We start from the raw sequence: 46,769 nt of genomic DNA on the forward strand, positions 1-46,769 counted from the left end.
AGGCCGGCCCTGCCATCAGATGGGATTCGGGCAATCGATGAACAGGTGCTCCACGGCAAACCGTCGTGCCAGGTAATCGCCCAGCGCCTGCACCCCGTAGCGCTCAGTGGCATGGTGCCCGGCAGCAATGAAGCTGACGCCATTCTCGCGCGCACTGTGGTAGGTCTGCTCGGACGCCTCGCCGGTCAGGTACAGGTCGACCCCGGCGGCAATCGCCGTGTCGATATAGCCCTGCCCGCCGCCGGTGCACCAGCCCACCCGGCGGATCATTTGATCGCCTTCGACCAGCAACGGCTCACGCCCCAGCACCTCTTGCACCCGCCGGGCAAAATCGCGCGCGGTCATGGATTCGGCGAGCGAACCGATCAGCCCGACCACCTTGGGGTTTTCCGGGTCAAGTGGCCCTTCGACAGTGATCTCCAGTTGCCGCGCCAGCTGCACGTTATTGCCCACTTCCGGGTGCACGTCCAAGGGCAGGTGGAACGCCAACAGGCTGATATCGTTATTCAGCAAGGTCTTCAGGCGACGCTGGCGAATGCCGGTGATGCACGGGTTCTCGCCCTTCCAGAAATAACCATGATGCACCAGCACCAGATCGGCCTCGGCCTCGACTGCGGCATCCAGCAATGCCTGGCTGGCGGTAACACCACTGACAATGCGGCTGACCTGCGGCCGGCCTTCGACCTGCAGGCCATTTGGGCAATAATCCTGGATCTTCGCGCTGCCCAGGTAACGCTCGGCTTCCTCGACCAGGGTGTTTAGAGCGACGGCCATGAAAATCTCCTCGAAAACTGCGCTTTTCTCGGGCGCAACGCCTGACGAACGCCCGTATAATGCCGGCCATTATGGGCCGTCGCTGTCACTGGGGGAACCGGTGTATGATCGCGCGCGCTCATGCCCCACTGCCAGGCCGCTGGCCCCTGCTCTTTCCAGGATTCGTTCATGTTCAAGGCTTTGCGTTACTTCGGCTGGCCCCTGCTTACCGGCATACTGATCGCCATGCTGATCATCCAGCGTTTTCCGCAATGGGTCGGGCTGCCCAGCCAGGACGTCAACCTGCAACAAGCGCCACAGACCACGCGGATCATGCAAGGCCCGGTGTCGTACGCCGACGCCGTGACCCTGGCCGCCCCGGCGGTGGCCAACCTGTACACCACCAAGGTGGTGAACAAAAGCGCCCACCCGCTGTTCGAAGACCCGCAGTTCCGCCGCTTCTTCGGCGATAACCTGCCCAAACAGCGCCGCTGGGAATCAAGCCTGGGTTCGGCGGTAATCATGAGCCCAGAGGGCTACCTGCTGACCAACAACCATGTTACCAGCGGCGCCGACCAGATCGTCGTAGCCCTGAAGGATGGCCGCGAAACCCTGGCCCGCGTGATCGGCAGCGACCCGGAAACCGACCTGGCGGTGCTGAAGATCGACTTGAAGAACCTGCCGGCGATCACCATCGGCCGTTCCGACACCATTCACATCGGCGACGTGTCGCTGGCCATCGGTAACCCGTTCGGCGTCGGCCAGACTGTGACCATGGGCATCATCAGCGCCACTGGCCGCAACCAGCTGGGGCTGAACAACTACGAGGACTTCATCCAGACCGACGCGGCGATCAACCCGGGCAACTCCGGTGGTGCGCTGGTGGATGCCAATGGCAACCTGATCGGCATCAATACCGCGATCTTCTCCAAGTCCGGTGGCTCGCAGGGCATCGGCTTCGCCATCCCGGTAAAACTGGCACTGGAGGTGATGAAGTCGATCGTCGAACACGGCCAGGTGATCCGTGGCTGGCTGGGTATCGAAGTGCAGCCACTGAGCCAGGAGCTGGCAGAATCGTTCGGCATGAAGGACCGTCCAGGCATCGTGGTGGCGGGTATCTTCCGCGAAGGGCCAGCGGCCAAGGCCGGGTTGCACCTGGGTGACGTGATCCTGAGCATCAATGGCGAGCCGGCCGGCGACGGGCGCAAGTCGATGAACCAGGTAGCGCGGATCAAACCCAACGAGAAGATCACCATCGAGGTGATGCGCAACGGGCAACAGTTGAAGCTGATCGCCGAGGTGGGGCTGCGGCCGCCACCGGCGCCGGCTGCCAGCCAGGAAGAGAAATAAACCCAGGGCCGCGAAGGGCTGCCGCGCAGCCCAAACAGCATCAATGCAGGATCTGGCTGAGGAACAACTTGGTCCGGTCACTGCGCGGCCGGTCGAAGAAGTCATCCGGCGCGGCCTGCTCCACAATCTCGCCCTTGTCCATGAAGATAACCCGGTTCGCCACGGTACGGGCAAAGCCCATTTCGTGGGTCACGCAGAGCATGGTCATGCCATCCTCGGCCAGGCCCACCATGGTATCGAGCACTTCCTTGACCATTTCCGGGTCCAGTGCCGAGGTCGGTTCGTCGAACAGCATGATCTTGGGCTTCATGCACAACGCGCGGGCAATGGCCACACGCTGCTGCTGGCCGCCAGACAACTGGCCAGGGTACTTGTGTGCCTGCTCCGGAATCCGCACACGCTCCAGGTAGTGCATGGCAATTTCCTCGGCCTTGCGCCGTGGCATCTTGCGCACCCACATCGGCGCCAGGGTGCAGTTCTCCAGAATGCTCAGGTGCGGGAACAGGTTGAAGTGCTGGAACACCATGCCCACCTCGCGGCGGATGGCCTCGATCTGCTTGAGGTCGTTGGTCAGCTCCACGCCATCGACCACGATGCGCCCTTGCTGGTGCTCTTCCAGGCGGTTAAGGCAGCGGATGGTGGTGGACTTGCCCGAGCCGGACGGGCCGCACAGCACGATGCGTTCGCCCTGGCGCACGTTCAGGTTGATGTCCTTGAGCACATGGAACTGCCCGTACCACTTGTTCACACCCTGCATCTGGATGATGCCTTCGGGGCCAGCAGGCTGCTTGATCGCTTCACTCATTTCGAAACTCCTAACGCTTGTGGCCAGTGTCCAGCTTGCGCTCCAGATGCATGGAGTAGCGGGACATACCGAAACAGAAAATCCAGAACACCAGGGCGGCGAACACGTAGCCCTCGGTGGCCATGCCCAACCAGGCCGGGTCTGCGGCTGCTTGCTTGACGCTGTTGAGCAGGTCGAACAGGCCGATGATGATCACCAGGCTGGTGTCCTTGAACAGGGCAATGAAGGTGTTGACGATGCCGGGGATCACAAGCTTCAGCGCCTGCGGCAAGATCACCAGCCCCATCGAGCGCCAGTAGCCAAGGCCCATGGCCGCGGCGGCTTCGTACTGGCCCTTGGGGATGGCCTGCAGGCCGCCGCGCACCACCTCGGCGATGTACGCCGACTGGAACAGGATCACACCGATCATCGCCCGCAGCAGCTTGTCGAAGCTCATGCCTTCCGGCAGGAACAACGGCAGCATCACCGACGACATGAACAGCACGGTGATCAGCGGTACGCCGCGCCAGAACTCGATGAAGGTCACACACACCACCTTCACGGCCGGCATCCTCGAACGCCGGCCCAGGGCCAGCAGGATGCCCAAAGGCAAGGCGCCGACAATGCCCACGGTGGCGATCACCAGGGTCAGCATCAGCCCGCCCCACTGGCTGGTCGGTACGCTCTCAAGGCCCAGATACCCCCCATGCAGCAGGGTATAGGCCAGTACCGGGTACAGCACCAGGAAGCCCAGGCCGTAGAAGGCTTTGCGCGGGAAACGCTTGATGAACAGCGGCGCGGCGCCGAGCACGGCAAGCCACACGGTCAGGTCCACACGCCAGCGCAGCTCAGTTGGGTAATAGCCGTACATGAACTGGCCAAAGCGCTGCTGCACGAACACCCAGCAGGCGCCTTCCTTGGTGCAATCGGCGCGCGTGGTGCCAACCCAGTTGGCATCGATCAACGCCCACTGCAGTAACGGCGGCACGATCAGCCACACCAGGTAAATGGCGAACAGGGTCAACAGCGTGTTGAGCCAGCTGGAGAACAGATTGGCACGCATCCATGCGAGCACGCCGACGGTTTTCACCGGTGGCGGCATATCGGGTTTGAAAACATGGGCATTCACGGGCGTATCCTCACCGCTCGATCAGCGCAATGCGCTTGTTGTACCAGTTCATCAGCAGCGAAATGCTGATGCTGATGGCGAGATAGACACTCATGGTGATGGCGATCACCTCGATGGCCTGGCCGGTCTGATTGAGCACGGTGCCGGCGAACAGCGAGACCATCTCCGGGTAGCCGATACCGGCCGCCAGCGAAGAGTTCTTCGCCAGGTTCAGGTATTGGCTGGTCAGCGGCGGAATGATCACCCGCAGCGCCTGAGGGATGATCACCTTGCGCAGGGTCGGGCCCTCGCGCAGGCCCAGCGAGCGCGCGGCTTCGGTCTGGCCATGGCTGACCGAACGGATGCCGGAACGCACGATTTCGGCGATGAAGGCTGCCGTATAGATAGTCAGCGCCAGGGTCAGCGCCAGCAGCTCGGGGATCAGCACCCAGCCCCCGACGAAGTTGAAGCCCTTGAGCTGCGGCATGTCCCAAGTTACCGGGCTGCCGAACAAGAGCACGCTCAGGCTCGGAATAGCGATGAACAGCAGCAGCCCCGCCCAGAACTTGTGGAACGGCACGCCCGTCTCGTTGAAACGCTTGTTGGCGTAGCGCACCATCAGGGCAATAGCGACAATGGCCAGCGCCAAAGCCACCACAAATGGCCAGAAGCCATCAGCCATGGACGCGCCAGGCATGTTCAAGCCACGGTTGCTGATGAAGAACATGTCATCGATATTGATGCTGCCCCGCGGTCCCGGCAGGGTCAGGAACACGGCGAAGTACCAGAACAGGATCTGCAACAACGGCGGAATGTTACGGAAGGTTTCCACATACACGGTTGCCAGTTTGCTGATCATCCAGTTCGGTGACAGGCGCGCTATACCAATGATGAAGCCCAGAATCGTCGCCAGGATGACGCCGATGAACGTGACCAGCAGGGTATTGAGCAGGCCGATGACGAACACCCGCGCATAACTGTCGGACTCCACATAGGGGATCAGATGCTGGGCGATGCCGAAGCCGGCACTGCGATCGAGGAAGTCGAAGCCCGAGGTGATGCCCCGGTGTTGCAGGTTGGTTTGCGTGTTGTGGAACAGGTACCAGCCCAGGCCGATCACGAAGACGATCGTGAGGATCTGGAACAACCACGCGCGCACACGCGGATCGTTAAGGGACAAGCCCTTGGGTGCGCCGATTTGATTTTGCATGAAGTGCCCCGGACAGTAGGGATTCGAACAGCCTGCGGCGGCGGAATGCCGCCGCAGGGTGCAGCCATCAGCGCACTGGAGGCGCGTACTGGATGCCGCCGTTGTTCCACAGGGCGTTCATGCCACGGTCGATCTTCAAGTCAGTGCTCTGGCCCAGGTTCTTCTCGAACACTTCGCCATAGTTACCCACTTGCTTGACGATCTGCACTACCCAGTCTTTGGGCAGTTTGAGGTCCTTGCCATACTCGCCATCCGCGCCCAGCAGTCGGGCGACATCCGGATTCTTGGTGGCCTTGGCCTCGGCCTCGACGTTCTTGGAAGTGATGCCCGCTTCTTCGGCATTGAGCATGGCGAACAGGGTCCACTTGACGATGCTGAACCACTCCTCGTCGCCTTTACGCACTACCGGGCCCAGCGGCTCCTTGGAGATGGTTTCCGGCAACACCACGTAGTCGGTCGGCGCGGCCAGTTTGGAGCGCTGGGCGAACAGCTGCGATTTGTCCGAAGTCAGCACGTCGCAACGGCCCGACTCCAGCGATTTGGCGCTCTCGTCAGAGGTGTCGAAGGTGATCGGGGTGTACTTCAGGCCATTGGCACGGAAGAAGTCCGACACGTTCAGCTCGGTGGTGGTACCGGCCTGGATGCAGATGGTCGCGCCATCGAGCTCTTTGGCGCTGGAAACGCCAAGCTTCTTGTTGACCAGGAAGCCGACGCCGTCATAGTAGGTGACACCCGCGAACACCAGGCCCATGCCGGCATCGCGCGAGCTGGTCCAGGTGGTGTTACGCGACAGTACGTCGACCTCGCCCGACTGCAGGGCAGTGAAGCGTTCCTTGGCGTTGAGCTGGCTGAACTTGACCTTGGTGGCATCACCGAACACGGCGGCGGCCACGGCGCGGCAGACATCGGCATCGATGCCGACGATCTTGCCCTGCGCATCAGGTACCGAGAAGCCTGGAAGACCGTCGCTCACGCCACACTGGACGAAGCCCTTCTTCTTTACCGCATCGAGGGTGGCGCCGGCCTGGGCAGTGCTCACGGCGCCCAGCGCGGCGGCAGCGGTCAGGACTGCCAGGGTGGTTTTCAACATCTTCATTCACAACCTCCAAATCGCTCTTGTTGTATCGAGCCGGAATTGCACCGCACCCTTTTGAGGCGTATCCGACCCGTATTGGCTTGTTATTGGGTCAATTGGCGCAATGGACTGTTCTGTGACAGCCTTCGCGTGCAGAGGGTGTTACCGTCACGGCCTGCCCTTTGCATCACAGATTGAGTTGCAAACCGCGTACCAAATTTTCTGGCTGTAGCGTTTAAGCGCTCGTCAAGTAGGAAAAGTTGTATCGTTGCGACATTCTTTTTCCGACAATCATTTCCGGTGCTTTCTTTTCACGCACGCCATAACAAGACCCGCACACTTTCGGAGCAGTCATGACCAACCCGCTGATTCTCGAACCACAGAAAACCGCTGACGCCTGTGTGATCTGGTTGCACGGTCTGGGGGCCGACCGTTACGACTTCCTACCTGTGGCCGAATTCATGCAGGAGCGCTTGCTCAGCACACGCTTCATCATGCCCCAGGCACCGACCCGCCCCGTGACCATCAACGGCGGCTATGCCATGCCCAGCTGGTATGACATCAAGGCCATGACCCCGGCCCGTGCCATCGACGAAGCGCAGCTGGAAGAATCTGCCGAGCAGGTGGTTGCGCTGATCAAGGCCGAGCAGGCCAAAGGCATCAACCTGTCGCGGATCTTCCTGGCCGGCTTCTCCCAGGGCGGCGCGGTGGTGCTGCACACTGCCTATATAAAGTGGCAGGAAGCACTGGGCGGGGTGATCGCCCTGTCCACCTATGCCCCCACCTTCAATGACCAGCACCAGTTGAGTGCCTGCCAGCAGCGCACACCGGCCCTGTGCCTGCATGGTGTGCATGACCCGGTGGTAATACCGTCCATGGGCCGTACCGCCTTCGAGTACCTGAACACCTGGGGCGTCGCTGCCCGCTGGTACGAATACCCGATGGAACACGAAGTGGTGGTCGAAGAACTGAACGATATCCACGACTGGCTGAGCAAGCAGCTGCAATAGGCAGCCTCGCTTGTAGTTGTGGGCGTATTCCGCTACGCCGCGCCCGGATCTTGCATTACACTGCCCGGCGTACATTCCTTAATCAGTTGATGAGACGACCGTGCTCAAAGCACTCAGAAAAATATTCGGCAAGGGAGAGGCCACACCACAAGCCGCCGCTCCTGCTGCCAGCGTGACGCCGGAAGCCCAGCCCGCGACCAAACCGGCTGCACCACAGGCCAACCCCGCCCCCAAGGCTGAGCAACCTGCCGCCGCTACGCCACCTGCCGAACAACCGGCCAAGGACAAACCGCGCCGCGAACGCAAGCCCAAGCCGCAGGCCAGCCTGTGGAAGCCCGAAGACTTCGTGGTCGAGCCACAGGAAGGCAAAACCCGCTTCCACGACTTCAAGCTGTCCAACGAGCTGATGCACGCCATCCACGACCTGGGCTTCCCGTACTGCACGCCGATCCAGGCGCAGGTCCTGGGTTACACCCTGCGTGGCCAGGACGCCATCGGCCGGGCCCAGACGGGCACCGGCAAGACGGCCGCCTTCCTGATCTCGATCATTTCCCAGTTACAGCAGACGCCACCGCCTAAAGAGCGCTACATGGGCGAGCCGCGCGCGCTGATCATCGCCCCCACCCGCGAGCTGGTGGTGCAGATCGCCAAGGACGCCGCTGCCCTGACCAAGTACACCGGCCTGAACGTGATGAGCTTCGTCGGTGGCATGGACTTCGACAAGCAGCTCAAAGCCCTGGAAGCGCGCCACTGCGATATTCTGGTGGCCACCCCGGGCCGCCTGCTGGACTTCAACCAGCGTGGCGAAGTGCACCTGGACATGGTCGAGGTGATGGTGCTTGACGAAGCCGACCGCATGCTCGACATGGGCTTCATCCCCCAGGTCCGCCAAATCATTCGTCAGACACCGCCGAAAAGCGAGCGCCAGACCCTGCTGTTCTCCGCCACCTTCACCGACGATGTGATGAACCTGGCCAAGCAGTGGACCACCAACCCGGCCATCGTCGAGATCGAGCCGGAGAACGTGGCCAGCGAAACGGTGGAGCAGCATGTGTATGCGGTGGCCGGCAGCGACAAGTACAAACTGCTGTATAACCTGGTGACCCAAAACAAGTGGGAACGGGTGATGGTGTTCGCCAACCGCAAGGACGAAGTGCGGCGCATCGAGGAAAAGCTGGTACGCGACGGTATCAATGCGGCCCAGCTGTCGGGCGACGTGCCGCAGCACAAGCGCATCCGAACCCTGGAGAGCTTCCGCGAAGGGCGCATCACCGTGCTGGTGGCCACCGACGTGGCCGGGCGCGGGATCCATATCGATGGCATCAGCCACGTGATCAACTTCACCCTGCCGGAAGACCCTGACGACTACGTGCACCGCATTGGCCGTACCGGCCGTGCCGGCACCAGTGGTGTGTCGATCAGCTTTGCCGGTGAAGATGACTCGTATCAGTTGCCGGCGATCGAAGCGCTGCTGGGGCGCAAGATCAAGTGCGAGATGCCGCCGGATGAACTGCTCAAGCCGGTGCCGCGCAAGCACCACTGACCTTCAGCGGGCTCCCTGCGCGCTGGGAGCAACTGTCTTGCTCAATTTCTAAAAGCTGGCGCGGTCCACCCTGTGGGAGCGGCCTTGTGTCGCGATTGGGCCGCGCAGCGGCCCCGGGATTTCGGCTTTGATGCGGAGTTGTCGGGGGCCGCTACGCGGCCCTTTCGCGACACAAGGTCCCCCTGTAGGAGCGGGTTTACCCGCGAATACGGTAGTGGCGGCAACGGTGAACGGCGGGTGGAGATTGGCCAGCAGGGCCGGCCCTTTCGCGGGTAAACCCGCTCCTACAGGCGACCGCTGGCGCCTTGATTACCAGCGCCCCGCCGCATCCTGGTCACTCTGCTTCCCCTCCACCCACCTTGGCCCTTCCTGGGTATTCTCCTTTTTCCAGAACGGCGCCCGGGTCTTCAGGTAGTCCATGATGAAGTTGCAGGCATCGAACGCCGCCTGCCGATGGGCACTGGCCACCCCCACGAACACAATCGGTTCGCCCGGCTCCAGCGCACCGATGCGGTGCAGCACCTCCACCTTCAATAGCGGCCAACGCTGCTCGGCCTCGACCACGATCTTGGCCAGGGCCTTTTCGGTCATGCCCGGATAGTGTTCGAGGAACATCCCCGCCACTTCGCGGCCATCGTTGAAATCCCGCACATAGCCGACAAAACCGACCACCGCGCCCACGCCCACATTGGCTGCATGCATGGCATTGGTCTCAGCCCCCGGGTCGAACGCGCCTTCCTGCACTCGCACAGCCATGTTCAGCCTCCGGTCACCGGCGGGAAGAACGCCACTTCATCGCCCTCTTCCAGCGGTTCATCGAGCTTGCACAGCTCTTCGTTGCGCGCGCACATCAGGTTCTGCTCGGCCAGCACTTCATACTGCCCGCCCTTGGCAACCAAGGCCTGGCGCACATCATCGAGCACCTTGAACGCACCCTCCACCCGCTCGGCATCCACGCCCAACAGTTCGCGGTAACGGGCGAAATACATCACATTGACCTTCATCACGCCTCCACCTTGTAGTGGCCACTCTTGCCGCCGAGTTTTTCCAGCAGGCGCACCTGCTCGATGACCATACCTTTATCCACAGCCTTGCACATGTCATAGATCGTCAGCGCGGCCACGCTGGCGGCGGTCAGCGCCTCCATCTCCACACCGGTCTGCCCGGCCAGCTTGCAGCGGGCGACGATGCGCACGGCATCCTGCCCCTCGGCGCTGAGCTCGACCTTGACGCTGGTGAGCATCAGCGGGTGGCACAGCGGGATCAGGTCGCTGGTTTTTTTCGCCGCCTGTATCCCGGCAATGCGCGCCACGGCGAACACGTCACCCTTGGGGTGTTCACCGTCGACGATCATCTGCAAGGTCTGCGGCAACATGCGCACCCGCGCCTCGGCGGTAGCCTCGCGCTCGGTCACGGCCTTTTCAGTGACGTCGACCATGTTGGCCCGCCCCTGGGAATCAAGATGTGTCAGCACTGCTCTGCTCCTGTGAAGGGATTTCGCAGTGTAAACCTGTGGGTCAGGTTTGAGCAGAGGTATGTGTCGGCAGGTTTGGCCTCTTCGCGGGCACGCCCGCTCCCACAGGAGCTCCATGGCCTCGAATCAAGTGGAGATCCTGTGAACGGGCGTGTCCACGAAGAGGCCGGGCAGTAATCTGCCCGGCTACAGGGTTTACAAATGAGACTCGGCGTACTCGGCCAGCACCGAGCGAGGCACGCCCTGCAGGGTGATGTGCACGCCATGGGGGAAGTCCTTGAAGCGCTCGGTCAGGTAGGTCAGGCCCGAGCTGGTCGCGGACAGGTAGGGGGTGTCGATCTGCGCCAGGTTACCCAGGCAGACCACCTTGGAGCCGGAGCCGGCACGGGTGATGATGGTTTTCATCTGGTGCGGCGTCAGGTTCTGGCACTCGTCAATCAGGATCAGGCTCTGCTGGAAGCTACGGCCACGGATGTAGTTCAGCGACTTGAACTGCAGCGGCACGCGCTCAAGGATGTATTCGACGCTGCCATGGGTGCTTTCGTCATCCATGTGCAAGGCTTCGAGGTTGTCGGTGATGGCGCCCAGCCACGGCTCCATCTTCTCTGCTTCGGTACCCGGCAGGAAGCCAATCTCCTGGTCCAGCCCCTGCACGCTGCGGGTGGCGATGATGCGCCGGTAGCGCTTGCTGACCATGGTTTGCTCGATGGCCGCAGCCAGCGCCAGGATGGTTTTACCGGAGCCGGCGGCGCCGGTCAGGTTCACCAGGTGGATATCCGGGTCCAGCAGGGCGAACAGCGCCAGGCTCTGGTGAATGTCGCGTGGTTTCAGGCCCCAGGCTTCCTGGTGCAGCAACGGTTCCTGGTGCAGGTCGAGCAGCAGCAGTTCGTCGTCACGAATGCCCTTGATCCACCCGACGAAGCCCTGCTCATCGATGATGAACTCGTTGACGTGCACGGCTGGCAGGTTGTCGATCATCTGCACCCGATGCCAGGTGCGGCCGCGCTCCTGGCGGGTATCGACCTTGCTCACGCGGTCCCAGAACGAGCCGGTGACCGAATGGTAGCCCTTGGACAGCAAGGACACGTCATCGACCAGTTGGTCGGTGCTGTAGTCCTCAGCCGCTATACCGCAAGCGCGCGCCTTCAGGCGCATGTTGATGTCTTTGGTGACCAGCACGACGTCCAGGTCGGTGCGCCGGGCCCGGACTTCGAGCAACTGGTTGATGATGATGTTGTCGTTGAGGTTTTCCGGCAGCAGCTTGTTCGGCTCGTTGCGCGGGGTCATCAGGATGGACAGGAACCCCTTGGGGCCGCTCTTGTTGCGCTGGATCGGTACGCCCTGCTCGACATCGCTGGGCGAAGCGTCACCGAGGGTCTGGTCTATCAGGCGGATGGCCTGGCGGCATTCGGCGGCGATACTCTGTTTGCCGGTCTTGAGCTTGTCGAGTTCCTCCAGCACCGTCATCGGGATGGCGACATGGTGCTCCTCGAAGTTCAGTAACGCGTTAGGGTCGTGAATCAGGACGTTGGTATCGAGCACATACAGGATTGGCTTGCTGGAGGAAGGGTTGCGTCCTTGGTCATCCATACTCGGTCACCTTATGTCGAAGCCACACGGCGTGGTCTGTTACGCCGCAGAGTGACTGCCGCTGTCCCCGTATCCGCGTTGTTACGGGCGGGAAGCGAACCTGGCTAGGTGGGCCTGGATGACGCCACCTGTGCTGCAGGAATCGGCTGTCTGGTTTCTTCATACCGCAAAAACCATGACCGAAAAAAGCACTTTTACGTATTTTTGAAGTTTATTTTTCCGATTGACGAAGAGGCCTTGGCGCCAGCGTCAGAGGGGACTACGCTCAAAAGTCATACCCTCTATTCGCGGTATCCATATTCCCGGCAATCCTCCCAGCCGATGCCGCTTTGCGCGGTATTGCGCAGCAGCCAATCCACCGCCGGCTGCGCCTTGGGAAGGCTGTCATGAAACTGGATCACGCCCTTGCGCCACAACAACATCAGGGTCAATACGCGCTGTGCGGATGCCTCTGCGCTCAATGCACCGTCATCCTGGGCATCAATGTCCCACAACGATACCCGCAACTGCTGGCGGGCCATGAACGCCTCGCCGTCAGCCCGGCGCTGGCCATAAGGTGGGCGGAACAGCGGCACATACTGCTCGGGCAGATCAGCCTGCACCCGCGCCTGGCTGCGCCGCAGCGAATCCTGCCAGTCGGTCCACTGCGCATGGGAGCGGTACTCCCACCCCTGGATACCCACGCACTGCCCGTCATAGAGCTGGCGCAAGGCGTTTGCCGCCGCGCCATCACGGCGTTGCTGCAAGCGGTTACCGAGCGTGAAGAACGTGCCTTCGAGCTTTTGCCGGCGCAGGTAATCGGTGAGTAGATCCGTACTGCCCCCCTCGGGCCCGGGCCCGCCGACAAAGGTCAGCAGGAACATGCGGTCGTTCAGTTCGTCACCCTTGCGCTCACGCGAAGACAACCGCTCAATTTCGCTGCTGGTCTGCGGCAGCAACGCCGCCTTGCGCAGTTGCTCGTCCAAGTAGCGGACATGGAACTGATGGCTCGGCTCGATCCAGCGGGTATAGAACGCACCGACATCAGCAGCGAACGTCGCCGCTTGTGTACGCAACTCCGCCATGGACGTAACCGGGTAACAGAATGATGCATCCTGCTCACAACTGCGCTGCGCCTGTTGATACCCCTCCCACAACCGCTGCCACATGCGCGCCCGAACCTGGCGCACCTTCTGCAGGTTGATCTGCCGCAGCCCCAGCCGGGCCGCCAGGCTTGCGTCATCCAGCAACTCGCTTTCGTGCAGCACTTGGGCGAACGAAAGGATCTCTGCCCGAGAGGCCACATCGAACAGCGCCGGGCTGTCCAGCTGTTCGGGCCACAGGCTGCGGTCGAGGCTGACCTGGTGTGAAGGGGCGGCTTGCACGGCCAGGCTCAGCAGGCCGGCCAGCAAGGCAGAAGCAATGCGCACAGTGGAAGGCTCCGCAACGGCAAAACGCGAACTATAGCGCCTGCACCGACCATGGTCTGTGACTATCGTCGCCATAGTTTGGACTTGCACCGCCCACCCCGTAGAATCCTCGGCCAACGATGCCAGGAGCCGACCCGATGCTGACGGTGATTTCCCCCGCCAAGACCCTCGACTACGACACCCCGCCAGTGACCGAGCGTTTCACCCTGCCCCAGTACCTGGATGACTCCCAGGCACTGATCCAGCAGCTTCGCGAACTGTCGCCGGCGCAGATCAGCGAGCTGATGCACCTGTCCGACAAGCTCGCCGGCCTGAATGCTGCGCGCTTTGGCAGCTGGACCCCAGACTTCACCCCGGCCAATGCCAAGCAGGCGCTGCTGGCGTTCAAGGGTGATGTGTACACCGGCCTCGATGCCGAGACCCTGAGTGAGGGCGACTTCAGCTACGCTCAGGACCATCTGCGCATGCTCTCGGGCCTGTATGGCCTGCTGCGCCCGCTCGACCTGATGCAGCCCTACCGCCTGGAGATGGGCACCAAGCTGGCCAACGCCCGCGGCAAGGACCTGTACGCCTTCTGGGGCACGCGCATCAGCGAATGGCTGAACCAGGCCCTGGTCGACCAAGGCGATGACGTGCTGTTGAACCTGGCCAGCAACGAGTATTTCAGTGCAGTGAAACGCAGTGCACTGAAGGCCCGGGTGATCAACGTCGACTTCAAGGACCAGAAAAACGGCCAGTACAAGATCATCAGCTTCTACGCCAAGAAAGCCCGCGGCATGATGAGCCGCTTCGTCATCCAGCAGCGCATCAGCACCCCGGAACAGCTCAAGCAGTTTGATGCTCAGGGGTACTACTACAGTGCCGAGCAGTCCAGGCCGGACCATTTGGTGTTCCTGCGCGATCACCCCTCGGAGTGAACCTGGAACGCCCCCTTCACAGCCAAACCCGCTCTTACAGGTAATGCGCTACCTGTAAGAGCGGGTTCACCCGCGAAGAGGCCAGCAGCCCATACCCCCTCTCTGCCCTGCAACAGGGCACGCTGCAAACCGCCATAACGCCATTAATCCGACGCCAGAAATCCAGCACACCCACCTTTATCGCCAAACGACATAAGACCGTTCATACCTTTTTTGACGAATTCTGAAAAAAAATTTCAGATGCTGGCATAAAAATATCTCGCAACAGTTACGCCCTTGATACACCGGGGCGAAACACCCGCGTGCTATCAAATTGAAACTGTCCGCAACTGAATAAATATTTAGAAATCTTTCATTCGAGCGAAACCGGCTCAGGAACTTCTCCCAAAGCCAATCGCTCATAGTGCCGTAACGATTTTCCTGCCTACGGGCTGTGAGAGATGACTTACAGATGACAACGGTGGGCATCCACTGCCCGCCATAAGAAATTCGACAGGTATCACGGAACCCTCCGAAGACCTTGTCCATGCAGGAGAGACGCGTCCCTTACAAATCGTCCTAGTGGTTGATTTCAAAGGATTTATTCACTTGAAAAAACAAGCACAGCAACGCGCCAAGTAGCGCATTGCAATAAAGACGGCTGCATTTCAGGGCACGTTTTTTAATGAATGGCTATTGAATGCCAACTTTGAGCGCATAACTTTTTGCGTTCCGGATTTATTTTGCCTGCGCTCGGCGAAGTGTGCATTCGCCATGGATCCGTGCGCCCGAAAACTGTTGTTAATCAACCCAGCCCGGCTCTCTGCGGAGGCGTCGGCGTGATAAACACATGAGGTGATAGCGATGCGTATCAGCATCTTTGGTTTGGGTTATGTGGGTGCAGTCTGTGCAGGCTGCCTGACGGCGCGTGGCCATGAAGTGATCGGTGTGGACGTGTCCAGCACCAAGATCGACCTGATCAACCAGGGCAAGTCGCCCATCGTCGAACCTGGCCTGGAAGCACTGCTGCAACAGGGCATCGCCAATGGCCGCCTGCGCGGTACTACCGACTTCGCCGAAGCCATCCGTGCCAGCGATGTATCGATGATCTGCGTGGGCACCCCCAGCAAGAAAAACGGCGACCTGGGCCTGGAGTACATCGAATCCGTGTGCCGCGAAATCGGCTACGTGCTGCGTGACACCACCCGCCGTCACACCATCGTGGTGCGCAGCACCGTACTGCCTGGCACGGTCAAGAACGTGGTCATCCCGATCCTCGAAGACTGCTCGGGCAAGAAGGCCGGCGTCGACTTCGGTGTGGCGGTCAACCCGGAATTCCTGCGTGAAAGCACCGCCATCAAGGACTACGACCAGCCACCGATGACGGTCATCGGCGAACTGGACAGCGCCAGCGGTGACATCCTCCAGGCCCTGTACGAAGAACTCGACGCCCCGGTCATCCGCAAGCCGATCGAAGTGGCTGAGATGATCAAGTACACCTGCAACGTATGGCACGCCACCAAGGTCACCTTCGCCAACGAAATCGGCAACATCGCCAAGGCCGTGGGCGTCGATGGCCGCGAAGTGATGGACGTGGTCTGCCAGGACAAGGTCCTCAACCTGTCCCAGTACTACATGCGCCCTGGCTTCGCCTTCGGCGGCTCTTGCCTGCCCAAGGACGTACGCGCCCTCACCTACCGCGCCGCCAGCCTCGATGTCCGTGCACCGCTGCTCGACTCGCTGATGCGCAGCAACGAATCGCAGGTGCAGAACGCCTTCGAGCTGATCGAAGCCCACGACAAACGCAAGGTCGCCCTGCTGGGCCTGAGTTTCAAGGCCGGCACCGACGACCTGCGCGAAAGCCCGCTGGTGGAACTGGCCGAGCGCCTGATCGGCAAGGGCTACCAGCTGGACATCTACGACGAGAACGTCCAGTACGCCCGTGTTCACGGCGCCAACAAGGACTACATCGAGTCGAAGATCCCGCACGTGTCGTCGCTGCTCAACGCCAACCTGCAGCAGGTGATCGACAACGCCGACATCATCGTCCTCGGCAACCGTGACGAGCAGTTCCGTGCGCTGGCCCTGCAAGCGCCAGCCGGCAAGCAGGTGATCGACCTGGTCGGCTTCATGAACAAACCGACCAGCACCACCGCCCGTACCGAAGGCATCTGCTGGTAAGTGCCCGGCCGGGCAGCGATGAGGCACTCGACAAGAGCCGCCTCCTCGCTGCCCACCCTTTCCCGAATTCTCGACGGATGCTGAACATGCAAAGGCTCCAGACAGTGCTGTTGCAGTGCGCCGGGTGGCTGCTCTACATGAGCCTGCTCATGCTGATCGCCCTGGCCCTGCCAGCTGATATCTTCGACTCGCAGTCGAAGCACTTCATCTTCCTGGTCGGCGCAGTCGGCATCTGGCGCTACTCCATGGGCGCCACCCATTTCATCCGCGGCATGATCTTCCTCTACGGCGTGTACCCGTACCTGCGCCGCAAGGTGCAGAAAATGGGTAATGCCACCGACCCGTCGCATGTCTACCTGATGGTCACCAGCTTCCGTATCGAAGCGCTGACCACCGCCCAGGTGTACAGCTCGGTGATCCGCGAGGCGATCAACTGCGGCTTCCCCACCACCGTGGTCTGCTCGCTGGTGGAAATGTCCGATGAACTGCTGGTGAAGAGCCTGTGGGCCAAGTACAACCCGCCGGCCCACGTGAAGCTGGACATCGTGCGTATCGCCGGTACCGGCAAGCGCGATGGCCTGGCCTACGGCTTCCGCGCCATCTCGCGCATGCTGCCGGACGAGAACGCCGTGGTGGCGGTGATCGACGGTGACACCGTGCTGGCCGACGGCGTGGTGCGCAAGACCGTACCGTGGTTCAAGCTGTTCCCCAATGTGGGCGGCCTGACCACCAATGAATTCTGCGAAGTGCGTGGCGGCTACATCATGAGCGAGTGGCACAAGCTGCGCTTCGCCCAGCGCCACATCAACATGTGCTCGATGGCCCTGTCCAAGCGCGTACTGACCATGACCGGGCGCATGTCGATGTTCCGCGCCAGCGTGGTGACCAACCCCGAGTTCATCGCCGACGTCGAAAGCGACTCGCTGATGCACTGGCGCCTGGGCCGCTTCAAGTTCCTTACCGGGGACGACAAGTCCAGCTGGTTCAGCCTGATGCGCCTGGGCTACGACACCTTTTACGTGCCGGACGCCGCCATCAACACGGTCGAGCATCCGCCGGAAAAAAGCTTCCTCAAGGCCAGCCGCAAGCTGATGTACCGCTGGTACGGCAACAACCTGCGGCAGAACTCACGGGCACTGGGCCTTGGCCTGCGTCGCCTGGGGCTGTTCACCAGCATCGTGTTGTTCGACCAGCGCGTGTCGATGTGGACCAGCCTGCTGGGCCTGACCGTGGCGGTGATCGCCAGCCTCAAGTTCGGCATGGCCTTCTTGCTGGTGTACCTGCTGTGGATCGGCATCACCCGCCTGATCCTCACCATCATGCTGCTGTGCTCCGGCCACAACGTAGGCCCGGCCTACCCGCTGATTCTCTATTACAACCAGATCATCGGCGCGCTGATGAAGATCTACGTGTTCTTCCGCCTCGACAAGCAGTCGTGGACGCGTCAGCCCACTGCCCTCAAGCGTGACCTCGCCAGCTTTCAACAATGGTTCAACACCTGGTCCTCGCGGACCATGACCTTCTCGGCTGCCAGCATCTTCGTTGCTGTGCTGTTCATGGTCGTGTGAGCCAAACCCGGATCGGATCTAACAGGAACAAACCACCATGAATACCGCCGTGAACGTCAATGTCGTGCATGAGTCCGAAGCCCAGCGCCAACACGCCCGGGTACGCATTCCCGCCAAACTGCGGTTCCTGGACGCCCAGCGCCAGGTCCACGAAGTCAAGGTCGAAGACCTTTCTGCCGGCGGCCTGAGCTTCTACACCAAGCAACCGCAGTCGGTGGGCGATGTGCTGCGCGGACGCCTGCAGTTCGTGGTCGACAACCTGGGCCTGTCGATGGACATCGAGTTCCAGGTGCGCTCGTACAACCCGGACAATGGCCGTATCGGTGCGCAGTTCCAGAACCTTGAACCTCGCGACATCGCCACGTTGCGGCACATCATCACCAGCCACCTGTCGGGTGAGCTGATCAGCATCGGCGACGTACTCAGCACCCTGCAACGCGACAACTTCACCAAGGCGCGCAAGCAGAAGGACGGAGGGTCGGGCCTGAGCGCCTTCGGCCGCTTCAAGGCAGTCACCGTCACACTGGGCGTGTTCGTGGTCGGCGTTGCGGCCTTCGGCTTCGTCGCCAAATCGTTGTATGGCATGTATTTCGTCAGCCACGCCGAAGCCGGTGTGGTCGCAGTGCCGACCACCAACGTCACCATGCCGCGCGACGGTACCGTAAGCAGCCTGGTCGAAAGCGGTGGGCAGATCGCCAAGGGCGCGCCATTGGCCAGCTTCACCACCAGCATGCTGGACATGCTCAAGGGCAACCTTGAAGACGCACAGCTGGAGCCGGCGAAGATCGAGGAGCTGTTCGGCAAGCAGCTGTCCGGCACCCTCACCAGCCCCTGCGATTGCGTGGTCGCGCGCCAGTTGGTGGACGACGGCCAGTACGCCGCCAAGGGCCAGCCGATCTTCCAGCTGATCCCACGCACCACCACCCCGATGGTCGAAGCGCGCTTCAGCTACCGCCAATTCGACGAGGTCAAGCCGGGTACCCGGGTCAACTTCCAGGTGGCCGGCGAAGACGAAGTGCGCACCGGTCAGATCGTCAGCAGCACCAGCCTCAACAGCGAAGACCTGTCCTCCGACATCCGCGTGCAGATCAAGCCAGACAGCGGCCTGCCGGCAGAACTGGCCGGCCGCCCGGCCTCGGTCAACAGCGACCGTGGCCCATCGCTGAACTGGCTGATCGACAAAGCCGTGGCCCGTGGCCTGTGAGGGACGGACAATGATCTCTGATACCAACACCCGCTCCCACAGGGTCCGCGTGAACCTGGGATTGTGTGCACTGGCCGCCGCCATCACCCTGGCCGGCTGTGCCGGCCTGCCCGACCAGCGCCTGGCCAACGAGGCCATGAAGCGCGGTGACACGGCATTGGCCGAGCGCAACTACAAGGCGCTGGCCGACCTGGGCTACAGCGAAGCGCAAGTCGGCCTTGCGGACATCAAGGTGGCCACCCGCGACCCCTCGCAAATCAAGGAAGCCGAAGCCACCTATCGCGCTGCAGCCGCTACGTCGCCACGCGCCCAGGCGCGCCTTGGCCGCCTGCTGGTGGCCAAGCCGGACAGCACCCAGGCCGAGCGCGAAGAAGCAGAGACCCTGCTCAAGCAAGCGGCCAGTCAAGGCGAAAGCAACACCTTGATCCCACTGGCGATGCTCTACCTCAGCTACCCGCAGAGCTTCCCCAAGGTCAACGCGCAGCAGCAGATCGACCAGTGGCGCGCCGCCGGCAACCCGGAAGCGGGCCTGGCCCAGGTGCTGCTGTACCGCACCCAGGGCACCTATGACCAGCACCTAGGCGAAGTGGAAAAGATCTGCAAGGCGGCGCTCAACAGCACCGACATCTGCTACGTCGAACTGGCCACCGTGTACCAGAAACGCGGCCAGGCCGACCAGCAAGCCGCCCTGCTCGGCCAGCTGAAGGCCGCCTACGCCCGTGGCGCCGTACCGGCCACCCGGGTTGACAGCGTGGCCCGTGTGCTGGCCGACCGTAGCCTTGGCCAGACCGACGAAAAAACCGCCAAGGACCTGCTCGAGCAAGTAGCCCCGGCCAACCCGGCGTCCTGGGTCAGCCTGGCACAGCTGGTATACGACTTCCCCGAACTGGGCGACACCGACCAGTTGATGGCCTACATCGACAAAGGCCGCGAAGCTGAACAGCCACGCGCCGAACTGCTGCTGGGCCGCCTGTACTACGAAGGCAAAACCCTGCCAGCCGACGCTCAAAAAGCCGAGCAGCACCTGCAAGCCGCTGCCGAAGCCGGTGAGATCAGCGCCCATTACTACCTGGGCCAGCTTTACCGCCGCGGCTACCTGGGCAATGTCGAGCCGCAGAAGGCCGTCGACCACCTGCTGGCCGCCGCCCGTGGCGGGCAGAACAGCGCCGACTATGCCTTGGCTCAGCTGTTCAGCGAGGGCCACGGCATCCGCCCGCAACCGGGCAACGCCTGGGTGTTCGCCCAGCTGTCGCAGGCCAACCCGACGCCGCAATCAGCCGAACTGCTGCAGCAGCTCGACCAGCAACTGACACCTGATCAGCGCAACCAGGCCCAGCAACTGCTGGACCAGGAAAAGCGTGCACGCGGCAGCATGGCGCAGGGCGCGAATAGCACCCTGGCCCTTGAAGCCCTGCAAGACGACGAAAAAGAAGTAGACGGTGAGGACTCGCTATGACGCTCAATCCCTTCGTGAAAGCCGGCATCGGCCTGAGCTTCGCCCTGCTGTGGTCCTGCCCGACCCTGGCGGAAATGACCGCTGAAAAGAACTTCGGCCTGGACGTGAAAATCACCGGCCAGTCGGAAGACGACCGTGACCTCGGCACCCGCTCTGGCGGCGACGTCAACGGCCTGGGCCTGGACCTGCGCCCGTGGGTGTATGGCGAGCGCGGTAACTGGAGTGCCTACGCCATGGGCCAGGCGGTCGCTGCGACCGACACCATCGAAACCGACACCTTGCGCCAGAATGACGACGGCACCAGCACCGACACCGGCGACGACAGCCGTCAACCAGACAAAAGCTACCTGGCCATGCGCGAGTTCTGGGTCGGCTACAGCGGCCTTACCGCCTACCCAGGCGAGCAACTGCGCTTCGGTCGCCAGCGCCTGCGCAGCGATGATGGCATGTGGCGCGATACCAACATCGAAGCGCTGAACTGGACCTTCGACACCACGCTGCTCAAGGCCGATCTGGGCGTCGCCCAGCGTTTCAGCGAATACCGCACCGATCTCACCGAACTGGCGCCGGAAGACAAGGACCGCACCCACATCTACGGCAACGTCGCCACGCAGTGGACCCCTGGCCACTGGGTTGGCCTGCGCGCTCACCACACGCATGACAGTGGCAGCCTGAAGAACCCCGGCGAAACGGTCGACGCGCTGGACAAGTCCCGCACTGGCGACCTTACCTGGCTGGGTCTGGAGGCCAACAGCGACGCCTACAACTGGCGCAACGACCACACCGTGAATTACTGGGGCAGCGTCACCTGGCTGACCGGTGACCGCGACAAGCTGAGCACCCAGCAGGTGGGTGACGACCAGGTCGCCACCGGTAAGCAGAGCGGTGACGTCAACGCCTGGGCAACCGACCTCGGTATCCGCCTGCGCCTGGACCCGCAATGGCAGGTCGGCGCTGCCTACGCCCGCGGTAGCGGCGGCGGCGGCGATGACGGTTCGAACAACTTCGAGCAGACCGGCCTGGAGAGCAACCGCTCCAACTTCACCGGCACCCGCTCGCGTGTGCACCGCTTCGGCGAAGCGTTCCGCGGCGAGCTGGGCAACCTGCAGGCCGCCACCCTGTTCGCTTCGTGGCAGCTGCGTGACGACTATGACGCCAGCCTGATCTACCACAAATTCTGGCGGGTCGATGGCAACCAGAACATCGGCTCCAGCGGCATCAACGCCGTGGTCAACGACAACGGCGTGAACCGTCAGCTGGTCGACGGCGAGAAGGACCTTGGCCAGGAAATGGACGTGGTCGTGACCAAGTACTTCAAGCAAGGCCTGCTGCCGGCTTCGATGAGCCAGGCAATCGACGAGCCGTCAGCCCTGGTGCGCCTGCGTGCCGGTGTATTCAAGCCGGGCGACGCCTACGGCAAGGAAGCGGACTCGTACATGCACCGCGCCTTCGTCGACGTCATCTGGCGCTTCTGAGGCCGGTAGGGGACTGACCGTGATGAACCTTCACCCGCACTTACGTCACAGCCTGTTGGCCAGTGCCTTGCTGCTGGCAAGCGGCCTGGCCACTGCCGCAGAGCCCCAGGTGATCGCCAAGGAGCTGCAGCAGGCCAAGACCTATACGGTGGCCAGCGCACCGATAGAGCCGCTGCAGATGGACCCGCCAAAGTTGCCCGACCTCACCGGTTTCACGGCCGAGGCGGTGCAGAAGAAAATCGACCGCCGCCACAAGGGCAAGGTCAGCCTGCGCCGTATGTTCCAGGAGGACACCCTCAAGGAGTTCGTCGGCGGCGACAACAAGGCCGCCGAGTGGGTGCAGCGCCAGCACGGCATCCCGCAGGCGATCTTCGTCGATGACGGCCATGTCGACCTGACCGAGCTGAGCAAGAAGGTGCCCAAACAGTACTTCAGCGAAGTCGAGCCTGGGGTTTACCTGGCACGCCTGCCGATCGTGGTCGGGCAAAAGGGCATCCTCGAGATCGACGGCAAGGTCAAACAGCTGCGCCTGTCCCAGGAGGGCGGCGCATTTCTGGTCAATGACGGCAAGCTGTTCGTAACCGACACCCAGGTGACCGGCTGGCGGGAAAAGGACAACGGCCCGGCGACCTTCCGCTCGCCCAAGGAATTCCGCCCGTTCCTGCTGTCGTGGGGTGGTACCGAGACCTACATCGTCAATACGAAGATGGCCAGCTTCGGCTACGCCAAGTCCAAGTCGTATGGCGTGAGCATCTCGCAGTACACGCCGAACATGGCCAAGCGCATGGGCCGCCCGGAGCCCACCGGCTGGATCATCGGTTCGGAGTTCAGCGACATGTGGTACGGCTTCTACTGCTACGAAACCCAGGACTTCGTGATCAAGGACAGCACCTACCGCGACAACATCGTCTACGGCATCGACCCGCACGACCGTTCGCATCGCCTGATCATCGCCGGCAACACGGTGTACGGCACCAAGAAGAAGCACGGCATCATCGTTTCGCGTGAGGTCAACGACAGCTGGATCATCAACAACAAGAGCTACGACAACAAGCTCTCGGGCGTGGTGATCGACCGTAACAGCGTCAACAACCTGGTGGCCTACAACGAGATCTACCGCAACCACACCGACGGCATCACCCTGTACGAAAGCGGCGACAACCTGATCTGGGGCAACAAGCTGGTCAACAACCGCCGCCACGGCATCCGCGTGCGTAACAGCGTGAACATCCGCCTGTACGAAAACGTCGCCATGGCCAACGGCCTGGTCGGCGTATATGGCCACATCAAGGACCTGTCCGACACCGACCGCGACATCGCCCTCGACCCATTCGACACCAAGGTGTCGCTGATCGTGGTGGGTGGCGAGCTGTCGGCCAACGGCTCCGGCCCGCTGTCGATCGACTCGCCGCTGTCGGTCGAGCTGTACAAGGTGTCCATGCTCGCGCCACGCAAGGCCAGCGGCATCAGCCTCAATGGTGTGCTGGGCGAGCGCCAGGACGAAATCCTCGACCTGCTGGTACGCCAGCAGAAGGCTGTGCTGATCGACCCGGTCGAACGCCAGACCGAAATGATCGATTAAGGAAGCCCAGACCATGACTCCACACCTGATGAAACTGCTGGGCCTGTCCGCCGCCCTTCTGGCAATCAGCCAGGGCGTGCGCGCCGAAGACGTCAAGGCCCCGACCTTCAACGCCGAGCCCTGCTGCCAGTTGTGCCCTGAAGCGCACGATGCCAGCCGCTACACCACCCGCTATCAGCAAAACTTCACCACGCTGGTGCAGGCCCAGGGCGACTGGCTGTTCCGCACCCGCGAAGACCTGCGCACCGAGTTCAACACCACCCCGGCCGGCTACAAACGCCTGCAGCAAGTGCACGACGCGTTCAAGAAACGTGGCGTGGAACTGGTGGTGGTGTACCAGCCGACCCGCGGCCTGGTGAACCGCAACATGCTCAACCCGGCCGAAAAGGCCGCGTTCGACTACCAGAAGGCCCTGGGCAACTACCAGGCCATGCTCAAGCGCTTCGCCAGCATGGGCTACAACGTGCCCGACCTGTCACCGCTGACCAACGAGCAACTGGCCGCCGCTGACCAGGGCAAGGACTTCTACTTCCGTGGCGACCAGCACTGGACGCCGTACGGTGCCAAGCGCGCGGCGAAGATCGTGGCCGACACCGTGCACAAGATGCCGGCCTTCGAAGGCATCCCGCGCAAGGAATTCGAGACCAAGAAGTCAGGGCGCATGGGCAAGACCGGCACCCTGCACAACGTTGCCGGCCAACTGTGCGGCACCAGCTACGCCGTCCAGTACATGGACCAGTTCGCCACCGAGCCGAAAGGCGCGAGCGGTGGCGACGACCTGTTCGGTGACAGCGGCAATGCGCAGATCACCCTGGTCGGTACCAGCCACAGTGGCAAGAACTACAACTTCTCGGGCTTCCTCGAGCAATACATCGGCGCCGACGTGCTCAACGTCGCCTTCCCAGGCGGTGGCCTGGAAGGGTCGATGATCCAGTACCTGGGCAGCGAGGAATTCCAGAAGAACCCGCCGAAGATCCTGATCTGGGAATTCTCCCCGCTGTACCGCCTGGACCAGGAAACCATCTGGCGGCAAATCCTTGGCCTGCTCGACGACGGCTGCGATGACCGCCCAGCCCTGATGAGCGCCAGCACCACCCTCAAGCCTGGCAAGAACGAGCTGATGGTCAACGGCAAGGGCGGCGTGATCAAAGACCTGATCAACCGCAACCTGCAGATGGACGTCAAGTTCGAAGACCCCTCGGTGAAGGTATTGCAGGCCACCCTCTGGTACCTCAACGGTCGCCATGAGGACATCAAGCTGGAAAAACCGGAAACCTCCGACACCGACGGCCGCTTCGTCTTCCAGATGCGCGAAGACGAGGACTGGGCCAGCCAGAGCCTGCTGGCGTTCGAGGTACAAGGGCCGGAAAGCGGCACCCAGAAGGTCGAAGCCAAGCTCTGCAAACGCAACAACTTCGCCGTGCCCGCGCAGACCGCGCAGGCAGGCCAGTGAGGCGACCCATGACCATTTTCAAACGAATTTCCAGCCCCGCCCTGCTCGCGTTGGCCTTGTTTGGCGGTGCTGCGCACGCCGCGCTGGTACCGCCGCAGGGTTACTACCAGGGGATCGAAAAGCTCAAGACCGGTGAGGGTAACTTCCGCTGCGAAGCGGCGCCCAAGCCATACACCGGCCCGCTGCAGTTTCGCAGCAAGTACGAAGGCTCGGACAAGGCACGGGCAACACTCAACGCAGCCTCGGAAAAGGCCTTCCGCAAGTCGACCGAAGACATCACCACGCTGGAGAAAGGCGTGAGCAAGATGGTCGGCCAGTACATGCGCGACGGCCGCCCGGCGCAACTCGACTGCACCCTGACGTGGCTGGGCACCTGGGCACGTGCCGGTGCATTGCTGTCCACCGACTACAACCATACCGGCAAGTCGATGCGCAAATGGGCGCTGGGCAGCATGAGCGGTTCATGGTTGCGGCTGAAATTCTCCAACTCGCAGCCGCTGGCCGCACACCAGGCCGAGGCCGACCTGATCGAAAAATGGCTCAGCCGCCTGGCCGAGCAGACTGTGCGTGACTGGAGCGACCTGCCGCTGGAGAAGATCAACAACCACAGCTACTGGGCGGCCTGGTCAGTCATGGCTACCGCCGTCGCCACCGACCGTCGCGACCTGTTCGACTGGGCCGTGAAGGAATACAAGGTTGGCGCCAACCAGGTGGATGACCAGGGCTTCCTGCCCAACGAAATCAAGCGCAAGCAGCGCGCGCTGGCCTATCACAACTACGCCTTGCCGCCGCTGGCGATGATTGCCAGCTTCGCCCAGGCCAATGGCGTCGACCTGCGCGCCGAGAACAACTTCGCGTTGCAGCGCCTGGGTGAAGGCGTGCTGGCCGGCGCCCGCGATCCCAGCCACTTCAAGGCGCGTGCGGGCAAGAAACAGGACATGACCGACCTCAAGGTCGACAGCAAGTACTCCTGGCTCGAGCCCTGGTGTGCGCTGTACCACTGCGTTGGCGACACGCTTGAGCGCAAGCACGACATGCAGCCGTTCAACAGCTTCCGGCTGGGCGGCGATGTGACCCGGGTCTACGACCCGAGTGCAGAGAGCAAGAAATGAATTGACCCCCATTGCGGGGGCGGAACCTGTGGGAGCGGGCATGCCCGCGAAGAAGCCACCGCGGTGCATGGCAAGGGCTTCGCCCTTGTTCGCGGGCTTGCCCGCTCCCACAGGGACCTAAGTTGCCTTCCAGTCTTGCACTGGGGGGTTTGGGGGGCGCTTTGCCCTGGATGCTGTGAACAAATTAGGAGAACCGGGATGGTCTTCTCGTCCAACGTGTTCCTGTTCCTGTTCTTGCCGATCTTCCTCGGCCTGTACTACTTGAGCGGGCAACGTTATCGCAACCTGCTGCTGCTGGTCGCCAGCTACATCTTCTACGCCTGGTGGCGGGTGGACTTCCTGGCACTGTTCGCCGGCGTCACCCTGTGGAACTACTGGATCGGCCTGAAAGTCGGTGCCGCTGGTGTGCGCACCAAACCGGCGCAGCGCTGGCTGCTGCTCGGCGTGGGTGTCGACCTGGCAATCCTCGGCTACTTCAAGTACGCCAACTTCGGCGTCGACAGCCTGAACGCGATCATGACGTCGTTTGGCCTGGAGCCATTCATTTTGACCCACGTGCTGCTGCCGATCGGTATCTCGTTCTACATCTTCGAGTCGATCAGCTACATCATCGACGTATACCGCGGTGACACCCCGGCTACCCGCAACCTGATCGACTTCGCAGCGTTCGTGGCGATTTTCCCGCACCTGATCGCAGGCCCCGTGCTGCGCTTCAAGGACCTGGTCGACCAGTTCAACAACCGCACCCACACGCTGGACAAGTTCTCCGAAGGCTGCACCCGCTTCATGCAGGGCTTCATCAAGAAAGTGTTCATCGCCGACACCCTGGCCGTGGTCGCCGACCACTGCTTCGCCCTGCAAAACCCCACCACGGGCGATGCCTGGCTCGGCGCCCTGGCCTACACCGCACAGCTGTACTTCGACTTCAGCGGCTACAGCGACATGGCCATCGGCCTGGGCCTGATGATGGGCTTCCGCTTCATGGAAAACTTCAAGCAGCCCTATATCAGCCAGTCGATCACCGAGTTCTGGCGGCGCTGGCATATCAGCCTGTCGACCTGGCTGCGCGACTATCTGTACATCACCTTGGGCGGTAACCGTAAAGGCACCTTCAATACCTACCGCAACCTGTTCCTGACCATGCTGCTGGGCGGCCTGTGGCACGGTGCAAACTTCACCTACATCATCTGGGGCGCCTGGCACGGCATGTGGCTGGCCATCGAGCGCGCGTTGGGCCTCGACACCAACCCGCAGCGCTTCAATCCGGTGAAATGGGCCTTCACCTTCCTGCTGGTGGTAGTCGGCTGGGTGATCTTCCGCGCCGAAAACCTGCAGGTGGCCGCCCGTATGTACGGCGCCATGTTCAGCTTCGGCGACTGGCAGCTGTCGGAGCTCAACCGCGCCCAGCTCACCGGTCTGCAGGTGGCCACCCTGGTCATCGCCTACCTCACCCTGGCGTTCTTCGGCCTGCGCGACTTCTACCGCAATGCCAGGCCGACGCCCAAGGCGACCCCGGTGCAGGTCAACGCTGACGGCTCGATCGGCCTTGACTGGACCCGGGTGATGACCCGCGCACTGATCCTGCTGCTGTTCGTCGCCTCGATCCTCAAGCTTTCGGCGCAAAGCTACTCGCCGTTCCTTTACTTCCAGTTCTGAGGTTGATGACCATGACCCGGACATTACGTATTACCTACTCCCTGTCGTTCCTTGGCCTGCTGGTCGGCATGGGCGTCTGGTCCACCGGTGGCCTGCAGAGCTTCCAGCGCACCGAGCAGATGACCCTGCTCAACGGCAAGCTGGCCAAGGCCGCCGAGACCCACTACGACGCCGAATTCCCGATCAAGCGCCTGGGCACCAACCTGTGGGCGGCAATGGACTTCAAGCTGTTCAACGAAGGCCGCCCCGGTGTGGTACTGGGCCGCGACCAGTGGTTGTTCAGCGACGAAGAGTTCAAGCCCACCGCCGGTGCCGAGCAATTGATGCAGGAAAACCTGGCACTGATCCGTGGCGTACGCGACACCCTGCAGCAACACGGTAGCCAGCTGGTGCTGGCGATCGTGCCGGCCAAGGCGCGGGTATACGCCGAGTACCTGGGCAAAGAGCAGCCTGCCAGCCTGCATGACGACCTGTACAACCAGTTCCATGCCCAGGCACGCCAGGCCAACGTGTTCGCACCGGACCTGATGGCACCGATGGAGCAGGCCAAGGCCCGCGGCCAGGTGTTCCTGCGTACTGACACCCACTGGACGCCTATGGGAGCCGAAGTGGCGGCGCAGGCGCTGGCCGAAGCGGTCAGCCGCCAGAGCCTGCTCAACGGCGACCCACAAGCCTTCATCACCGAAGCCGGCAACACCGCCCCCTACAAGGGCGACCTGACCAATTTCCTGCCACTGGACCCCTTGTTCAGCAACCTGCTGCCGGCCCCGGACAACCTGCAGAAACGCACCACCCGGCCGGTCGATGCCGAGGGTGACGCCGGCGACGCGTTGTTCGCCGACAAGCAGATCCCGGTTGCACTGGTAGGCACCAGCTACAGCGCCAACCCGCACTGGAACTTCCTCGGCGCGCTGCAGCAGGCCCTGCGCAGTGACGTCGCCAACTACGCCGAAGACGGCCATGGCCCGCTGCTGCCGATGCTCAAGTACCTGCAAAGCGATGCCTTTAAAAACGCCGCACCACAAGTGGTGGTGTGGGAATTCCCCGAACGTTATCTGCCAATGAAAAACGACCTCAGCAGCTTCGATCCGCAGTGGATCGCGCAGCTGAAAAACTCCCGTAAATCCGAAGAAAACCTGGCCTTGTCGTCCACCCGGACAGACCACTGACTGATAGAGAGGAAACGCACATGACTACCAAGACTTCCATTGCCAAAGCCCTCACCCTCGCGGCTGGCCTTTCCCTTGCTTCGATGCAGGCCTTCGCCGGTGCCGACGCCGCACTGTATGGCCCAAGTGCGCCGAAAGGCTCGACCTTCGTACGCCTGTACAACGCGACCAGCGCACCGGCCGCCGCGTCGGTCGGCAACACCCAGATCAAACAGGTTGGCGCACAAGCCAGCAGCGACTTCAGCTTCCTGCCAGGCGGCGACTACACCGCTCAGATCGGCGGCAAGAGCGTGCCGGTCAAGCTGGCCTCGGACAAGTACTACACCCTGGTCAACAGCAACAGCGGCAACCCGCAGCTGATCGAAGAACCACCGTTCAAGAACAAGCAGAAAGCCCTGGTGCGCGTGCAGAACCTGAGCGACCAGCAACTGACCCTGAAAACCGCCGACGGCAAGACCGAAGTGGTCAAGCCGGTGGCCGCCAACGGCCGTGGCGAACGCGAAATCAACCCGGTCAAGGTCAACCTGGCGCTGTACCAAGGAGACAAGAAAGTGGGTGACGTAAAACCCGTCGCCCTGGAACGCGGCGAAGCCGCAGTGCTGTACGTAACGGGTTCCGGCAACGCCTTGTCGCCGGTGTGGGTAACTCGCCCCGTGGCTAGCAACTGATTCCCCTGCCTCTCAACGACTATTGGAGAAACATGATGATCCCGGTAATTCTTTCTGGTGGTAGCGGTTCCCGTCTTTGGCCTCTGTCGCGCAAGCAGTTCCCCAAACAGTTCCTGGCCCTGACCGGAGAACACACGCTGTTCCAGCAAACCATCGAGCGCCTGGTATTCGAGGGCATGGACACCCCGATTGTGGTCTGTAACAAGGACCACAAGTTCATCGTCCAGGAGCAACTGGCCGCACTGAAGCTGGAAACCCAGGGCATCCTCATGGAACCGTTCGGCCGCAACACCGCGCCGGCCGTGGCCATGGCTGCCATGAAGCTGGTCAACGAAGGCCGCGACGAGCTGATGCTGGTGCTGCCTGCCGATCATGTGATCGATGACCAGAAAGCCCTGCAACGTGCCTTGGCCTTGGCCACCGTGGCCGCCGAGCGTGGCGAGATGGTGCTGTTCGGCGTGCCGGCGACCAAGCCGGAAACCGGCTATGGCTACATCCGTTCCAGCCAGGATGCGCTGCTGCCCGAAGGCGTGGCGCGGGTTGCGCAGTTCGTCGAGAAGCCCGACGAAAAACGCGCCGCCGAGTTCGTCCAGGCCGGTGGTTACTTCTGGAACAGCGGTATGTTCCTGTTCCGCGCCAGCCGCTTCCTCGAAGAGCTGAAAAAGCACGACGGCGACATCTACGATACCTGCGTACTGGCCCTGGAGCGCAGCCAGGAAGACGGCGATGTCCTGAGCATCGACGAAGCCACCTTCGCCTGCTGCCCGGACAACTCCATTGACTATGCGGTGATGGAGAAAACCCAGCGTGCCTGCGTGGTGCCGATGTCGGCCGGCTGGAGCGATGTAGGCTGCTGGTCGTCGCTGTGGGAAGTGCACGAGAAAGACGACAACGGCAACGTCACCAAGGGCGACGTAGTGGTTCAAGACAGCCGCAACTGCATGATCCACGGCAACGGCAAACTGGTGTCGGTGATCGGCCTTGAGAACATCGTGGTGGTCGAGACCAAGGATGCCATGATGATTGCCCACAAGGACAAGGTCCAGGGCGTCAAGCAGATGGTCAAGACCCTCGACGAACAGGGCCGCACGGAAACCCAGAACCACCTGGAAGTGTATCGCCCGTGGGGCTCGTACGACTCGGTGGACATGGGCGGCCGCTTCCAGGTCAAGCACATCACCGTCAAGCCGGGCGCCAGCCTCTCGCTGCAGATGCACCACCACCGCGCCGAACACTGGATCGTGGTATCCGGTACCGCCGAGGTGACCTGCGACGAAAACGTGTTCCTGCTGACCGAAAACCAGTCGACCTATATCCCCATCGCTTCGGTGCACCGTTTGCGCAACCCGGGCAAGATCCCGCTGGAGATCATCGAAGTGCAGTCCGGCAGCTACCTGGGCGAGGATGATATCGAGCGCTTCGAGGATGTGTATGGGCGCACGTCCACCCCCATCGAGCGCGGCGTTTCGGTGAAGACCATCGCGCAGTAAATGCTGACTCGCCCCTGGATTGACCAGGGGCGAGCCTGCTCATTCAACGCTCGGGGCTATGACGTAGATGTCGAATGGGCCACCCACCACCCTGAAAGGTCGCTGCAAATCATCCTCCCCTTCAAATTCGAAGGATTCAGCCCTGATGCTCGTGGCAGTCATTTCGAGTTTCCGGATACGACCGGATTTCGCATAGCCGCCATAGGTTGTGCCGCGCTTGTGAACAAGCGCCCGGTTAGCCTCACCCCCGATAACGACATCCCGCACGCCCTCCTGTAGTTCCAGATCGAAGTCAATGTAGACGTCCGCATCTTCGGCCTGCCCCTTGTAGGCGTACAACCACGCTGATTTTTCAGCGCTCCCGTAGTCCACGCCCTCGGAAACGAAATCCTCCTTTTGACCCGCAAGGCTGATGACAGCCGTAACGTTGCCCTTGGCAGGCGTTTTTTTCATTTCTTGCGCAAGCTCTCGCTCAATTGCTGTGTGACTCATGGCCATGCTCCTTTTGAATAGGCATGGCGGAATCTAGAATGGATATACCCTTTCCACTACTCGCAGTATTGCCAGGTCTGGCTTCTGGCATGGTTGCTCAGCGGTTACCTGACTGCTGGGTTTTAGGTAGGCTGTAGCCATCCCTGCGCGCGAATGAGGCGATAACGCGATGCTGATCGGTGCCCTGCTGATCCTCACCTGGCTGGTGTTGTTGTTGCGTTACCCAGCCAAGGCTCTTCCCATCTCCCTGGCGGCTGTGTGTGGCCTGGGCCTGGTGGCCTTGTTCGTCGTCTGGCAAGACAGCCGCGAAAGCAGTCGACTGGCGCGCCTGGACCTGCGTCTGACCTACGCCCCAGAACACTGTCCCGCCGACCGTGCCTTGCAGGTACGCATGAAGAACGGCAACGACGTGCCGCTGACCGAACTGCGCTGGCGCGTGGCGGCGTACGCACCGGGCGATACCGTGAACCTGGCCGAGAACACCTACAACGCCCCGCGATACCGCGGTCCAGGTGAATTGCAGCCGGGGGCCGAGTGGCAAGACTGCCTGCCATTGCCACCACTGCGTTCCGGGTATCGGCCGCAGACCCTGGAATTCCGCGCAGAACGCCTGCAAGGTACATTTGCCAATTGATGTGTTGCCTATGCCGGCCTCTTCGCGGGTAGTCCCGCTCCTGCAGGGTGTGTAGGAGCGGGTTTACCCGCGAAGAGGCCGGCATAGGCAACAACCAATCCTCCATGACAACAGGCCCCAACCATGCCCACCGTCCTGATCACCGGTTGTTCCAGCGGCATCGGCCGCGCCCTGGCCGACGCCTTCCGCGATGCGGGCCACCATGTCTGGGCCACCGCCCGCAAGCCTGAGGATGTCGAGCAACTGAGTGCCGCTGGCTACACGGCCCGGCAGCTGGATGTAAACGACGGCGAGGCGCTGGCCCGCCTGGCAGAGGAACTGGAAACCCTCGATATCCTGATCAACAACGCCGGCTACGGCGCCATGGGGCCACTGCTCGATGGTGGCGTCGACGCCCTGCGCCAGCAATTCGAAACCAACGTCTTCGCCGTGGTCGGCGTTACCCGGGCGCTGTTCCCGCTGCTACGCCGCTCACGCGGCCTGGTGGTGAATATCGGCAGTGTATCGGGCGTACTGGTCACGCCATTCGCCGGCGCGTACTGCGCCTCGAAGGCGGCTGTGCATGCCCTGAGCGATGCCTTGCGCTTGGAGTTGGCGCCGTTCGGTGTGCAGGTGATGGAAGTACAGCCGGGCGCAATCGCCTCGCAGTTCGCCAGCAATGCCCAGCGCCAGGCCGAGCAGGTGCTGGCGATGGACTCGCCGTGGTGGCCTTTGCGTGAGCATGTGCAGGCGCGGGCGCGGGCTTCGCAGGACAAGCCAACGTCGGCGGCGGTATTTGCCCAAGGCGTGCTGGCAGCCGTCGGCAAGTCGTCGGCGCCAGCACGGGTGCGGCTGGGGAATGGCAGTACAGCCTTGCCGCTGATGGCACGGTTGCTGCCGCGGCGGTTGCTGGACTGGGCGCTGCGCAAGCGCTTCGGCCTGCTGCGCCCGCTCTGAGTGATCGCCTGCCTGTACCCGCGAAAAGGCCGGCCCTGCTGGCCAATTTCCACCCGCCGTTCACCATTGCCGCCACTACCGTATTCGCGGGTAAACCCGCTCCTACACAGATTGGTGGTGGACACACATCGGTGGTTGGACACAGGCCGCCGTTTACCCGCGAAAGGGCCGGCCCTGCTGGCCAATTTCCACCCGCCGTTCACCGTTGCCGCCGCTACCGTATTCGCGGGTAAACCCGCTCCTACACAGATTGGTGGTGGACACACATCGGTGGTTGGGCGCAGGCCGTCGTGTAGGAGCGGGTTTACCCGCGAAGAGGCCAGTACAGGCTGCAAAGCATCAGGCCATGGACCGCAGTACCCCGCCCTCCAGATGCTGCGCGTCCTCTCTAACTGTGAACATTCTGCGGCTGCTCATCAAACGCCTGCCAGCCTCCACCCAGCGCCTTGTACAGCCCCACCAGCGCCTGCGACACCGCGGCCGAGCTGTCGATCCATTGCTCCTCGCTGGCCAGCAGCGCGCCTTGCACCGTCAGCACATTGAGAAAGTCCACCGCCCCTTCCACATACTGGCGCTGGGCGGTTTCCAGGGCGATACGGTTTTGCCGCACGGCCTCGGCAAGGTGATCACGGCGCAACTGACTGGCGTTGTACAGGCGTAGCACATCGTCAATTTCATGCCAGGCCCCCAGCACCACCTTGCGATAGTTCAGCGCGGCTTCCTGCTGTTGCGCCTCGCGCAGTTCCAGGGTGCCCTTGAGCCGGCCGCCTTCGAAAATCGGCAGCGACATCTGCGGACCGAAGGCGAACCGGCGCGAATCCCAGCCACCGAAATCCGACAGCTGCAGGGCCTGGAAGCCGACACTGCCCGACAGGCGAATGCTCGGGTAGAAATCCGCCTTGGCCACGCCAATGCTGGCAGTGGCGGCATGCAGGCGGGCCTCGGCCTGGCGGATGTCCGGGCGGCGCTCGGCCAGTTCGGACGGCAAGCCGATGGCAAACTTCTGCTGCGGCGCGGGCAGCTCGCCGCTTTGCAGCAATTCGGCCTGGAGGCTGCGCGGCGGCTCGGCAGCGAGCAGGCTGAGGGCATTGATCAAGTCATCACGCCGCGCTTCCAGGCTCGGCAGGCGCGCTTCGATAGACGCGACCTGGGCGCTGGCCTGGGCCACATCCAGGCGCGTGGCAACGCCTTCGGCCTGGCGGTCCTGGGACAACTTCAGGCTGTGCCGGGCGACCCTGAGGTTATCCTGCGTCACATCGAGGGTGTGCTGCACGGCACGCAGCTGTATGTAGTTGCCGGCGGTTTCCGAAAGCAGTGCCAGCAGCACACCGCGTCGGTCATTCTCGGCCACTTCGACCGTGGCATCAGCAGCCTCGACCTGACGCCGTACACGGCCCCACAGGTCCAGTTCCCAACCGGCCACCAGGTCGCCCTGCCAGAGGTTGAAGGCTTCTTTCCCGGCCTTGCCGGACGGATCGCTCAAGCCATCGGCGCTGTTACGAGCGCGGCTGTAACCGGCGTTCATGTCCACCGACGGTACTTCGTCAGCAGCCAAGGTACTGCGCAGGGCACGGCTTTGCAGCAGCCGCGCGCTGGCCTTCTGCAGGTCGAGGTTGCGTTCGGCAACGCGCTGGATCAAAGCGCTCAGGCGGGCATCGTGGAACGTTTCCCACCAGCGCAGCTCAAGCGGTTCGGCCTGGGGCTGGCTGGCCGCTGCCTCGCCTTGCAGCGGCGCCCACTGCTGCGGGGCCTGGCTATCTGGGCGCTGGAAATCCGGGCCCAGGGTGCAACCGGTCAACAGCACAGCCAGCAGCAAGGGGCTCAAGCGTAATCCCGGTTTCATCGCGCGCTTACCTCTTTGCCGTCCAGCTTGTCGCCACGCGTGTCGATGGTGGCTTCGACCGACATGCCCACACGCAGGCGGGTGAGCAGTGGCTGGCCATCATCGAGAACGATCTTGACCGGAATGCGTTGCACCACCTTGGTGAAGTTGCCGGTGGCGTTGTCTGGCTTGACTGCGGCGAAGGTTACGCCGGTAGCCGGGGCAATGCTTTGCACATGGCCTTGCAGGGTTTCGCCGGAGAAGGTGTCGACGCTGATGCGCACCGGCTGGCCCGGCTGTACGTGGGTCAGCTGGGTTTCCTGGAAGTTGCCGACCACATAGGCCTGCTGCAACGGCACCACCGACAGCAGGCGAGCGCCCGGGTTGACGTAGGCCCCCACCCGCAGGGCGCGTTCGCCGACCATACCGTCCACCGGTGCTGTGATGCGGGTGTAGGACAGATCGAGCTGGGCCTTTTCCAGGCCTGCTTCGGCACGCTTGAGCTGGCCATCGGCGCTGGCCACTTGAGCTTTGAGGATGTCCACCTGCTTGCGCGCCGCCACCCGCGCAGCTTGAGCGTTGGCCAGGCGAGCACGGGCTTGGTCGACCGCGCTGCGCGCCTGCTGGGCGTTCTGCACGGTACCCGCGCCCTGCTCGGCAAGGCGGCTGTAGCGGTTGACTTCATGGTCGGCGAACGCCACCTCAGCCTGGGCCGCCTTCACTGCCGCTTCGGCCTGGGCAATCAGCGCGTCCTGGCGTTCAAGCGTGGCGCGGGCATCGGCGCTTTGTGCCTGGGCTACCAGCAACTGCGCCTGCGCAGCATCCAGCGCAGCCTGGTAGTCACGCGCATCGATGGTCGCCAGCAACTGGCCAGCCGTGACCTGCTGATTGTCTTCCACCAGCACTTGCTTGATGAAACCGGCGACTTTGGGCGCGACCACGGTGTAGTCGGCGCTCACATAGGCGTCATTGGTGCTCTGGCGGTGATCACTGCCAAACATCCAGGGGCCGACGATGCCAGCCAGGACGGCCACGGCCAGCACCGAGCCGATGAAAAGGGTTTTGCGGTTGTTGGTCATTTCAATGGTTCTCGAAATCATCCAGGGTTCAAGCCACCGCACGCGGCGCATAGACCCGGGTAGGCACGAAAGGAATCAGGCAGATCAGGGCCACGGCGATACAGGCCAACACCAGGTAGAGGTCAGCCGAGGTCAATACCTGAGCCTGGTCGTGAATGCGCTTGGCCAGGCCAGCGGCGTTGCCGTCGACCAGCGGGGCGTTGCCCAGGCTGTCCACCAGGTGATTGGAATGGAAATGCCGGCGCAGGGTGCCAAGAACATCCAGCAGGCCACCGGCGATGACGGCGGCCAGGCCCTTGACGGTGTTGAACCAGCTGGAGGCGAACGGGCCCTCCTGCGGGGTCATGCCATTGGTAGACAGCATCAGCAGCGGCAGCACTGCCATCGGCTGGCCGAACACCTGCAGCAGGTAGAACGGGTAGAAGTCGCCACGGATCCACTCGCTGGTCAGCAGGCTGCTGCCAACACAGGACACCGCCAGCATCGCCAGGCCAATGCCCAGCACCCAGCGGCAGTCCACTGCGCGGATGTTGCACAGTGCCGCCGTCAGTGGCAGGGCGATCAGTTGCGGCATGGCCACCAGCATCATCAACGGGCTGGTCTGCGCCGGGCGGTAGCCCTGGATCTGCGCAAGGTAGGCCGACGGGATGCTGCCCACACCCGAAAGCACGACCAGCACACCGGCCAGGGTCACCAAGGCGAAACTCAAGTTGCGCCGCTGCAACAAGCGCAACTGGAAAAACGGCAACGGCTCGGACCACTCGTTGTACATGAACAACACCAGCAACAGCAGGCCACCGCCCAGCAGCCAGCAGATCAGCGGCGAGTCGAACCAACCCCAGCGGTCGCCCAGCGACAGGCCCAGCACAATGCAACTGATGGCGGGCAGGCCAAGCAGTACGCCGCGCCAGTCGAACTGTTTGAAACGCTCCAGGCGCAGCGGGTCCTGCGGCAGACCCCAGCCTACGCAGACCATGGCCAGCAGCGAGGGCAGGATGATCTGCCAGAACGCCCATTGCCAGCCGACGTATTCGGTCCACAGCCCCGCCAGCGGCGTGCCGAGGTTGGGGCCAAAGGTGGCGGTCAGGGCGTAGCAGGCCAGGCCATAGACCTTGATACCTGGCGGCAGAAAGCGCAGGGCCACGCTCATCAACATCGGCGGCAAGGCGCCAGCGGCAAAGCCCTGCAGTACGCGCAGTAACATCAAACTGTGCAGGTTGGGGGCGAACGGCTGCAGCAGGCCAAGCACGGCGAACAGACCAATTGCGCACATGGTGAAGCGCCGCAGCGAGAAGGTCGTGGCCAGCCACGGCGCAAAGGCCATGGCCGAGACCGAAGCGGCGCTGTATACCGCCAGTAACCAGGCACCTTCATCGGCACCGATGCCCATGGCGCCGCGGATATCGGCCAGGGAAATCTTGGTCACCGACTCGTTGAGGCCGGCGCACAGCACAGCCAGCAACACACCGAACAACCCGACCACTACCTGCAGGCCGAACGCAGCCTGCGCGGGCGCAGCCGGCGCAGGGGCGGCGGCCATGGCGGCAGACGGGACGGACAGGGAACTCATGGGCAGACATCTCCGGCAACAAAATTTGCGACTGGAGCAAGTCTAAAAAGGTCGAATGCTTACGAAAACTGACTTGTTGGCAGTTTTATATTGCGTCAAACGCAATCGGGCAGCGGATGTGCCACACGCCTCAAGGGTCCATCCTGCCGCACGCCTTCAACGTCTGCCGCAGCCAGCGATGGGCCGGGTCGTTATCGAACCGCGGGTGCCATGCCTGCATGACGTTGACCTTTTCCAGTGGCACGGGGATCTCGAAGGACCGCAATGGCAGTTTCAGCCGGTTCACACTGTTCAGGATATTGGCGGGTATCGGCAAGATCAGGTCCGAGTCCGGCAGCGAAAACATCGCGGAGTGAAAACTCGTCGTGATCAGCGCTACCCGGCGCTCCACCTTGTAATTGGCCAGCGCCACGTCGATAGGCCCATTGGCACGGCCACGGCGTGACACGCTGATGTGCGGGTAGGCGGCGAAGCGCTCAGGGGTGATCTCGTCATCGAAAACCGGGTGCCCTTCACGCGCCAAGCCCACGAAGTAGGTGTTGAACAGGCTCTGAACCTTGATTTCGGGGCCCAGTTCAATGGCTGAACTGATGATCAAGTCGATTTGCCCATTGCGCAGCACCGCATCATCGTCGCCGCTGCCCTCCGGCACGAAACGCAGCACCGTATGCGGTGCCTGGGCAAGCATCATGCGCAACAACTGAGCGCCATACAGGGCGATGAACAGGTCATTGGTGCGGATGTTGAAGGCACGGTCCAGGTTCACCAGGTCGACATCGTCGCGACTGCGAAATACCTGCCCGGCCTGCTCCACCAGGCCATGCACCTGCTCGCGCAGGGCCAGCGCACGCGGCGTCGGCACCAGGCCACGGCCGGCGCGCACCAGAATCGGGTCGCCCAGTGCTTCGCGGATACGCCCCAGGGTCCGGCTCATGGCTGCCGGGCTCAGGTTCATGCGTTGCGCCGCGCCAACCACGCTGCCCTCATCGAGCAAGGCATCGAGGGCGACGAGCAGGTTCATGTCCGGAAGTTGCATGGCCGTTTTCCGCTACAGCTGTGGGGAATGCGATGGTATCAGGTTGATGGATTGCACCGGACGCAATGCGCTTGTGCGTGGTGGGCCATTTATTCAGGGAAAGCATTGGGTCGAGAATGATGCATGGCAGGTTCGGCCCTTTCGCGGGTAAACCCGCTCCGTTGATCTAAGAAAAGGCCGCCCCAGCCCCCAAATACATCAAGGAACCCGCATGCCCAGCCCCGTCCTGATCGCCATCGACGCCTCCCCCGCATCTGCCTCCCTGCTTGCCCTCGCCCGCCGCTATTGCCGCCCGGGCGAGCACGAACTGCACGTGCTGCTGGCCATCGATTCGACCTTCGCGGTGCACGAGCAACCCGCGCCCTACACCGCCGAGGAACTGGAAGAATACCCCGCCGCCTGCGAGGAACAGCAGCATGCCGACCACGCCGTAACCGAGGCCGTGCGCGAACTGCAGCAAGCCGGCTTCGCCAGCCACGGCTGCATGGTGGCCGGGCTGCCGGTTGAAGCGATTGTCGCCAAGGCACAGGAGCTGCGTTGCGAACTGATCATCATGGGCCACCGCCACCTGTCGCGGCTGGGGCGGTTGCTCGACCCGTCGATCAGCGCGAAGGTGATTGATCGGGTCGAAGTGCCGGTGTTGGTGGGGGCGGCGAGTGCATGATTGGAGCGATGTGAGGCCTGTAAGATCGAGCACCACGCGAGCGGCGCTCGACCGGTCTGGCGACCTGCCTCTCAAGGCGAACTCGGCTTCACCACCACCGTACAGGTCGTCCCCGCCGCCAGCAAAAAACCTTCCGGCACTTCATCGATGTGAATGCGCACCGGCACCCGCTGTGCCAGCCGCACCCAGTTGAAGGTCGGGTTCACGTCGGCGATCAGCTCGCGGCTCTGTGGGTTGTCACGGTCGTAGATGCCGCGGGCGATGCTCTCCACATGCCCCTTGAGGCGCTCGCCGCTCATCATCTGCAATTCGGCCTGATCACCCACCTTCACATGCGGCAGCTTGGTCTCCTCGAAGAACCCGTAAACCCAGAACGAGTGCTCGTCGACCACCGCCATCACCGCTTCACCCGTGCGCGCGTAGTCGCCCTTGTGGATATTCAGGTTGGTCACATAGCCGTCAACCGTCGCCACGATATGCGTGCGCTTGAGGTTCAGCTCGGCTGCGGCCAACTCGGCCAGGGCTTGTTGATAATCGGCTTGGGCGGAATTGGCGATGTTGCTGGCGTCGTCGCGGTTTTCCTTGGAGATCACCAGGTTGTCCATGTCGGCACGGCGCTTGGCATTGACCTTGCGCATTTCCCAGGTGGCCTTGCGCGAGGCGACCAGTGCCTTGGCCTGGTCGACTGCCAACTGGTAGTGCTCAGGGTCGATCTGGATCAGCAGGTCGCCCTTCTTCACCCGCTGGTTGTCCTTGACCGGTACATCCACCACGTAGCCGGGCACGTCGGCAGCGACGTTGATGATGTCGGCACGCACACGGCCATCACGGGTCCAGGGCGTGGTCATGTAGTGCAGCCACAACTGGCGACCGATGGCCACGGCAGCGACCAGCACCAGCAGGGTGGCGATCAGGCTGAAGAACTTTTTCATCGAAGGATTCTCACCAGTAGACAGACAGCGCCATGGCGCCGAACAAGCAGACGAACAGGCTCAGGCGCAGCAACGCCGGGTGCCAGAAGAAGCGGTAGCCATCATGGCTGGCAATGAACCGGTCCAGGCCCCAGGCCAGGCCCAGGGCAAACAGGAACATCAAGGTCATGGTGGGCATGTACACGCCATGGAAGGCGATCTCACGGGGCATGGTGCAGTCCTTTCGCCGGTGCCAGTGGCGACTGTGGGTCCAGCAGGGAAGTACGGATGAAGTGCAGGTAGCTTTGCACGCGGCGCAGCACCGAGGTGTCGAAGTGCCGGGCGAATGGCTCGTCGGTGGCCTGCACGCGGGCAATGGCGTGGTCCACTGCCACCAGTGCGCGTTCGTGGTTGCTGGCGCTGGGCTGCAGGAACAGCCGGGTCAGTGCACGGCCCATGACACGGATTGCCTGGCGCCACGGCTGCGACTCGGCATAGGCCGGGTGCACCGGGGCGCGGGCTTGCTCCTTGCGCAGCTCGATGACGGCGTGGCCGATCTCCAGCACGGTGAACATCCACCCCATCAGCTGGCTCTGCACCTGCGGCTTGCCGGCCGCCAGGCCATAGGCCTGGTGCAGCAGGTCGCGGGTGCGGCTTTCGAAGGCCGAGCCCAGCCCGCGCAGGCGGCCGCTGATGGCGAACAGCACCTGCTCGCGCAACGCCTGCTCCAGGCGGCTCCACAGCCAGCGGCTGTTGGGCGGCAGAATGATCGCGCCGGCGGCGGCACAGACGAACATGCCGATCACCATGCCGATGTAGTCGTTGATGAAGGTGTACGGGTCATAAACGGTGAGGTTGTTCGGCACCGAACCAATCGCGAAGAACACCAGCAGGCCGATGCCATAACCGGCATAGGCAGGACGCGACGAAAGAAACGCGCCCAGCACGAACACAGGCGCCAGCACCATGCACAGCAGCGGGAAACCGTCGATCCAGGGGAACACGAAGAAGGTTTCGAAGAAGCCGACAAAAGCGCCGATGGCCGTGCCGCAAGCCATCTGGAACGACATGCGCTTGGGGTTGGGTGACGCCGCCGAAAGGCATACGGTGACCGTGGCGATCAGGGTCATCATGGCGCCACTGGGCCAATCGCTGAGCAGCCAGTAACTGCCCAGCAGCAACAGCACTGCCGAGGCGCGCACACCGGCCGCCAGCGATACCAGCCAGCTGGTCTGCGCCACGTAGGGCTCGTCCCACTGCTCGCGTTCGTGCTTGTGCGCGGCCAGCGAGGCATGGGTTTCGGCGTAGCTCAACATCTCGTCGACGAAGCGGTACAGCAGCTCGAACGCGGTGTGAAAATCGAGCAGGTCGGATTCGCTGGGGTCAGTTGCCAGGTACTCAGCCCGCAGCCCTCGCACCTGGGCCTGCAGGCCTTCCTTGTAGGCGGCCAGCTCCAGGGTCAGGCGCAGCGCATCGGCGTCCGTCAACGCCCGGCCCACATAGGGCTGCAGCAACTCCACCAAGGTGTTCAGGCCCGGTTCGATGGCACTGACGATCTGCAGCGGGCCACGGGCACGCAGGCGCTCCAGCAAACGGTGCAAGGCATTGAAGCGGGTGGTGATGGCCATGAACTCGCTGTTCATGCGCACCAGCCGGCCACTGCGACGGCGCATGTGCGGGTCTTCGAAAGCGGTGACGTTGCGCAGGCTCTCGAGGCCCACGGCCTCTGCCACGAACCGCACGTTGCTGCTCTCGAAGCGGTCCTTTTGACTGTCACCACGCAGGGCCTCCACCACCACCCCGGCAAACACGCCAAAGCGCTGGTAGAGGGCATTGCGCATTGCGGCACTGGCCGACTGCGGCAGGATCGCGGCACTGACGAAGGTCGACACCAGAATACCCAGGGCGATTTCCAGCGCCCGCCATACCGCTGCCATGAACGCCTGGTCGGGGTGTTGCAGCACCGGCAGGCCGATCATCGCTGCGGTGTAGCCGGCCAGCACGAAACCATAGGCGCGGAAGGTGCGGTAGCGCATGGCACCAGCCGAGCACAGGCCCACCCACAGCGCCAGGCTGGGCAGAAACAGCTCGGTGTTCTGCGGAAAGATGGCAATCAGCGCCACCATCATCGCCGAGCCGGCCAGGGTGCCTAGCACCCGGTAGAAGCTTTTCGCGAACACATGCCCGCTTTGCGGCTGCATGACGATGAAAACAGTGATCATCGCTGTACGCGGTTGCGGCAGCTCCAGGCGCATGGCCAACCACAAGGTGATGAACGCAGCGGCCAGCACCTTGAAGATGTACACCCAGGTCACGCCGTCGGTGCGCGCCCAGGCAAAGAAGCCCCGGCGCCATTCCAGGCTTTGCAGCCAGCGCGCGGGCAAACTGGAAGTGCTCATTCGGCGTTATCCGGCTTCTTGTCGAAAATGGCCAGGGTGGCCGGGGTCTTAGGTGCTGCCTGACGTTCCTCTTTCGGCGCATCCTGACCGGCCTGCAGGCCACCACCTAGGGCGGTGACCAGCTCGGCATGGGCGACCAGGCGGGCGGCCTGTACCTGCTGCTGCACCTGCTGCTGGCGGAACAGCAAGGTCTGCGCGTTGAGTACGTTCAGGTAGTCGGTAAGGCCGCGCTGGAACGCGACCATGGCGATGTCGTAGGTTTTCTGCGCGGCAGCAACCGACTCGGCGGCGAAGTGCGACTGTTCTTTCATCGACTCACGGCGGATCAACTGGTCGGAGATGTTTTTCAGCGCACCGACCACAGTCTGGTTGTAGCGCGCCACGGCCACGTCATAGCTGGCGGAGGCCACGCCCAGCTGCGAGCGCAAACGGCCACCGTCGAAGATCGGCAGGCTGATGGCAGGGCCGACGTTGTAGTTGAACTTGCGCCCGGTGAGGAATTCCAGCGGGCCACCGCCGGTGGCCATGAAGCCCAGGCTGCCGACCAGGTCGACGTTGGGGAAGAAGCCGGCATGGGCGACGTCGATACCCCGCGCCTGTGCGGCCACCTGCCAGCGGCTGGCAACTACGTCGGGGCGCTGGCCAACCAATTCGGCCGGCAGGTTCGACGGCAGCTTCAGCGGTGCAGCCAGGGCCAGGGTCGGGCGCTGCAACTGGGCGCCTTCGCCCGGGCCCTTGCCTGCCAGTGCCGCCAGCTGGTTGCGGGTCAGGGCAATCTCTTCGTTCAGGCTGTCGAGCTGGCGGTGGGTTTCCGGCAGCGGCGCTTCGGCCTGGCTGACTTCGAAGTGGGTGCCGATGCCGGCATCCAGCCTGCGCTTGGCCAAGGCCAGGATCTGTTCTTGCTGCTCCAGCTCGGCCTTGACGATATCGCGCTGGGCAAAATGCAGGCTCAACTGGATGTAGGCACGCACCACATTGTTCTGCAGTTCCAGCTGCGCCTGGCGGGCTTCGGCCACGCTCATGTGCGCCTGGTCCACGGCCTGCTCGCTGGCATTGCGCTCGCGCCCCCACAGGTCAAGGGCGTAGCTGAAACCGATGGCGGCGTTGTTGTCCCAGGTGTTGGCACCCGACAACGCGCCGGGGCCATAAAACTGGTCTTCCGGCCAGTTGTGGCGCTTGAGCGTAGACTGGCCGTTGGCCTGGAGCTTTTCCGCCGACTCGACCACACCGGCCATGGCCTTGGCTTCGCGCACCCGCGCCGCAGCCATGGCCAGGCTCGGGCTACCGGCCACGGCCAGGGCAATCCAGCGGTCCAGCTGCGGGTCGCCATAGGCATGCCACCACTGCTGGTCAGGCCAGTGGGCGTCGGTCGCGGCTTCGCGAATGGCCGCGTCGGTAGTCAAGGTATTGGCTTGCAGCGTCTTGCTTTGCGGGGCAATGCCCCAGGTTCCGATACAGCCGCTCAAGGTGAGGGCAAGGGCACAGGCACTGAACGCCTTGAGCGTTCTGATGATGCGACGCGGCACAGCTGCGATTTCCCGAGGAAGAGGTGAAGGGGGCCGGGCAATTCTAGGGGGCGGCAGCACTGGCGATAAGCACAGATTCCTGCGAATCTTTGTTACCAAAACAGCGATAATCCGCCTTTGGTCGAAGGCAACTTTTTCTCTTTTCTAAGTTACTTCGTGACACAATTTTGTCCTCTACCTCGAGAGTGACCCATGGACACCCTGCAAAACATGCGTGCTTTCAGTTGCGTAGCCCAACTCGGCAGCTTCACTGCCGCTGCGGCGCAACTGGATACGACCACCGCGAACGTGTCGCGGGCGGTCTCCAACCTGGAAGCCCATCTGCAAACAAGGCTGCTCAACCGTACCACCCGCCGCATTGCGCTGACCGAAGCCGGCAAGCGCTACCTGATGCGTTGCGAACAGATTCTTACCTACGTCGAAGAAGCCGAGGCCGAAGCCAGCGACGCCCATGCGCGCCCGGCCGGGCAGTTGAAGGTGCATTCGATGACCGGGGTCGGCCAGCACTTCGTGGTCGATGCCATCGCCCGCTACCGCGAAACGCACCCGGACGTGACCTTCGATTTGACCATGGCCAACCGCGTGCCCGACCTGCTCGACGAGGGTTATGACGTCTCCATCGTGCTGGCCACCGAACTGCCCGACTCGGGGTTCGTTTCGCAGCGCCTGGGCATCACCTACAGCATTGTCTGTGCCTCGCCCGCCTACATCGCCCAGCATGGCGTGGCGCACAAGCCTGCCGACCTGCTCAAGCACGCCTGCCTGCGCATGGTCAGCCCGGTGATACCGCTGGAGAAGTGGCTGTTCGATGGCCCGGAAGGCCAAGAGATGGTCAACATCACCAGTTCGCCGTTCATGGTGAACACCGCCGATGCCATGAAGACTGCGATCCGCAGTGGCATGGGCGTAGGCGTGCTGCCGATCTATTCGGCTATCGAGGGCCTGCGGGACGGTAGCCTGGTGCGGGTGCTGCCCGAATATCGCCTGCAGGAGCTGAACCTGTATGCCATCTATCCATCGCGGCAGTATCTGGATGCCAAGATCAAGACCTGGGTGGAGTACCTGCGCAACTCGCTGCCAGAGACTCTTGCCGCGCATGAGGCAGACCTGAAAACCCATCAGGTGCTGATCGCCAACTAAAAAGCTGCTGCATTGCGGGGGCTGACAATGGTAGGTTGCTAACCATTGATTTCGCCTGTTCCGCCCCTTTCGCGGGCAAGCCCGTTCCTGCAAGGCACCGCGCCCCCCGTAGGAGCGGGCTTGCCCGCGAAGGGACCAGCACAGCCCCCCACCCCGCCTAGCAGAGAAGTTGCCCGATGAAAAAGACCGTCCTGGCCTTCAGCCGTATCACCCCGGCCATGGCCGAACGCCTGCAGCAAGACTTCAACGTGATCCTGCCCAACCCCAAGCTTGGCGACATCAGCGCCCAGTTCAACGAAGCCCTGCCCGAAGCCCATGGCCTGATCGGCGTTGGCCGCAAGCTCGGCCGCGCGCAGCTTGAAGGTGCGGCCAGGCTGGAGGTGGTGTCCAGCGTGTCGGTCGGCTATGACAACTACGACCTCGACTACTTCAACGAACGCGGCATCGCCCTGACCAACACCCCCGACGTGCTGACCGAAAGCACCGCCGACCTGGGCTTCTCACTGATCATGGGCTGCGCCCGGCGCACCGCCGAGCTGGATGCCTGGACCAAGGCCGGCAACTGGCAGGCCACCGTGGGCCCGGCCCACTTCGGCAGCGATGTGCATGGCAAGACCCTGGGCATCGTCGGCATGGGCAACATTGGTGCAGCAGTGGCACGCCGTGGCCGCTTCGGCTTCAACATGCCGATCCTGTACAGCGGCAACAGCCGCAAGACCGCACTGGAGCAGGAGCTGGGCGCGCAGTTCCGCAGCCTGGATCAGTTGCTGGCCGAAGCCGACTTCGTGGTCATCGTGGTGCCGTTGTCCGATGCCACCCGCAAGCTGATCAGCAGCCGCGAGCTGAAGCTGATGAAGCCGAGCGCGTTCCTGATCAACATTGCCCGTGGGCCGGTGGTGGATGAGGCGGCGTTGATCGAGGCGCTGCAGGCCGGCACCATTCGGGGCGCAGGCCTGGACGTGTACGAGAAAGAACCGCTGAGCGACTCGCCGCTGTTCAAGCTGCCCAATGCGCTGACCCTGCCGCACGTTGGTTCGGCTACTGCCGAAACCCGAGAGGCCATGGCCAACCGGGCGATCGACAACCTGCGTGCGGCGCTGTTGGGCGAGCGGCCGCGGGACCTGGTGAACCCGCAGGTGTGGAAGGGCTGACCGTTTTGGAATGCCTGTGCTGGCCCCTTCGCGGGTAAACCCGCTCCTACAATTTGGAGTGCCTGTGCTGGCCTCTTCGCGGGTAAAACCGCTCCTACAATTTGGAGTGCCTGTGCCGGCCCCTTCGCGGGTAAACCCGCTCCTACAATTTGGAGTGCCTGTGCCGGCCCCTTCGCGGGTAAACCCGCTCCTA

At 62.7% G+C, this 46,769-nt stretch carries 40 protein-coding genes; 21 read left to right on the forward strand and 19 right to left on the reverse strand.

The window, feature by feature from the left end:
* Positions 1-15 precede the first annotated feature (15 nt).
* Positions 16-774, reverse strand: a complete 759-nt coding sequence (locus ACF8FG_RS04460) for a Nif3-like dinuclear metal center hexameric protein (protein WP_014592299.1) — start codon at positions 772-774, stop codon at positions 16-18.
* Positions 775-942: 168 nt separating this feature from the next.
* Between ACF8FG_RS04460 and algW the strand changes: the two genes are divergently transcribed.
* Positions 943-2,103, forward strand: coding sequence for a Do family serine endopeptidase AlgW (gene algW / locus ACF8FG_RS04465; RefSeq protein ID WP_014592300.1), 1,161 nt, complete (start codon positions 943-945; stop codon positions 2,101-2,103).
* Between the two features lie 40 nt (positions 2,104-2,143).
* Here the strand turns inward: algW and ACF8FG_RS04470 are convergent, their stop codons facing one another.
* From ACF8FG_RS04470 to ACF8FG_RS04485, 4 genes are all read right to left on the reverse strand, one after another.
* A complete protein-coding gene (locus ACF8FG_RS04470) occupies positions 2,144-2,908 on the reverse strand; it encodes an amino acid ABC transporter ATP-binding protein (RefSeq protein ID WP_003251792.1) in 765 nt (254 codons plus the stop codon).
* A 10-nt stretch (positions 2,909-2,918) separates the two neighbouring features.
* Positions 2,919-4,016: an amino acid ABC transporter permease gene (locus ACF8FG_RS04475; RefSeq protein ID WP_010952426.1), complete on the reverse strand. Its 1,098-nt coding sequence runs from the start codon at positions 4,014-4,016 to the stop codon at positions 2,919-2,921.
* A gap of 10 nt (positions 4,017-4,026) precedes the next feature.
* Complete coding sequence (locus ACF8FG_RS04480; RefSeq protein ID WP_135199065.1) at positions 4,027-5,205, reverse strand: amino acid ABC transporter permease; 1,179 nt, start codon at positions 5,203-5,205, stop codon at positions 4,027-4,029.
* 67 nt (positions 5,206-5,272) lie between these two features.
* Entirely contained in the window at positions 5,273-6,301 is a 1,029-nt protein-coding gene (locus tag ACF8FG_RS04485; RefSeq protein ID WP_003251785.1) for an amino acid ABC transporter substrate-binding protein, read from the reverse strand.
* A gap of 332 nt (positions 6,302-6,633) precedes the next feature.
* Here ACF8FG_RS04485 and ACF8FG_RS04490 point away from each other — a divergent pair, with 332 nt between their 5' ends.
* Both ACF8FG_RS04490 and rhlB read left to right on the forward strand, forming a co-directional pair.
* Positions 6,634-7,290: an alpha/beta hydrolase gene (locus ACF8FG_RS04490; RefSeq protein WP_012053666.1), complete on the forward strand. Its 657-nt coding sequence runs from the start codon at positions 6,634-6,636 to the stop codon at positions 7,288-7,290.
* A gap of 100 nt (positions 7,291-7,390) precedes the next feature.
* Positions 7,391-8,833, forward strand: a complete 1,443-nt coding sequence (rhlB, locus tag ACF8FG_RS04495; protein WP_019439214.1) for an ATP-dependent RNA helicase RhlB — start codon at positions 7,391-7,393, stop codon at positions 8,831-8,833.
* Between the two features lie 309 nt (positions 8,834-9,142).
* On the opposite strand, the gene moaE is transcribed toward rhlB, so the two are convergent.
* From moaE to ACF8FG_RS04520, 5 genes are all read right to left on the reverse strand, one after another.
* Entirely contained in the window at positions 9,143-9,589 is a 447-nt protein-coding gene (gene moaE / locus ACF8FG_RS04500; protein ID WP_070384329.1) for a molybdopterin synthase catalytic subunit MoaE, read from the reverse strand.
* A gap of 2 nt (positions 9,590-9,591) precedes the next feature.
* Entirely contained in the window at positions 9,592-9,837 is a 246-nt protein-coding gene (gene moaD, locus ACF8FG_RS04505; protein ID WP_047604399.1) for a molybdopterin converting factor subunit 1, read from the reverse strand.
* On the reverse strand, positions 9,837-10,307 hold the full coding sequence (gene moaC / locus ACF8FG_RS04510; protein ID WP_003251775.1) for a cyclic pyranopterin monophosphate synthase MoaC: 471 nt from the start codon (positions 10,305-10,307) through the stop codon (positions 9,837-9,839). Before moaC ends, moaD begins: the two co-directional genes overlap by 1 nt.
* Before the next feature lie 195 nt (positions 10,308-10,502).
* The gene (locus tag ACF8FG_RS04515) at positions 10,503-11,897 is read right to left on the reverse strand and encodes a PhoH family protein (protein WP_003251772.1); all 1,395 of its coding nucleotides are present in this window, start codon (positions 11,895-11,897) and stop codon (positions 10,503-10,505) included.
* Between the two features lie 281 nt (positions 11,898-12,178).
* On the reverse strand, positions 12,179-13,306 hold the full coding sequence (locus ACF8FG_RS04520) for a polysaccharide deacetylase family protein (RefSeq protein WP_318077606.1): 1,128 nt from the start codon (positions 13,304-13,306) through the stop codon (positions 12,179-12,181).
* Positions 13,307-13,443: 137 nt separating this feature from the next.
* On the opposite strand from ACF8FG_RS04520, the gene yaaA reads away from it, so the two are divergent.
* The 13 genes from yaaA to ACF8FG_RS04585 all read left to right on the forward strand — a co-directional run bounded on the left by yaaA (position 13,444) and on the right by ACF8FG_RS04585 (position 31,216).
* Positions 13,444-14,223, forward strand: coding sequence for a peroxide stress protein YaaA (yaaA, locus tag ACF8FG_RS04525; RefSeq protein WP_318077608.1), 780 nt, complete (start codon positions 13,444-13,446; stop codon positions 14,221-14,223).
* An 843-nt stretch (positions 14,224-15,066) separates the two neighbouring features.
* Positions 15,067-16,383: a nucleotide sugar dehydrogenase gene (locus ACF8FG_RS04530; RefSeq protein WP_004577139.1), complete on the forward strand. Its 1,317-nt coding sequence runs from the start codon at positions 15,067-15,069 to the stop codon at positions 16,381-16,383.
* 86 nt (positions 16,384-16,469) lie between these two features.
* Positions 16,470-17,951: a glycosyltransferase family 2 protein gene (locus ACF8FG_RS04535; protein WP_003251762.1), complete on the forward strand. Its 1,482-nt coding sequence runs from the start codon at positions 16,470-16,472 to the stop codon at positions 17,949-17,951.
* Positions 17,952-17,988: 37 nt separating this feature from the next.
* A complete protein-coding gene (locus ACF8FG_RS04540; protein ID WP_019439210.1) occupies positions 17,989-19,155 on the forward strand; it encodes a PilZ domain-containing protein in 1,167 nt (388 codons plus the stop codon).
* A gap of 10 nt (positions 19,156-19,165) precedes the next feature.
* Positions 19,166-20,611 carry an alginate biosynthesis TPR repeat lipoprotein AlgK gene (gene algK, locus ACF8FG_RS04545; protein WP_318077610.1) on the forward strand — a complete coding sequence of 482 codons (1,446 nt, stop codon included), beginning with the start codon at positions 19,166-19,168 and terminating at the stop codon, positions 20,609-20,611.
* Positions 20,608-22,086, forward strand: coding sequence for an alginate export family protein (locus ACF8FG_RS04550; protein ID WP_014592308.1), 1,479 nt, complete (start codon positions 20,608-20,610; stop codon positions 22,084-22,086). Before algK ends, ACF8FG_RS04550 begins: the two co-directional genes overlap by 4 nt.
* A 22-nt stretch (positions 22,087-22,108) precedes the next feature.
* Entirely contained in the window at positions 22,109-23,668 is a 1,560-nt protein-coding gene (gene algG / locus ACF8FG_RS04555; protein WP_003251754.1) for a mannuronan 5-epimerase AlgG, read from the forward strand.
* Between the two features lie 13 nt (positions 23,669-23,681).
* Positions 23,682-25,121, forward strand: a complete 1,440-nt coding sequence (locus ACF8FG_RS04560) for an alginate O-acetyltransferase (protein WP_318077613.1) — start codon at positions 23,682-23,684, stop codon at positions 25,119-25,121.
* An 8-nt stretch (positions 25,122-25,129) separates the two neighbouring features.
* Positions 25,130-26,233 (forward strand): mannuronate-specific alginate lyase, encoded by a 1,104-nt coding sequence (locus ACF8FG_RS04565; protein WP_081384629.1) that lies wholly within the window; start codon positions 25,130-25,132, stop codon positions 26,231-26,233.
* A gap of 198 nt (positions 26,234-26,431) precedes the next feature.
* A complete protein-coding gene (locus ACF8FG_RS04570) occupies positions 26,432-27,889 on the forward strand; it encodes an MBOAT family protein (RefSeq protein WP_014592311.1) in 1,458 nt (485 codons plus the stop codon).
* Positions 27,890-27,900: 11 nt separating this feature from the next.
* Positions 27,901-29,058 (forward strand): alginate O-acetyltransferase, encoded by a 1,158-nt coding sequence (locus ACF8FG_RS04575; RefSeq protein ID WP_041167071.1) that lies wholly within the window; start codon positions 27,901-27,903, stop codon positions 29,056-29,058.
* A gap of 20 nt (positions 29,059-29,078) precedes the next feature.
* Positions 29,079-29,726, forward strand: a complete 648-nt coding sequence (locus ACF8FG_RS04580) for an alginate O-acetyltransferase AlgF (protein WP_135199073.1) — start codon at positions 29,079-29,081, stop codon at positions 29,724-29,726.
* Positions 29,727-29,761: 35 nt separating this feature from the next.
* The gene (locus ACF8FG_RS04585; protein WP_003251742.1) at positions 29,762-31,216 is read left to right on the forward strand and encodes a mannose-1-phosphate guanylyltransferase/mannose-6-phosphate isomerase; all 1,455 of its coding nucleotides are present in this window, start codon (positions 29,762-29,764) and stop codon (positions 31,214-31,216) included.
* Positions 31,217-31,255: 39 nt separating this feature from the next.
* Here ACF8FG_RS04585 and ACF8FG_RS04590 read toward each other — a convergent pair whose 3' ends face one another.
* Complete coding sequence (locus ACF8FG_RS04590; RefSeq protein WP_019439205.1) at positions 31,256-31,708, reverse strand: hypothetical protein; 453 nt, start codon at positions 31,706-31,708, stop codon at positions 31,256-31,258.
* A 169-nt stretch (positions 31,709-31,877) separates the two neighbouring features.
* On the opposite strand from ACF8FG_RS04590, the gene ACF8FG_RS04595 reads away from it, so the two are divergent.
* Positions 31,878-32,342, forward strand: a complete 465-nt coding sequence (locus ACF8FG_RS04595) for a hypothetical protein (RefSeq protein WP_014592314.1) — start codon at positions 31,878-31,880, stop codon at positions 32,340-32,342.
* A 123-nt stretch (positions 32,343-32,465) separates the two neighbouring features.
* Entirely contained in the window at positions 32,466-33,278 is an 813-nt protein-coding gene (locus ACF8FG_RS04600; protein WP_135199074.1) for an SDR family oxidoreductase, read from the forward strand.
* Between the two features lie 388 nt (positions 33,279-33,666).
* Here ACF8FG_RS04600 and ACF8FG_RS04605 read toward each other — a convergent pair whose 3' ends face one another.
* From ACF8FG_RS04605 to ACF8FG_RS04620, 4 genes are all read right to left on the reverse strand, one after another.
* A complete protein-coding gene (locus tag ACF8FG_RS04605; protein ID WP_318077615.1) occupies positions 33,667-35,121 on the reverse strand; it encodes an efflux transporter outer membrane subunit in 1,455 nt (484 codons plus the stop codon).
* Complete coding sequence (locus ACF8FG_RS04610; RefSeq protein WP_026031931.1) at positions 35,118-36,179, reverse strand: HlyD family secretion protein; 1,062 nt, start codon at positions 36,177-36,179, stop codon at positions 35,118-35,120. Before ACF8FG_RS04610 ends, ACF8FG_RS04605 begins: the two co-directional genes overlap by 4 nt.
* A 28-nt stretch (positions 36,180-36,207) precedes the next feature.
* A complete protein-coding gene (locus ACF8FG_RS04615; protein WP_019438410.1) occupies positions 36,208-37,749 on the reverse strand; it encodes an MFS transporter in 1,542 nt (513 codons plus the stop codon).
* A 130-nt stretch (positions 37,750-37,879) separates the two neighbouring features.
* Positions 37,880-38,785 (reverse strand): LysR family transcriptional regulator, encoded by a 906-nt coding sequence (locus ACF8FG_RS04620; protein ID WP_003251728.1) that lies wholly within the window; start codon positions 38,783-38,785, stop codon positions 37,880-37,882.
* A 211-nt stretch (positions 38,786-38,996) separates the two neighbouring features.
* On the opposite strand from ACF8FG_RS04620, the gene ACF8FG_RS04625 reads away from it, so the two are divergent.
* Positions 38,997-39,449, forward strand: coding sequence for a universal stress protein (locus tag ACF8FG_RS04625; RefSeq protein WP_135199076.1), 453 nt, complete (start codon positions 38,997-38,999; stop codon positions 39,447-39,449).
* A 71-nt stretch (positions 39,450-39,520) separates the two neighbouring features.
* Here ACF8FG_RS04625 and ACF8FG_RS04630 read toward each other — a convergent pair whose 3' ends face one another.
* From ACF8FG_RS04630 to ACF8FG_RS04645, 4 genes are read right to left on the reverse strand one after another with little or no spacing between them, the layout of a single operon-like run.
* Positions 39,521-40,381: an HlyD family secretion protein gene (locus ACF8FG_RS04630; protein ID WP_004575355.1), complete on the reverse strand. Its 861-nt coding sequence runs from the start codon at positions 40,379-40,381 to the stop codon at positions 39,521-39,523.
* Positions 40,382-40,391: 10 nt separating this feature from the next.
* Positions 40,392-40,592 (reverse strand): DUF1656 domain-containing protein, encoded by a 201-nt coding sequence (locus ACF8FG_RS04635; protein WP_003251718.1) that lies wholly within the window; start codon positions 40,590-40,592, stop codon positions 40,392-40,394.
* Entirely contained in the window at positions 40,582-42,759 is a 2,178-nt protein-coding gene (locus ACF8FG_RS04640; RefSeq protein ID WP_019438408.1) for an FUSC family protein, read from the reverse strand. The genes ACF8FG_RS04635 and ACF8FG_RS04640 overlap by 11 nt, the downstream gene beginning before the upstream one ends.
* Positions 42,756-44,285 (reverse strand): efflux transporter outer membrane subunit, encoded by a 1,530-nt coding sequence (locus ACF8FG_RS04645; protein ID WP_318077619.1) that lies wholly within the window; start codon positions 44,283-44,285, stop codon positions 42,756-42,758. The genes ACF8FG_RS04640 and ACF8FG_RS04645 overlap by 4 nt, the downstream gene beginning before the upstream one ends.
* Positions 44,286-44,477: 192 nt before the next feature.
* Between ACF8FG_RS04645 and ACF8FG_RS04650 the strand changes: the two genes are divergently transcribed.
* Positions 44,478-45,425 (forward strand): LysR family transcriptional regulator, encoded by a 948-nt coding sequence (locus ACF8FG_RS04650; protein ID WP_392518618.1) that lies wholly within the window; start codon positions 44,478-44,480, stop codon positions 45,423-45,425.
* 176 nt (positions 45,426-45,601) lie between these two features.
* Positions 45,602-46,576 (forward strand): D-glycerate dehydrogenase, encoded by a 975-nt coding sequence (locus ACF8FG_RS04655; protein WP_014592323.1) that lies wholly within the window; start codon positions 45,602-45,604, stop codon positions 46,574-46,576.
* Positions 46,577-46,769 lie beyond the last annotated feature (193 nt).

The organism is Pseudomonas sp. YQ_6 (genome assembly GCF_043103245.1).
In the GTDB taxonomy this organism is placed as follows: Bacteria; Pseudomonadota; Gammaproteobacteria; order Pseudomonadales; family Pseudomonadaceae; genus Aquipseudomonas; species Aquipseudomonas alloputida.

Coding starts and splice junctions, on each gene's coding strand:
- ACF8FG_RS04460 (WP_014592299.1), bottom strand. CDS start 774: ATGGCCGTCGCTCTAAACACCCTGGTCGAGGAAGCCGAGCGTTACCTG.
- algW (WP_014592300.1), top strand. CDS start 943: ATGTTCAAGGCTTTGCGTTACTTCGGCTGGCCCCTGCTTACCGGCATA.
- ACF8FG_RS04470 (WP_003251792.1), bottom strand. CDS start 2,908: ATGAGTGAAGCGATCAAGCAGCCTGCTGGCCCCGAAGGCATCATCCAG.
- ACF8FG_RS04480 (WP_135199065.1), bottom strand. CDS start 5,205: ATGCAAAATCAAATCGGCGCACCCAAGGGCTTGTCCCTTAACGATCCG.
- ACF8FG_RS04485 (WP_003251785.1), bottom strand. CDS start 6,301: ATGAAGATGTTGAAAACCACCCTGGCAGTCCTGACCGCTGCCGCCGCG.
- ACF8FG_RS04490 (WP_012053666.1), top strand. CDS start 6,634: ATGACCAACCCGCTGATTCTCGAACCACAGAAAACCGCTGACGCCTGT.
- moaE (WP_070384329.1), bottom strand. CDS start 9,589: ATGGCTGTGCGAGTGCAGGAAGGCGCGTTCGACCCGGGGGCTGAGACC.
- moaD (WP_047604399.1), bottom strand. CDS start 9,837: ATGAAGGTCAATGTGATGTATTTCGCCCGTTACCGCGAACTGTTGGGC.
- ACF8FG_RS04515 (WP_003251772.1), bottom strand. CDS start 11,897: ATGGATGACCAAGGACGCAACCCTTCCTCCAGCAAGCCAATCCTGTAT.
- yaaA (WP_318077608.1), top strand. CDS start 13,444: ATGCTGACGGTGATTTCCCCCGCCAAGACCCTCGACTACGACACCCCG.
- ACF8FG_RS04530 (WP_004577139.1), top strand. CDS start 15,067: ATGCGTATCAGCATCTTTGGTTTGGGTTATGTGGGTGCAGTCTGTGCA.
- ACF8FG_RS04535 (WP_003251762.1), top strand. CDS start 16,470: ATGCAAAGGCTCCAGACAGTGCTGTTGCAGTGCGCCGGGTGGCTGCTC.
- ACF8FG_RS04540 (WP_019439210.1), top strand. CDS start 17,989: ATGAATACCGCCGTGAACGTCAATGTCGTGCATGAGTCCGAAGCCCAG.
- algK (WP_318077610.1), top strand. CDS start 19,166: ATGATCTCTGATACCAACACCCGCTCCCACAGGGTCCGCGTGAACCTG.
- ACF8FG_RS04550 (WP_014592308.1), top strand. CDS start 20,608: ATGACGCTCAATCCCTTCGTGAAAGCCGGCATCGGCCTGAGCTTCGCC.
- algG (WP_003251754.1), top strand. CDS start 22,109: ATGAACCTTCACCCGCACTTACGTCACAGCCTGTTGGCCAGTGCCTTG.
- ACF8FG_RS04560 (WP_318077613.1), top strand. CDS start 23,682: ATGACTCCACACCTGATGAAACTGCTGGGCCTGTCCGCCGCCCTTCTG.
- ACF8FG_RS04565 (WP_081384629.1), top strand. CDS start 25,130: ATGACCATTTTCAAACGAATTTCCAGCCCCGCCCTGCTCGCGTTGGCC.
- ACF8FG_RS04570 (WP_014592311.1), top strand. CDS start 26,432: ATGGTCTTCTCGTCCAACGTGTTCCTGTTCCTGTTCTTGCCGATCTTC.
- ACF8FG_RS04575 (WP_041167071.1), top strand. CDS start 27,901: ATGACCCGGACATTACGTATTACCTACTCCCTGTCGTTCCTTGGCCTG.
- ACF8FG_RS04580 (WP_135199073.1), top strand. CDS start 29,079: ATGACTACCAAGACTTCCATTGCCAAAGCCCTCACCCTCGCGGCTGGC.
- ACF8FG_RS04585 (WP_003251742.1), top strand. CDS start 29,762: ATGATCCCGGTAATTCTTTCTGGTGGTAGCGGTTCCCGTCTTTGGCCT.
- ACF8FG_RS04590 (WP_019439205.1), bottom strand. CDS start 31,708: ATGAGTCACACAGCAATTGAGCGAGAGCTTGCGCAAGAAATGAAAAAA.
- ACF8FG_RS04595 (WP_014592314.1), top strand. CDS start 31,878: ATGCTGATCGGTGCCCTGCTGATCCTCACCTGGCTGGTGTTGTTGTTG.
- ACF8FG_RS04600 (WP_135199074.1), top strand. CDS start 32,466: ATGCCCACCGTCCTGATCACCGGTTGTTCCAGCGGCATCGGCCGCGCC.
- ACF8FG_RS04605 (WP_318077615.1), bottom strand. CDS start 35,121: ATGAAACCGGGATTACGCTTGAGCCCCTTGCTGCTGGCTGTGCTGTTG.
- ACF8FG_RS04610 (WP_026031931.1), bottom strand. CDS start 36,179: ATGACCAACAACCGCAAAACCCTTTTCATCGGCTCGGTGCTGGCCGTG.
- ACF8FG_RS04615 (WP_019438410.1), bottom strand. CDS start 37,749: ATGAGTTCCCTGTCCGTCCCGTCTGCCGCCATGGCCGCCGCCCCTGCG.
- ACF8FG_RS04620 (WP_003251728.1), bottom strand. CDS start 38,785: ATGCAACTTCCGGACATGAACCTGCTCGTCGCCCTCGATGCCTTGCTC.
- ACF8FG_RS04625 (WP_135199076.1), top strand. CDS start 38,997: ATGCCCAGCCCCGTCCTGATCGCCATCGACGCCTCCCCCGCATCTGCC.
- ACF8FG_RS04630 (WP_004575355.1), bottom strand. CDS start 40,381: ATGAAAAAGTTCTTCAGCCTGATCGCCACCCTGCTGGTGCTGGTCGCT.
- ACF8FG_RS04635 (WP_003251718.1), bottom strand. CDS start 40,592: ATGCCCCGTGAGATCGCCTTCCATGGCGTGTACATGCCCACCATGACC.
- ACF8FG_RS04640 (WP_019438408.1), bottom strand. CDS start 42,759: ATGAGCACTTCCAGTTTGCCCGCGCGCTGGCTGCAAAGCCTGGAATGG.
- ACF8FG_RS04650 (WP_392518618.1), top strand. CDS start 44,478: ATGGACACCCTGCAAAACATGCGTGCTTTCAGTTGCGTAGCCCAACTC.
- ACF8FG_RS04655 (WP_014592323.1), top strand. CDS start 45,602: ATGAAAAAGACCGTCCTGGCCTTCAGCCGTATCACCCCGGCCATGGCC.